General features: G+C 65.7%; 52 protein-coding genes and 2 tRNA genes (2 of these 54 running past the window's edge). 24 read left to right on the top strand and 30 right to left on the bottom strand.

What is annotated here, in order from left to right:
* The 3 genes from IAG39_RS25890 to IAG39_RS25880 all read left to right on the top strand — a co-directional run.
* Positions 1–839 carry the 3' portion of a LysR substrate-binding domain-containing protein gene (locus IAG39_RS25890; RefSeq protein ID WP_054450007.1) on the top strand. 34 nt of this gene lie to the left of the window's left edge, so only the last 839 of its 873 coding nucleotides appear in the window; the start codon falls outside the window, past its left edge; its stop codon occupies positions 837–839.
* Between the two features lie 170 nt (positions 840–1,009).
* Positions 1,010–2,011, top strand: a complete 1,002-nt coding sequence (locus IAG39_RS25885; protein ID WP_059373768.1) for a Bug family tripartite tricarboxylate transporter substrate binding protein — start codon at positions 1,010–1,012, stop codon at positions 2,009–2,011.
* Positions 2,012–2,017: 6 nt separating this feature from the next.
* Complete coding sequence (locus IAG39_RS25880; RefSeq protein WP_316253132.1) at positions 2,018–2,770, top strand: sulfite exporter TauE/SafE family protein; 753 nt, start codon at positions 2,018–2,020, stop codon at positions 2,768–2,770.
* A 12-nt stretch (positions 2,771–2,782) separates the two neighbouring features.
* On the opposite strand, the gene IAG39_RS25875 is transcribed toward IAG39_RS25880, so the two are convergent.
* On the bottom strand, positions 2,783–4,312 hold the full coding sequence (locus tag IAG39_RS25875) for a CoA-acylating methylmalonate-semialdehyde dehydrogenase (protein WP_118932873.1): 1,530 nt from the start codon (positions 4,310–4,312) through the stop codon (positions 2,783–2,785).
* Positions 4,313–4,431: 119 nt separating this feature from the next.
* On the opposite strand from IAG39_RS25875, the gene IAG39_RS25870 reads away from it, so the two are divergent.
* Complete coding sequence (locus tag IAG39_RS25870; RefSeq protein WP_059373842.1) at positions 4,432–5,397, top strand: LysR family transcriptional regulator; 966 nt, start codon at positions 4,432–4,434, stop codon at positions 5,395–5,397.
* Here IAG39_RS25870 and IAG39_RS25865 read toward each other — a convergent pair.
* The 6 genes from IAG39_RS25865 to IAG39_RS25840 all read right to left on the bottom strand — a co-directional run bounded on the left by IAG39_RS25865 (position 5,394) and on the right by IAG39_RS25840 (position 10,490).
* Complete coding sequence (locus IAG39_RS25865) at positions 5,394–6,395, bottom strand: Bug family tripartite tricarboxylate transporter substrate binding protein (protein ID WP_118932872.1); 1,002 nt, start codon at positions 6,393–6,395, stop codon at positions 5,394–5,396. The genes IAG39_RS25870 and IAG39_RS25865 overlap by 4 nt on opposite strands.
* 61 nt (positions 6,396–6,456) lie before the next feature.
* Positions 6,457–8,088: a thiamine pyrophosphate-binding protein gene (locus IAG39_RS25860; protein WP_118932871.1), complete on the bottom strand. Its 1,632-nt coding sequence runs from the start codon at positions 8,086–8,088 to the stop codon at positions 6,457–6,459.
* A gap of 113 nt (positions 8,089–8,201) precedes the next feature.
* Positions 8,202–9,659: a catalase gene (locus tag IAG39_RS25855; RefSeq protein WP_118932870.1), complete on the bottom strand. Its 1,458-nt coding sequence runs from the start codon at positions 9,657–9,659 to the stop codon at positions 8,202–8,204.
* Between the two features lie 84 nt (positions 9,660–9,743).
* The gene (locus tag IAG39_RS25850; RefSeq protein WP_118932869.1) at positions 9,744–9,977 is read right to left on the bottom strand and encodes a hypothetical protein; all 234 of its coding nucleotides are present in this window, start codon (positions 9,975–9,977) and stop codon (positions 9,744–9,746) included.
* Between the two features lie 78 nt (positions 9,978–10,055).
* Positions 10,056–10,129 (bottom strand) — tRNA-Cys (locus IAG39_RS25845).
* Between the two features lie 285 nt (positions 10,130–10,414).
* Positions 10,415–10,490: transfer RNA gene (locus IAG39_RS25840), tRNA-Gly, on the bottom strand.
* A 228-nt stretch (positions 10,491–10,718) separates the two neighbouring features.
* Here IAG39_RS25840 and murB point away from each other — a divergent pair.
* Positions 10,719–11,765, top strand: coding sequence for a UDP-N-acetylmuramate dehydrogenase (gene murB / locus IAG39_RS25835; RefSeq protein ID WP_118932868.1), 1,047 nt, complete (start codon positions 10,719–10,721; stop codon positions 11,763–11,765).
* 62 nt (positions 11,766–11,827) lie between these two features.
* Here the strand turns inward: murB and dapB are convergent, their stop codons facing one another.
* Both dapB and IAG39_RS25825 read right to left on the bottom strand, forming a co-directional pair.
* Entirely contained in the window at positions 11,828–12,619 is a 792-nt protein-coding gene (gene dapB / locus IAG39_RS25830) for a 4-hydroxy-tetrahydrodipicolinate reductase (RefSeq protein ID WP_118932867.1), read from the bottom strand.
* 15 nt (positions 12,620–12,634) lie between these two features.
* On the bottom strand, positions 12,635–13,171 hold the full coding sequence (locus IAG39_RS25825) for an outer membrane protein assembly factor BamE (RefSeq protein WP_059373776.1): 537 nt from the start codon (positions 13,169–13,171) through the stop codon (positions 12,635–12,637).
* Between the two features lie 152 nt (positions 13,172–13,323).
* Here IAG39_RS25825 and fur point away from each other — a divergent pair, with 152 nt between their 5' ends.
* Positions 13,324–13,743, top strand: a complete 420-nt coding sequence (gene fur, locus IAG39_RS25820; protein WP_013391855.1) for a ferric iron uptake transcriptional regulator — start codon at positions 13,324–13,326, stop codon at positions 13,741–13,743.
* 139 nt (positions 13,744–13,882) lie between these two features.
* Here the strand turns inward: fur and recN are convergent, their stop codons facing one another.
* Together recN and IAG39_RS25810 are read right to left on the bottom strand one after the other, a co-directional pair.
* Positions 13,883–15,538 (bottom strand): DNA repair protein RecN, encoded by a 1,656-nt coding sequence (gene recN / locus IAG39_RS25815; RefSeq protein WP_118932866.1) that lies wholly within the window; start codon positions 15,536–15,538, stop codon positions 13,883–13,885.
* A 13-nt stretch (positions 15,539–15,551) separates the two neighbouring features.
* Positions 15,552–16,451, bottom strand: coding sequence for an NAD kinase (locus tag IAG39_RS25810; RefSeq protein ID WP_054450031.1), 900 nt, complete (start codon positions 16,449–16,451; stop codon positions 15,552–15,554).
* Between the two features lie 141 nt (positions 16,452–16,592).
* Here IAG39_RS25810 and hrcA point away from each other — a divergent pair, with 141 nt between their 5' ends.
* The 7 genes from hrcA to dnaJ all read left to right on the top strand — a co-directional run bounded on the left by hrcA (position 16,593) and on the right by dnaJ (position 23,429).
* Positions 16,593–17,597 carry a heat-inducible transcriptional repressor HrcA gene (gene hrcA / locus IAG39_RS25805; protein ID WP_054450033.1) on the top strand — a complete coding sequence of 335 codons (1,005 nt, stop codon included), beginning with the start codon at positions 16,593–16,595 and terminating at the stop codon, positions 17,595–17,597.
* Positions 17,598–17,642: 45 nt separating this feature from the next.
* Entirely contained in the window at positions 17,643–18,758 is a 1,116-nt protein-coding gene (hemH, locus tag IAG39_RS25800) for a ferrochelatase (protein ID WP_059373843.1), read from the top strand.
* On the top strand, positions 18,748–18,981 hold the full coding sequence (locus tag IAG39_RS25795) for a hypothetical protein (RefSeq protein ID WP_118932865.1): 234 nt from the start codon (positions 18,748–18,750) through the stop codon (positions 18,979–18,981). Before hemH ends, IAG39_RS25795 begins: the two co-directional genes overlap by 11 nt.
* 228 nt (positions 18,982–19,209) lie before the next feature.
* Positions 19,210–19,767, top strand: a complete 558-nt coding sequence (gene grpE, locus IAG39_RS25790; protein WP_059373780.1) for a nucleotide exchange factor GrpE — start codon at positions 19,210–19,212, stop codon at positions 19,765–19,767.
* A gap of 14 nt (positions 19,768–19,781) precedes the next feature.
* The gene (locus IAG39_RS25785; protein ID WP_118932864.1) at positions 19,782–20,186 is read left to right on the top strand and encodes a thioredoxin family protein; all 405 of its coding nucleotides are present in this window, start codon (positions 19,782–19,784) and stop codon (positions 20,184–20,186) included.
* Between the two features lie 80 nt (positions 20,187–20,266).
* Positions 20,267–22,192 carry a molecular chaperone DnaK gene (gene dnaK / locus IAG39_RS25780; RefSeq protein ID WP_054450039.1) on the top strand — a complete coding sequence of 642 codons (1,926 nt, stop codon included), beginning with the start codon at positions 20,267–20,269 and terminating at the stop codon, positions 22,190–22,192.
* A gap of 109 nt (positions 22,193–22,301) precedes the next feature.
* Positions 22,302–23,429: a molecular chaperone DnaJ gene (gene dnaJ, locus IAG39_RS25775; protein WP_059373782.1), complete on the top strand. Its 1,128-nt coding sequence runs from the start codon at positions 22,302–22,304 to the stop codon at positions 23,427–23,429.
* 278 nt (positions 23,430–23,707) lie between these two features.
* Here dnaJ and IAG39_RS25770 read toward each other — a convergent pair whose 3' ends face one another.
* Positions 23,708–24,097: a DUF4148 domain-containing protein gene (locus tag IAG39_RS25770; protein ID WP_059373784.1), complete on the bottom strand. Its 390-nt coding sequence runs from the start codon at positions 24,095–24,097 to the stop codon at positions 23,708–23,710.
* 286 nt (positions 24,098–24,383) lie between these two features.
* Positions 24,384–27,140, bottom strand: coding sequence for a M16 family metallopeptidase (locus IAG39_RS25765; protein ID WP_118932863.1), 2,757 nt, complete (start codon positions 27,138–27,140; stop codon positions 24,384–24,386).
* Between the two features lie 121 nt (positions 27,141–27,261).
* Here IAG39_RS25765 and IAG39_RS25760 point away from each other — a divergent pair, with 121 nt between their 5' ends.
* From IAG39_RS25760 to IAG39_RS25750, 3 genes are all read left to right on the top strand, one after another.
* A complete protein-coding gene (locus IAG39_RS25760) occupies positions 27,262–27,861 on the top strand; it encodes a GNAT family N-acetyltransferase (protein WP_059373786.1) in 600 nt (199 codons plus the stop codon).
* A gap of 249 nt (positions 27,862–28,110) precedes the next feature.
* Complete coding sequence (locus tag IAG39_RS25755) at positions 28,111–28,488, top strand: hypothetical protein (RefSeq protein WP_054450052.1); 378 nt, start codon at positions 28,111–28,113, stop codon at positions 28,486–28,488.
* A gap of 115 nt (positions 28,489–28,603) precedes the next feature.
* Positions 28,604–29,161 carry a GNAT family N-acetyltransferase gene (locus tag IAG39_RS25750; protein ID WP_118932862.1) on the top strand — a complete coding sequence of 186 codons (558 nt, stop codon included), beginning with the start codon at positions 28,604–28,606 and terminating at the stop codon, positions 29,159–29,161.
* A gap of 110 nt (positions 29,162–29,271) precedes the next feature.
* Here the strand turns inward: IAG39_RS25750 and IAG39_RS25745 are convergent, their stop codons facing one another.
* Both IAG39_RS25745 and IAG39_RS25740 read right to left on the bottom strand, forming a co-directional pair.
* The gene (locus IAG39_RS25745; protein ID WP_118932861.1) at positions 29,272–30,444 is read right to left on the bottom strand and encodes a vWA domain-containing protein; all 1,173 of its coding nucleotides are present in this window, start codon (positions 30,442–30,444) and stop codon (positions 29,272–29,274) included.
* 42 nt (positions 30,445–30,486) lie between these two features.
* Entirely contained in the window at positions 30,487–31,368 is an 882-nt protein-coding gene (locus tag IAG39_RS25740) for an AAA family ATPase (RefSeq protein ID WP_118932860.1), read from the bottom strand.
* A 176-nt stretch (positions 31,369–31,544) separates the two neighbouring features.
* On the opposite strand from IAG39_RS25740, the gene IAG39_RS25735 reads away from it, so the two are divergent.
* Both IAG39_RS25735 and IAG39_RS25730 read left to right on the top strand, forming a co-directional pair.
* Entirely contained in the window at positions 31,545–31,898 is a 354-nt protein-coding gene (locus IAG39_RS25735) for a c-type cytochrome (protein WP_013391872.1), read from the top strand.
* Between the two features lie 12 nt (positions 31,899–31,910).
* On the top strand, positions 31,911–32,273 hold the full coding sequence (locus tag IAG39_RS25730) for a c-type cytochrome (protein ID WP_054450058.1): 363 nt from the start codon (positions 31,911–31,913) through the stop codon (positions 32,271–32,273).
* Between the two features lie 228 nt (positions 32,274–32,501).
* Here IAG39_RS25730 and IAG39_RS25725 read toward each other — a convergent pair whose 3' ends face one another.
* Positions 32,502–32,927 carry a DUF1841 family protein gene (locus tag IAG39_RS25725; RefSeq protein ID WP_042796603.1) on the bottom strand — a complete coding sequence of 142 codons (426 nt, stop codon included), beginning with the start codon at positions 32,925–32,927 and terminating at the stop codon, positions 32,502–32,504.
* Positions 32,928–33,130: 203 nt separating this feature from the next.
* Here IAG39_RS25725 and icd point away from each other — a divergent pair, with 203 nt between their 5' ends.
* The gene (gene icd / locus IAG39_RS25720) at positions 33,131–34,387 is read left to right on the top strand and encodes an NADP-dependent isocitrate dehydrogenase (RefSeq protein WP_054450062.1); all 1,257 of its coding nucleotides are present in this window, start codon (positions 33,131–33,133) and stop codon (positions 34,385–34,387) included.
* 212 nt (positions 34,388–34,599) lie between these two features.
* On the top strand, positions 34,600–36,141 hold the full coding sequence (locus IAG39_RS25715) for a methyl-accepting chemotaxis protein (protein WP_118932859.1): 1,542 nt from the start codon (positions 34,600–34,602) through the stop codon (positions 36,139–36,141).
* Here the strand turns inward: IAG39_RS25715 and IAG39_RS25710 are convergent.
* The 9 genes from IAG39_RS25710 to kdpF all read right to left on the bottom strand — a co-directional run bounded on the left by IAG39_RS25710 (position 36,119) and on the right by kdpF (position 46,619).
* Positions 36,119–37,018: a 4-hydroxy-tetrahydrodipicolinate synthase family protein gene (locus IAG39_RS25710; RefSeq protein ID WP_059373791.1), complete on the bottom strand. Its 900-nt coding sequence runs from the start codon at positions 37,016–37,018 to the stop codon at positions 36,119–36,121. The genes IAG39_RS25715 and IAG39_RS25710 overlap by 23 nt on opposite strands.
* A 3-nt stretch (positions 37,019–37,021) precedes the next feature.
* Positions 37,022–37,345 carry a hypothetical protein gene (locus tag IAG39_RS25705; protein ID WP_223283219.1) on the bottom strand — a complete coding sequence of 108 codons (324 nt, stop codon included), beginning with the start codon at positions 37,343–37,345 and terminating at the stop codon, positions 37,022–37,024.
* Between the two features lie 145 nt (positions 37,346–37,490).
* Complete coding sequence (locus IAG39_RS25700) at positions 37,491–38,267, bottom strand: TorF family putative porin (RefSeq protein WP_118932858.1); 777 nt, start codon at positions 38,265–38,267, stop codon at positions 37,491–37,493.
* Between the two features lie 116 nt (positions 38,268–38,383).
* The gene (kdpE, locus tag IAG39_RS25695; protein WP_059373794.1) at positions 38,384–39,076 is read right to left on the bottom strand and encodes a two-component system response regulator KdpE; all 693 of its coding nucleotides are present in this window, start codon (positions 39,074–39,076) and stop codon (positions 38,384–38,386) included.
* Positions 39,077–39,088: 12 nt separating this feature from the next.
* Positions 39,089–41,875, bottom strand: coding sequence for a sensor histidine kinase (locus tag IAG39_RS25690; protein WP_187523933.1), 2,787 nt, complete (start codon positions 41,873–41,875; stop codon positions 39,089–39,091).
* A gap of 51 nt (positions 41,876–41,926) precedes the next feature.
* Complete coding sequence (kdpC, locus tag IAG39_RS25685) at positions 41,927–42,535, bottom strand: potassium-transporting ATPase subunit KdpC (RefSeq protein WP_059373796.1); 609 nt, start codon at positions 42,533–42,535, stop codon at positions 41,927–41,929.
* A 24-nt stretch (positions 42,536–42,559) separates the two neighbouring features.
* On the bottom strand, positions 42,560–44,719 hold the full coding sequence (kdpB, locus tag IAG39_RS25680; RefSeq protein ID WP_059373797.1) for a potassium-transporting ATPase subunit KdpB: 2,160 nt from the start codon (positions 44,717–44,719) through the stop codon (positions 42,560–42,562).
* Between the two features lie 8 nt (positions 44,720–44,727).
* Positions 44,728–46,530: a potassium-transporting ATPase subunit KdpA gene (gene kdpA / locus IAG39_RS25675; protein WP_118931694.1), complete on the bottom strand. Its 1,803-nt coding sequence runs from the start codon at positions 46,528–46,530 to the stop codon at positions 44,728–44,730.
* On the bottom strand, positions 46,530–46,619 hold the full coding sequence (kdpF, locus tag IAG39_RS25670; protein ID WP_013391886.1) for a K(+)-transporting ATPase subunit F: 90 nt from the start codon (positions 46,617–46,619) through the stop codon (positions 46,530–46,532). Before kdpF ends, kdpA begins: the two co-directional genes overlap by 1 nt.
* Before the next feature lie 731 nt (positions 46,620–47,350).
* Between kdpF and IAG39_RS25665 the strand changes: the two genes are divergently transcribed.
* Together IAG39_RS25665 and IAG39_RS25660 are read left to right on the top strand one after the other, a co-directional pair.
* Positions 47,351–47,629, top strand: coding sequence for a DUF4212 domain-containing protein (locus tag IAG39_RS25665; protein WP_059373799.1), 279 nt, complete (start codon positions 47,351–47,353; stop codon positions 47,627–47,629).
* Positions 47,629–49,719: a sodium:solute symporter family protein gene (locus IAG39_RS25660; RefSeq protein WP_059373800.1), complete on the top strand. Its 2,091-nt coding sequence runs from the start codon at positions 47,629–47,631 to the stop codon at positions 49,717–49,719. The genes IAG39_RS25665 and IAG39_RS25660 overlap by 1 nt, the downstream gene beginning before the upstream one ends.
* On the opposite strand, the gene IAG39_RS25655 is transcribed toward IAG39_RS25660, so the two are convergent.
* Genes IAG39_RS25655 through trxB form a run of 5 tightly spaced genes read right to left on the bottom strand, consistent with a single transcriptional unit; the run spans position 49,716 to position 53,429 of the window.
* Entirely contained in the window at positions 49,716–50,858 is a 1,143-nt protein-coding gene (locus tag IAG39_RS25655; protein ID WP_118931695.1) for a hypothetical protein, read from the bottom strand. The genes IAG39_RS25660 and IAG39_RS25655 overlap by 4 nt on opposite strands.
* Positions 50,845–51,492 (bottom strand): hypothetical protein, encoded by a 648-nt coding sequence (locus tag IAG39_RS25650; protein WP_118931696.1) that lies wholly within the window; start codon positions 51,490–51,492, stop codon positions 50,845–50,847. The genes IAG39_RS25655 and IAG39_RS25650 overlap by 14 nt, the downstream gene beginning before the upstream one ends.
* A complete protein-coding gene (locus IAG39_RS25645) occupies positions 51,489–51,818 on the bottom strand; it encodes a DMT family transporter (RefSeq protein ID WP_054450090.1) in 330 nt (109 codons plus the stop codon). Before IAG39_RS25645 ends, IAG39_RS25650 begins: the two co-directional genes overlap by 4 nt.
* A complete protein-coding gene (locus tag IAG39_RS25640) occupies positions 51,815–52,483 on the bottom strand; it encodes a Smr/MutS family protein (RefSeq protein WP_118931697.1) in 669 nt (222 codons plus the stop codon). Before IAG39_RS25640 ends, IAG39_RS25645 begins: the two co-directional genes overlap by 4 nt.
* Positions 52,470–53,429 carry a thioredoxin-disulfide reductase gene (trxB, locus tag IAG39_RS25635; protein ID WP_059373804.1) on the bottom strand — a complete coding sequence of 320 codons (960 nt, stop codon included), beginning with the start codon at positions 53,427–53,429 and terminating at the stop codon, positions 52,470–52,472. The genes IAG39_RS25640 and trxB overlap by 14 nt, the downstream gene beginning before the upstream one ends.
* A gap of 42 nt (positions 53,430–53,471) precedes the next feature.
* Here trxB and IAG39_RS25630 point away from each other — a divergent pair, with 42 nt between their 5' ends.
* Together IAG39_RS25630 and lolA are read left to right on the top strand one after the other, a co-directional pair.
* A complete protein-coding gene (locus IAG39_RS25630; protein ID WP_118931698.1) occupies positions 53,472–55,856 on the top strand; it encodes a DNA translocase FtsK in 2,385 nt (794 codons plus the stop codon).
* On the top strand, positions 55,856–55,982 hold the 5' portion of the coding sequence (gene lolA, locus IAG39_RS25625; protein WP_059373806.1) for an outer membrane lipoprotein chaperone LolA. Its footprint extends 497 nt past the window's final position; the window shows 127 of its 624 coding nt (coding positions 1–127); the start codon lies at positions 55,856–55,858; the stop codon falls past the right edge of the window. Before IAG39_RS25630 ends, lolA begins: the two co-directional genes overlap by 1 nt.

Below are 55,982 nucleotides of genomic sequence, written 5' to 3'. Positions count from 1 at the left end.
TTGCAGACCACGGCAGTTTCGCCGAGGCTGGCAATACCATCGGCCTGTCGCTGTCGGCGGTGAGCATGCAGGTCCGCGCGCTCGAGGACGAACTGGGCATCACGATCTTCGACCGCAGCCGGCGTCCGCCGATACTCACGGACACGGGGTTGGCGCTGGTGCACCGGGCGCGCGACCTGATCGCGCATTGGGAAAGCATGAGCGCCGCCCTGAAGAAAGGCACCTCGTCGGGACTGCTCAGGCTCGGCAGCGTCCACACCTGTGTGTCCGGCGTGCTGCCGCTCGCGCTGCGGCACCTGCAGAAGCAGGGCCACGGCCTGGAGGTCCACGTCACCACGGGGCTCACGCACGACCTGGAGCGCGCCATTTATCACCGGCAGCTGGACGTGGCGATCGTGACCGAGCCCGACGCGCCGCGCTCGGGCCTGGATTTCCTGCCGTTCGTCGAGGAGCAACTGGTCGTCATCGCCCACCGCTCGGTCAAGGGCGCCAGCGATCAGGAGATCCTGGAGCAGAACCCTTATGTCCGCTTCAATCGTTCGGCGCGCGTGGGGCATCTGGTGCAGGAAGAGATGGTGCGCAGGCGCATCACCGTGCGTTCGACCATGGAGATCGACAACCTGGAAGGCGTGATCGCCATGGTGGCCAATGGCCTGGGCGCATCGGTGGTGCCGGCCTGCCGCGGCAGGAACGAGTTTCCGCCGGGTATCCGCGTCATTCCGTTCGGCTCGCCCACCGTCACGCGCCGCCTGGGCATCCTGGCGCCGAAAGAGAACCCGCGGGCCCATCTTACGCAGTTGTTGCTCGATGCATTGAAGTCAGTCTGTGCCGGCCAGTAGTTCTTAGTCCGGTAGTTCTGTAGTTCAGCAGCCTAGTAGTCCGCAGAAAAACACCGCAACGCCCCAAAAAATCGAGCCATCGGCCCGAGGGTCAGTTGCTGCCTGGCGAATCGTCAGCCGGCCGCGAGCCGGCGGGCTTCGCCGTCCCGCGAACTGAAGGAGACAAATCCATGAAGAACGAAATCCGACCCAATGATGTACGCCGCCGCATCGTCAAGACGCTGGGCTGTGGCCTCGCGCTTACGCCGTTTATCGCCTTGCCGGCGCGGGCCGATTGGCCGGCGGACAAGGCCATACGCATGATCGTCCCGTTTTCGGCGGGCGGGGCCACCGACCTGCTGGGCCGCGCCTTGGCGGCCGAATTGGGCAAGGGCCTGAAGCAGAGCGTAATCGTCGAGAACCGCGCGGGCGCTGGCGGCAGCGTGGGCGCGCAGGCCGTCGCCAGCGCGCCGGCGGACGGCTATACGCTGTTGCTCGCGTCGGGCAGCATGTTCACGGTCAACCAGTTCATCTACAGCAAGCTGCCTTATTCGCTGACGGATTTCAGTCCCATCGGCAAGGTGGCCAACGGGCCCATGGTCATCACCGTCAATGCCAACCTGCCGGTCAAGAACACGCGCGAACTGATCGAGTACGCGCGCGCCAGGCCGGGCAAGCTCAGCTTCTCGTCGGCGGGCGTGGGCAGCCAGACGCACATGGCGGGCGAAGCCTTCAGCGACGCGGCGGGGATCGAACTCATGCACGTCCCGTACAAGGGCGAGGGCCCGGCCTACACCGACCTCATGGCGGGCGTGATCGAGGTCGCCGTGGGCAATATCAACGCCATCGTGCCGCTGCTCAAGGGAGGACGCCTGCGGGCGCTGTCCGTGACGGGGAAGGAACGTTCGGCGTTGCTGCCGGACGTGCCGACCACGGCCGAGGACGGCGTGCCGGGGTTCGAGTTCACGGGCTGGTTCGCCTTGCTGGCGCCGGCGGGCACGCCCCAGGCCTCGGTCGACCGGCTGCTGGCCGATGCCAAGGCGGCGGTCGCGCAGCCCAACATGCAGCGCTATCTGGCTGACCAGGGGATGTCGGCGACCATCGTGCCTGCCGCCGCGCTCAAGGAGGAGATCGCCCGGGAGTCCGCCAAGTGGAAGGCACTGGTGGAAAAGAAGAAGATCACCGCGAGCTGATTCCCCATGATGCCGTCCGATACGCTCGCCTACGCCGCGCCCGTCGTCCTTGCCGCCTATGTCGTCTTCGGGATGACGGGGTTCGGCGCGGCCATGGTGGCTGTGCCGCTGCTGGTTCAGTTCATGCCCTTGCAGTTCGCGGTTCCGCTGGTGGTGCTGTTCGACCTGGCTTGTACCGCCCTGGTGGGTGGCAGCAATTGGCGGCGCGTTTCCCTCGTCGAGCTCAAGCGCCTGTTTCCCTGGTTGCTGCTGGGGATAGGACTGGGTGTGACGCTGCTGCACAACGCCGGCGCCCGCTGGCCCCTGATCCTGCTGGGCAGCTTCGTGCTGGCCGTGTGCATCAAGGGGCTGCGAGGCGCGCGGGCCAAGCCGTCGGCGCCGCTGAACACCTTCTGGGCCTTGCCGTTCGGCGTGTTCGGCGGCATCTTCAGCGCGCTGTTCGGCACCGGCGGGCCGATCTACACCATCTATCTGTCGCGCCGGCTGGATGCGCTGGACCAGTTCCGCGCCACGATCTCGGTGGTCATCCTGGCCAGCGGCCTGATCCGGGCGGCGGCCTTCGGCGCCGCCGGACTGTATGCGCAGCCGGAGATCCTGTCCGCAGCCGCCGTGCTGCTGCCCGTGGCGCTGATCGGCCTGTACGGCGGATCCCGCCTCAGGGTCCGGGTGTCCCCGGAACTGCTGAAGCGGGCCATCTTCGTGCTGCTCGCGATAGCGGGCGCGGGCGCCATCTATCGCGGATGGATCTCGCCTGCGTGAGACGGACTGCCGTTACTTGGCCGTCGGCATGGCGAACTCGGCGCCCTTGCCGATGCTTTCGGGCCAGCGCTGCATGATCGACTTCTGACGCGTGTAGAAGCGCACGCCTTCTTCGCCATAGGCGTGCATGTCGCCGAACAGGCTGCGCTTCCAGCCGCCGAAGCCATGCCAGGCCATGGGCACAGGGATGGGCACGTTGATGCCCACCATGCCCACCTCGATGCGGCGGCCGAACTCGCGCGCCACGTTGCCGTCGCGGGTAAAGCAGGCCACGCCGTTGCCGAATTCATGGGCATTGATGAGATCCACCGCCTCTTTCAGGTCCTTGACCCGCACGCAGCCCAGCACCGGGCCGAAGATCTCTTCCTTGTAGATGCGCATGTCCGGCGTGACGTGGTCGAACAGCGTGCCGCCCATCCAGAAGCCGTCGCCGCAGCCCGCGCCCGCCTGCGAGCCTTGGAAGCCGCGGCCGTCCACCAGCAGTTGCGCGCCTTCCTGCACGCCGAGATCGATGTAGCCGCTGATGCGCTCATGCGCGGCGCGGGTCACGATGGGACCCATCTCGGCCGCGGGATTCTCGCCGTCCAGCACCTTCAGCGTCTTGGTGCGTTCGATCAGCCTGGGCAGCAGCCGGTCGGCCACGTCGCCCACCAGCACCGCCACGCTGATCGCCATGCAGCGCTCGCCGGCCGACCCGTAGCCGGCGCCGATCAGGGCGTCGACCGCCTGGTCGATGTCGGCGTCCGGCATCACGACCATGTGGTTCTTGGCGCCGCCCAGGGCCTGCACGCGCTTGCCGTGGCGCGCACCGGTCTCGTAGATGTAGTTGGCGATGGGCGTGGAGCCGACGAAGCTGATGGCCTTCACGTCCGGGTGTTCCAGCAGCGCATCCACCGCCACCTTGTCGCCCTGCACCACGTTGAACACGCCATCGGGCAGGCCGGCTTCGCGCAGCAGTTCGGCGATGCGCAGCGACGCGCTGGGGTCGGTGGGGCTGGGCTTGAGCACGAAGGTGTTGCCCGCCGCGATCGCCACCGGGAACATCCACATGGGCACCATCACCGGGAAGTTGAACGGCGTGATCCCCGCCACCACACCCAAGGGCTGGCGCAGCGTCCAGTTGTCGATGCCGGTGGATACCTGCTCGGTATGGGCGCCCTTCAGCAGCTGGGGGACGCCGCAGGCGAACTCGACGATGTCGATGCCGCGCGTGACTTCGCCTTGCGCATCGCTGAAAACCTTGCCATGCTCGGCAGTGATCAAGTGGGCAAGTTCGTCGCGATGCTTGTTCATCAGTTCAAGAAACCTGAACAGCACGCGGGCGCGGCGGATGGGAGGGGTGTCCGCCCATTGCGGAAACGCCGCCCTGGCGCTGGCCACGGCGCGGTTCACCTCGTCGGGCGTGGCCAGGGCCACCTGCCTGGCGACAACGCCCGTGGCCGGGTTGTAGACGGGCTGGCGGCTGCCTGTCCCGTCGACGAGGCTGCCGCCGATATAGTGTCCGGCATCGCGGGATTGGGCGCTGGCATTGCTTGCGGTCATGGCTGGCTCCTGGGCTCATGCATGGTGTTCTGGAGCTGGCAATGTCGCGCATTGCCGCCCGGCCGTCGAGATCAGAGGGCTGGAATCAGTGTTTGATGTTTCGAACAATGGAGCAGGGCATGACGAAAACCAGACGTCTGGAAGATCTGTGGTCGCATATCCATTGCCTTGGGGTGCTGGCCGATACCGGCAGCTATACGGCGGCCGCGCGCCGCCTGCAGATCAGCAAGGCCTCGGTGAGCCAGCGCATCGTGGAACTGGAGCAGGCGGCTGGCGTCCCTCTCGTGCGCCGCACCACCCGCAGCGTCGGCCTGACGGAGGCGGGGCAGAGCCTGGTCGACCAGACCGCGGCGGCCTTTCTGCGCATCGAAGAGGGCTTCTCGGCCGTGCGGGACCTGTCCGAGGGGCCGCGCGGCGTGCTGTCGGTGACCGCGCCCGTGGCCCTGGGACGCCAGGTCATTGCGCCGCTGATACCCGGGTTTCTGAAGAATTTTCCCGATGTGCGGATCCAGCTGGAACTCAGCGACCATCTCGCTTCCCTGGCTACCGAAGGCTTCGACCTGGCCATCCGGCATGTGGCCGGCGTGCCGGACACGCACGTCGCCTCGGTCATCTGCGAGACGCGCTCCGTGCTTGTCGCTGCCCCGGAGTATCTGGCACAGCATGGCACGCCCAAGACGCCGATGGATCTGGCCGCCCACAATTGCCTGCACTACCTGCGGCGCAGCGGCAGCGCGACCTGGTCGTTCGAGTCGCGTGACGGAGACAAGCGCGTGGCGGTGCCCGTGCGCGGCAGCTTCACCGCGAACAATAGCGAAGTGCTGAGGGAGGTGGCTGTCGGATCCCTGGGGATCGCGCTGGTGCCGGATTTCAGCGCCAACCAGGCCCTGCGCAGCGGAGAGCTGGTCGAGGTCCTGCGCGGGTGGCGCGTGGTGGGCGAATATGCGGAACGGCTGTACGCAGTCAGGCCCTACACGCCGCGCGTGCCGCTGACCGTATCCTCATTCGTCGGCTATCTGCGCGAGGCGATCCCGGCGTCCGCCGGACTCGGCGGGCCGCCAGGAACGGGGGGTGGGGCTGGCTAGTTGACCTGCAGTCCGGCCTTGGCCACAAGGTCGGCGTAGATCGCGGCCCCCTGGCTGACGTATTTTTCCGTCTCCGCGGGGGGCAGGACGTGAGGGATGCCGCCGAAGTTGGCGTTGCCCGCGATCCACTTCGGATCCTGCGAGATCTGCTTGAGCACGGCGGCCCATTTGGCCACGGCTTCGGGACTCATGCCGGGCGGCCCGAACAGCCCGCTCCAGCCTATGACCGCCTCAAGTTGGGGCATCCCCAGCTCGCGCGCGGTGGGTATGTCGGGGAACTGCGCCAGGCGTTCGGGCGTGGTCGTCAGCAGGGCGCGCAGCTTGCCGCTGGCAAGTATGCCCGTCATCGAACTCAGGTTGTTGCAGGCGAAGTCCGCGTCCTTGCTGAGCACCGCCAGCGCAACTTCGTTGCCGCCCTTGTAGGGCACGTTGACCACGGCTTCGGGCTTCAGGCCGAGGCTGCTGAGCAACAGCTGCGGTGCAAGGTTCTGCACCGTGGCCGGACCGGAATGGCTGTAGTTGAGCTTGCCGGGGCGGTCCTTCAAGGCCTGCGCCAGATCGCCCATCGTTTTGTAGGGGCTGTCCGGATGCACCACGCAGACCACGGGGTTCAACTCCAGCAGTCCGATGTACGTGAAGTCCTTTGCGGTGTAAGGCGTGGTCTTGGGTTGCAGCGCGGGCAGCAGGACCTGGGAGCCGATCCGGCCGACCAGCAAGGTGTAGCCGTCGGGCGCGGCGTTCTTCACGGCGGCCGAGCCGATCGCGCCATTCGCCCCGGCCTTATTGACCACGACCAGCGGCTGGCCAAGCAAGCCTTGCGCGGCGGCAGCCAAGTTGCGGGCCGCCATGTCGGCGTCGCCGCCCGCGCTGAACGGCACGATGAGCTGGACGGGTTTGGCGGGATAGGATTGGGCGGTCGCCAGGCCCGGAAGCGTGGCAAGCATGCAAATCGCGGCGCGAGCGAACGCGCCCGGCCAGAGGCCGGTAGGTCTCATCATGAGGGTCTCCTGTCGTGCTAAGGGACGAAACCGGACTGCAGCTGGGCTCGATGCTTCGAGGTCAATGACCGGTTGCGGACTGCATTGATGCGCTGAAAACCGGAGCGGGTTCGCCCGCCAGGGATACGTTGATGCACGCGGGCAGCCCGCTGTCCGCCGCCGCGCGCAGCGCGGTGGCGAGGCTGTCGCGGTCCTGCGCGGCGTAGCCGGCTCCGCCGAGCGCCGCGGCGACTTCGTGATAGCGCGCGGTCGGCGCGAGCTGGCAGCCGATCAGCCTTTGCGGGCCGTAGGTGCGCATCTGGATGAGATGTTCCGCGTTCCAGCGCAGGTCGTTGCCGATCACGGCGACGATCGCGGCCTGTTCGCGTGCCGCCGTGTCCAGCTCCATCAGGTGAAAGCCCGCCGTGCCATCGCCCATGAGCACGGCCACGGTGGCGTCGGGCTGTGCGATCTTGGCGGCGATGGCGTAGCAGATGCCCGCGCCGATTGCGCCGGACATGCCGTTGATGATGCGCACCGGCGCCTGGCAGTAAGCCTGCGCCCACTGGCCGAATTCGCCGCCGTCGCACACCAGGATCGGGTTGGGGGCGGAGGCGAGAAACGTCTGGACGGTCTCACATAGCGCGCGCGGCCCCAACGCACCCTCGGCGCAAGCCGTGGCGCCCAGCGTGTTCCGGTTGCGCAGCGCGTCGTCCACCCGCGCGCGCCACGAGGCGCGTTCGGCCGGGGCTGGCGCTGCCCGCAACGCGGGCAGCACGGCGTAGGGATCGCCCTGCAAGGCCAGGGCCAGGCGGTCGCCCAGCAGGCGGGCCGCGCGTTCCAGCATCGCGGGGTCGGGATCTATCGCCACGATCCGGGCCGTCTTGCCCAGCGCGCCGGCGCCGCCGAAGCCCAGCGTAAAATCCAGGCACTTGCCCGCCAGCACGATGAGGTCCGCTTGCGGAATGAGTTCGGCCAGGGAACCCAGGGAAGGGTCCTTCAGGCCGCGAGGGCTTTCCATGGGAATGAGGCGCGCGCCTAGCACTGCTTCCAGCCTTTCGCGAACTGCGCGCATGTGCGGCCGTGCGCCGGTGGGGCCGGCCAGCACCAGGGGCCGCTGCGCCGGATTCACCAACGCGGCGAGCAGTTCCAGGCCGGCTGCGTCCATCGCGGCGGGCTCGCGCTTGGGGGTAGTGGCGGGCAGTTCAGCCAAGCCCGTCTCCGCAGTCATCAGGTCGAAAGGCAGAGCCAGATGGACTGGACCGCGCCGGGGAGCAAGCGCTTGCGCGACCGCGCTGTCTAGCGCGGGATAGAGTTCCTGCACGGTCCGCGGGCGCAGCGAAAGCTTGGTCAAGGAACGGGTGATGGAAACCTGGTCCAGTTCCTGGAACGCGCCCATGCCGTCTTCCCCTGCCGGGGAGTCGCCGGAAATGAGGAGCACCGGGCTTTCGGCCTGTGCCGCCGAATAGAGCGGCGCCAGGCCATTGGTGATGCCCGGCGCTGCGGTCAGCATCGCGACGCCTAGTTCGCCGGTGATCTGGGACCACGCATCCGCCATGAAGACAGCGGCCGCCTCATGCCGCACGTGGATGATGCGGATGCCTGCGTCGATACAGGCATCGTAGAGCGGCATGATCTGATTGCCGGACAGACTGAAGATGGTCTTGACGCCCAGGCGATGCAGCGTACGGATAATCAACTGGGATCCAAGCACCTGTGTCTCCGCTGAGGCTGCGTCGGTTGTACGCCGCGCACCTGTTTTTTACCGGCTATGGGAGAGTTCAGTGTATCGGCTATCCGTGGCGGGTTGGTTGATGTTTTTTGAAGCTAGGGGGCGGCCCGCGGATGGTCTTGTTCCGTCTGCATGACCGCGTCGCGCACGCCTTGCCCGTAGGCCGGGTCTGCCCGTGTGCAGTTGGCGATGTGGCGCTCGATGACTTCCCTGGAGGCGTCGCGGATCGCGCGCGCGGTGTTTTGGAATAGCCTTTGCTTTTCGTCTGCCGCCATCAAGCGGAACAGGTTGCCGGGCTGGGAGTAGTAGTCGGCATCTTCCCTGTGGTCCCAGCGGGCCGCGGCGCCATTAAGGTCCAGCGGCGGTTCGGAGTAGTCCGGCTGCGCCTGCAGCGCGCCATGGCTGTTGGGCGTATACGCGGGCGTGCTGCCGCCGTTGCCATCCACGCGCATGGCCCCGTCGCGGTGATAGCTGTGAAACGGGCAGCGCGGCGCGTTCACCGGTATCTGCGGATAGTTCACGCCCAGGCGATAGCGCTGCGTGTCCCCATACGAGAACAGGCGGCCCTGCAGCATCTTGTCGGGCGAGAAGCCGATGCCGGGCACGATTACCGCGGGGCTGAAGGCGGCCTGCTCGACCTCGGCGAAGAAATTCTCTGGGTTTCGATTGAGCTCCAGGACACCGACCTCGATCAACGGATAATCCCGGTGCGGCCAGACCTTGGTCAGATCGAAGGGATTGAGCGGGTAGGTATGGGCCTCGGCTTCGGGCATGATCTGCACGTACAGGGTCCAGCGCGGGAACTCGCCGCGTTCGATCGCTTCGTACAGGTCGCGCTGGTTGCTCTCGCGGTCTGCGGCGATGACCTGACCGGCCTCGGCGTCCGTCAGGTTCTGGATGCCCTGCTGGGTCTTGAAGGTGAACTTGACCCAGAACCGCTCGCGGGCGGCGTTGATGAAGCTATAGGTATGGCTGCCGAAGCCATGCATGTGGCGGTAACTCTTCGGAATGCCGCGGTCGCCCATGATGAGCGTCACCTGATGCAGGGTCTCGGGCAGCAGGGTCCAGTAGTCCCAGTTGTTCTGCGGGCTGCGCATGCCGGTGCGGGGATCGCGCTTGACGGCCCGGTTCAGGTCGGAGAACTTCAACGGGTCGCGCACGAAGAAGACTGGCGTGTTGTTGCCGACCAGGTCCCAGTTGCCTTCCTCGGTATAGAACTTGAGCGCGAAGCCGCGGATGTCGCGTTCGGCGTCGGCTGCGCCGCGTTCGCCCGCCACGGTGGAGAAGCGGGCGAACATCTCGGTCCGCTTGCCTACCTGGCTGAAGATCCTGGCCTTGGTGTAGCGCGTGATGTCATGGGTGACGGTGAACGTGCCGAAGGCGCCGGCGCCCTTGGCGTGCATGCGCCGCTCGGGGATTACTTCGCGGTCGAAGTGAGCCATCTTTTCCAGGAACCAGACGTCCTGCAACAGCGCCGGTCCACGCCGGCCGGCGGTCATGGTGTTGTCGTCGTCCGGAACGGGGGCGCCGAATGCGGTGGTGAGTTTGCTCATGATGGGCTCCTTGCATGGTTCAACGGGGCAGCGGCCTTCAAGAGCGGGTGCGTCGCAGCGGGCCCGGATCCGGCCACGCGGGGGTCAGGCGTAGTGCTCGATGGGGGAGTGATCCTCCAGGCGCAGCACGCGGTCATCGATGACGAGGGACGGCAGGCGGGTGATGCCGAGCGCCTTGGCCTGGGCGGCGGACTCGGGCTGCCGCGCGAGGTCGAATGATTCGTAGCGGTGCAGCGGCGTCGCGAAGGCGGCGGCCATGCTGCGGTCTATGCCCAGGCAGAGATTGCAGCCGTCGTGGAACAGGGTGACTTGAATCAAGGCGATCTCCTTGGCGTGCCGCCAGGGCGGCTGCGTCCCGGCACCCGTACCCTATGGGCCGACATGCCAGGCTGGTCTTGGAGGCGCGGGCTGGAATCGAACCAACCTCAGGAGATTTGCAATCTGCCGCATGACCACTCTGCCACCGCGCCGCTTTCTTTGTCCTAGGACGTAATGAATGGTACGCAAGCCGGGCAGGGCGTGGACTTCCTCGAATCCACGAAAATTGTCCTGGCGTCCAGGATGAATGGCGCAGGCCAAGGGGCGTGTATGTCATAGGCCGCGTGCGTGGCGGCTAGGGGATTCGTGCCGGAGAGGGGCGGCGCGATATGGCCGCAGGCAGCGTGGAGAAATGCCCGATTTTCGAGCAGAAATGAAAAAAGGGCCCGGAGGGCCCTTTCTCAAGAATTTCCAGAAAAGATCTGGAAATCAAAATTTGGAGCGGGAGACGAGTCTCGAACTCGCGACCTCAACCTTGGCAAGGTTGCGCTCTACCAACTGAGCTACTCCCGCATGGGTTCTGCACTTGAACAGCCAGAACCTGTTTTCTTATTCACTCTGATCAACTTGGTTATCGATCAGAAGGCGCGCATTCTACATGATTTTTTTGAGCTTGTCTTGGCCTGGACTTATTTGGATTTGCTCACTGCAAGCAGTTTTCGAACAAAGCCCGAAATTCAGGGCAAGCACTCAATCAAGTAATATGAGCGAAGACAGAAACTATAGCAATCCGCAGCACCCATGTCAAATTCTTCCTCCAAAGTCCTTCCGTCCCCCGACTTGTCTCCCGTTAGCCAGGATCTCACCCGGTTGAATACGCTGGGCCTGGCGTCGCGGGCCGGGGCCTTTGTGACCCTGGAGGATGCGGCGCAGCTGCCGGCGCTGTCGCAGCTGGCGCACGAGGCGTCCTCCCTGCTGGTGCTGGGCGGGGGCAGCAATCTGGTGTTGCCGAGCCAGGTGCCGGGACTGGTGGCGCGCGTCGCGTTCAAGGGCGTGCGCCTGCTGGAAGCCCGGCCGGATGCCTGGCTGATCGAGGCGGCGGGCGGTGAGACCTGGCACGGCTTTGTCGAAACCTGCGTGAACCAGGGCTGGGACGGGCTGGAAAACCTGGCGTTGATCCCGGGTACGGTGGGCGCGGCGCCGGTGCAGAATATCGGCGCCTACGGCGTCGAACTGCAGGAACGCTTCCACAGCCTGACCGCCTGGGACGTGCGCGCAGGCCGCCAGGTCGAAATGAGCGTGGCCGATTGCCGCTTTTCCTATCGCGACAGCGTGTTCAAGCACGACGAGTCCGGACGGTGGGTCATCGTGAGCGTGCGTTTCGCCTTGCCCCGGCCGTGGCGGCCGGTGCTGGGTTACCCCGACCTGCAGCGCCACGCGCGGCTGGCGGCGGGGCAGCCAGCCGCCCGAGACATCTTCGACGCGGTGTGTGAGATCCGCCGCGCCAAGCTGCCCGATCCGGCGGTGACGGGCAACGTAGGCAGCTTTTTCAAGAACCCCATCGTGTCGGCGCAAGTGCGGGACGGGCTGCTGGAGCGTTTTCCCGGCCTGGTGTCTTACGCCCAGCCCGATGGCGGCTACAAGCTCGCAGCCGGCTGGCTGATAGACCAATGCGGCTGGAAGGGCCGCTCGCTGGGGGCCGCAGGCGTGCATGAGCGCCAGGCCCTGGTGCTGGTCAACCGCGGCGGGGCCACGGCAGCCGACATCATGGGCTTGGCGCATGCCATCCAGGCGGCGGTGTCCGAGCGCTACGGCGTGCGGCTTGAACCGGAACCCGTGGTGGTGTGAGGTCGTTTGGGCCGGGCAAGAAAAAGGACCCCGCAGGGTCCTTTTTCTTGCAGGCGAGGGCTTCAGAGGCCCAGCACCGATTGCATGTCGTACAGGCCGTTGTGCTTGCCTTCCAGGAAACGGGCGGCGCGCAGGGCGCCTTCCGCGTAGGTGGCGCGGCTGGCCGAGCGGTGCGTGATCTCGATGCGTTCGCCGGTGCCGCAGAAGGACACGGTATGGTCGCCGACGATGTCGCCGCCGCGCAGCACGGAGAAGCCGATGGTGCCGGGCTTGCGCACGCCGGTATCGCCATGGCGGCTCCAGGTGGCGACGTCCGGCAGGGCCACGTTCCAGGCCGAAGCGATGGTTTCGCCCATTTTCAGCGCGGTGCCCGAAGGCGCGTCGACCTTGTTGCGGTGGTGCGCTTCGAAGACTTCGACGTCGTAGCCGGAGTTCAGGATGCGCGCGGCCATGTCCAGCAGCTTGAGCGTGGCGTTCACGCCCACGCTCATGTTGGGCGCGAAGACGATGCCGATCTTCTGGGCGGCGACTTCGATCGCGGCGCGGCCGTTGTCGTCGAAACCGGTGGTGCCGATGACGGCGTTCACGCCGTGCTTGACGCAGGCCTGCAGGTGTTCGAGCGTGCCTTCCGGACGGGTGAAGTCGATCAGGCAGTCGGCCAGGGCCAGAGCGTCGAGGTCATCGGTGATGGCCACGCCCGTCTGCTTGCCCAGCGGCGCGCCGGCGTCCTGGCCCAGCGCCGCCGAGCCCTGGCGGTCCAGCGCCACTGCGAGCTGCAGGCCGGAGGCGTTCAGGACGGCTTCGATCAGCATTTGGCCCATACGGCCGCTGGCGCCGGCAATTGCGATACGCATAGATAGTCCTTGGTGTTACTTGAGCGGCTCGGGGGCGTTGCCGGGCTGGCCAGGGTACTGGTTGAGGGGGCTGACCGGGGCGGCGGAGTCGCGCTTGCGCTGGTCTTCCTCTTCCTTCTGGCGGGTTTCGTCTTCGATGAGGCGCTTGTCCGCCTTTTCGTCGGCGACGGCGTCGGGCGTATTGATCTGGTAAGGCTGCAGCTCAGGCTGCTTGTCGCCTTCCCAGCGGGTCAGCCGGTCGTTTTCGAACCAGACGGTGAATTTGCGTTCCTGGGCGTCGCCGTAGCCAGGCTTGTAGTAGTAGGGGTAGTCCCAGCGGTTGGCGTGCAGCACGCTGGTCAGCGTCGGGCTGCCGAGGGCGAAGCGCACCTGTTCGCGCGTCATGCCAGGCTGCAGCAGGGCGACCTGTTCCTGGGTGATCCAGTTTCCTTGCTGGACGCCGGCCTTGTAGGGGAAGCCCCACTTGTCCCCCGAGCATCCAGCCAGGGCGACGGCCAGAGCGGCCACTGCCAGGCCGGTCTTCAGCGAGCGGGAGGGAATTCGTGCAATCATGGACACTACGCGCCCCTATTATTTGGAAGCAGACAAAACCGTTATCATAAAGGTTTCATAAGGATAGTTCCGCGTGGCGGCATGATTTCGGTGAGCCGGCTCGCGGTGAACCTATCCTGCCCATGCCAACGCGGACGGAGAGCGATTACACCATGAGCGACCAAAGCGAACTGAAGAACATGGGTTTGAAGGCGACGTTTCCCCGCCTGAAAATTCTTGATATTTTCCGGAAATCGGACCAACGGCACCTGAGCGCCGAAGACGTCTATCGCGCCCTGATCGGCGAAAACGTCGAAATCGGGCTGGCAACCGTCTACCGCGTCCTGACCCAGTTCGAACAGGCCGGCATCCTTGCCCGCAGCCAGTTCGACAGCGGCAAGGCGGTGTTCGAGCTCAACGACGGCGATCACCATGATCACCTGATTTGCACGAATTGCGGCAAGGTGGTCGAGTTTTCGGATCCCGAGATCGAGAAGCGCCAGCAAAAGATTGCCAAGGACAACGCCTTCGCGCTGGAAAGCCACGCCATGGTGTTGTACGGCATTTGCGGCAGCTGCATGAAGGGCCGCTGACCCGGCCCTGCATACGACCCGCGGCTACGCTCGCGGCGGGTCCGTAAGATCCAAATCCCCTTCAATATGAAGGGGATTTTTTTATGGCGCGAATCGGCCCTTTTTTCTGTGCTCCGCCGTAACAAGGCCGGCCAGCGCTTCAGTTCTGCCCGAAACCTTCCAGCATCTCGCGGGCGTGTTCGCGGGTGGTCGCGGTGAGCTTGATTCCGCCCAGCATGCGCGCGATTTCCTCCACGCGGGAGGGCGCGTCCAGTTCTTCGATGCTGGAGCGGGTGGCGCCGCGCGATTCCGCCTTGCTGACCAGGAACTGGTTGTTGGCGCAGGCCGCGACCTGGGGCAGGTGGGTCACGCACAGCACCTGATGGCGTTCGCCGAGTTCGCGCAGCAGCTTGCCGACGGCCTCGGCCACCGCGCCGCCCACGCCGCTGTCGACTTCGTCGAAGATCAGTGTGGGCACGCGCGCGGCGCGGCTGGCGATGACGGACAGCGCCAGCGAAATCCGCGACAGTTCGCCACCCGATGCCACCTTGGCCAGCGGCCGCGGCGTGGTGCCGGCATGGCCGGCCACCAGGAATTCGACCTGTTCGTTGCCATGCGCGGAGGGCGCCGATTCGGCCAGTGTGGGTTCGAACTTGCCGCCCTGCATGGCCAGCGTCTGCATGGCCCGCGTGACCTGCTTGCCCAGGTCCTTGGCGATCTTGCGGCGTGCGGTCGTCAGCTTGGTCGCCGCGGCGTCGTATTGCGCCTGTGCGGCCTGCGCCTGGGCGCGCAGGGCGTCGATGTCGCCTGCGGCCTGCAGCGCCGCAAGCTGGGCGTGCAGCGTGTCGCGCAGCTCGCAAAGCGCGTCGGGCTCGACGCGGAATTTGCGAGCGGTTTCGAATACCAGGCCCAGGCGCGCCTCGACCGCCACCAGCCGCTGCGGATCGAGATCGACGCGGCTGACGTAGTTGTTCAGGTCGGAGACGGCCTCGCTGATCGCGATGCGGGCCGATTCCAGTTCGTCGTAGACGCCTTGCAGGCCGGGATCGTGGCGCAGCATCTGCTGGATGCGGTGGTTGGCCGAGGTGAGCCGGTGGTGCGCGGAATCGCCTTCGCCGTCCAGCCCTTCGAGGATCTGGTTGGCGCCGTCCAGCAGGGATTGCGCGTGCGACAGGCGCGTGTGCTCGGACTGCAGCGCATCCCATTCGTCGGGGCCGAGATTCAGCTGGTCGAGCTCGTCGACCTGCCATTGCAGGCGGTCGCGTTCGGTAGCCAGGCTTGCGGCGTCCTTTTCGGCGGATTCCAGCTGGCGCGCCAGCGCGCGCCATTGCTTCCAGGCCTGGCCGACCGCGGTGCGCAATTCGCCGTGGCCGCCGTGGGCGTCCAGCAGATCGCGCTGGGCGTCGGCGCGCATCAGGCTCTGGTGCGCGTGCTGGCCGTGGATATCGACCAGGCTGTCGCCCAGTTCGCGCAATTGCGCCACGGTCGCGGGCGTGCCGTTGATGTAGGCGCGGCTGCGGCCCTGGGCATCGATGACGCGGCGCAAGGACAGTTCCGTGTCGGCGTCGATCTCGCGTTCTTGCAGCCAGGCGATCAGGCCCTTGGGGGTATCGAAGACCGCGGTGATGTCGGCGCGCGGCGCGCCCTCGCGCAGCATGCTGGCGTCGCCGCGTTCGCCCAGCGCGAGCGCCAGCGCGTCCACCAGGATGGATTTGCCCGCGCCGGTCTCGCCGGAAAAGACGGTGAAGCCGGGGCCGAAATGGATCTCGGTCTGTTCGACGATGACGAAGTCGCGGATATGCAGGGTGCGCAGCATGTCGGGGCGCTTACTACTCTACGTTGTCGGAGGCTTCGGGCATCAGGTTCCAGTGCAGCTTGCGGCGCAGGGTGGAGAAGAAACTGTAGCCTTCGGGATGCACGAAGCGGATGGTATAGGGCGCGCGCTGTACGACGATGCGGTCGCCCGGCTGCAGGTCGGACCAGGTCTGCATGTCGAAATGCACGCTGGCGCCGACTTCCACGCGGCCCATGGCCGTGAGCGTCATGTTCAGCACGCCGCTGTCGGGAATGACGATGGGGCGGTTGGACAGCGTCTGCGGCGCCACGGGCACCAGCACCATGGCGTTCATGCCCGGATGCAGGATGGGGCCGTTGGCCGACAGCGCGTACGCGGTGGAGCCCGTGGGGGTGGCGATGATCAGGCCGTCGGCGCGCTGCGTGTACATGAACGCGCCGTCCAGCTCGACCCGCACTTCGATCATGCCGCCGCGTCCCGCGCGGTTCAGCACCACGTCGTTCAGCGCGGACGCGGAGTACATCTTCTGGTCGCCACGCCACACGCTGCCTTCGAGCAGCATGCGTTCCTCGATCTGGAAGCTGCCTTCGAGCACGCGCGCCAGGGCGCCGTGCGCGTCCTGCAACGCGATGTCGGTGATGAAGCCCAGGCGTCCGTGGTTGATGCCGACCAGCGGCATGCCATAAGGAGCGAGGTGGCGGCTGGCGCCCAGCACGGTGCCGTCGCCGCCCATGACGACGGCCAGCGACGCGGTCTTGCCGATTTCCTCGAGCGTGGCGACGGGGTATTCGGTCAGCCCGGTGTTGCGCGCCGTGTCCGCATCGATGAGCACCTGCCGGCCCGCTTGCGTCAGCGCGTGGGCGAGTGCTCTCAGCGGTGTGTCCAGGCCGGTGTCCTGGTATCTGCCGATCAGGGCTACGGTAGGAAAATGCATGGCTGCTTGCGTATCAAAAAAGGCCGGACCAGAAGCCGAAACCTGCCCGGAATGGGCGGTTTAGCCGATTATATGGGGCCGCATATGTGCTTGCGGGACAAAAATCGCCTCAATTGAAAAAGATTCCCTAAAATACTTGTTATGGATGACCGCGCACGCGCACTACTGAAAGCGTTGATCGAACGCTATATCGCCGATGGGCAGCCAGTCGGCTCGCGGACGCTATCGAAAGTATTCGACTTGTCCCCGGCCACGATCCGCAATGTGATGGCGGATCTCGAAGAACTGGGACTGATCCACAGCCCGCACACCTCCGCCGGCCGCGTGCCCACGCCGCGGGGATACCGCATGTTCGTCGATTCGTTGCTGGCGGTGCAGTCCTACCAGCTCGAACCGCACAACATGGGCGAGATGCTGGCGGCCGCCGAACCCACGCGCGCCGTCAACGCCGCAGCGGCCCTGCTGTCCAACCTGACCCAGTTCGCGGGCGTGGTGCTCACGCCCAAGCGCGCCCAGGTTTTCCGCCAGATCGAATTCATTCGCCTGTCCGACAAGCGCGTGCTGCTCATCATCGTCACGCCTGACGGCGATGTCCAGAACCGAATTCTTTTCGTGCAGCGCGACTATGCCGAAGCGGAACTGCTGGAAGCCGGCAATTTCTTCAACATGCATTTCGCCGGCAAGTCTTTCAATGTCGTGCGGCAAACCCTGTCGACCGAACTGGCGCAATTGCGCGAGGATATCTCGCGCCTGATGCAGGCCGCGGTCGAAGCCAGCGCGGAAGCCGCTGAAGACGGCGACGCCATGGTCATCTCCGGAGAGCGCAAGCTGCTGGACGTGACCGACATCGCCTCCGACATGGACCGCCTGCGCAAGATGTTTTCGCTGTTCGAGAAAAAAACCGACCTGCTGCAGCTCCTGGACGTGTCCACCCGGGCCCAGGGCGTGCAGATCTACATCGGCGGCGATTCGCAGCTGGTGCCGATGGAAGAGGTCTCGGTCATCACCGCGCCTTACGGCGTGGACGGCAAGGTCGTGGGTACCCTGGGCGTGATCGGTCCCACGCGCATGGCCTACGAACGCGTCATTCCCATCGTGGATATCACGGCGCGCTTGCTGTCCAACGCCCTCAGCCACAACCAGTAGGTCCATCCGAAGCTACGTCCTCCTTGCGGAGGAAGGGGAGTGTTTGTGTTTCTTCGCCTGTTCAAGTACCTGTGGCCTGAGCGCTATCTGCCGGAACCCGAGCAGGAGGACCCCTTCAACGAAGACCCCGCGCCGCGCGGGCCGGCCAAGGTCGGCGTGCTGCTGGTGAACCTGGGCACCCCGGACACCCCGGGTAAGCAGGACATACGCAAATACCTTGGCGAGTTCCTGTCCGACCCGCGCGTGATCGAGATCCCGCGCTATCTGTGGAAGCCCATCCTGCATTGCCTCGTGCTGACGATGCGGCCCAAGAAGCTGGAGCCGCGCTACGCCGGCGTCTGGATGAAGGAAGGCTCGCCCCTGATGGTGTACAGCCAGCGCCAGGCCGATGGCGTGCGCGCAGCCCTGGCCGAGGCTGGAATCGACGCCGTGGTGGAGTTGGGCATGCGCTACGGCAACCCCTCGATCCCCGACGCCATTTCTCGGCTGCGCCGGCAGGGCTGTGAACGCATACTCACCGTGCCGCTCTATCCGCAGTACGCCGCCAGCACCACCGCCACGGTCGTCGATGCGGTCACCCGCCACGCAGGCCGCCTGCGCGACCAGCCCGAGCTGCGCTTCATCAAGCGTTTCCATGAAGAGCCGGCCTATCTGGACGCGCTGGCTGGCCGCATCGAGCGCTACTGGCAGGAGCACGGCAAACCGCAGAAGCTGGTCATGAGCTTTCACGGCCTGCCGCGCTATTCGATCGAACTGGGCGATCCGTACTACCGCGATTGCATGGAAACGGCGCGCCTGCTGGGCCAGCGTCTGTCGCTGCCGCGCGAACAGATCGAAGTGACCTTCCAGAGCCGTTTCGGCACCGCCCGCTGGCTGGAACCCTATACCGAACCCACCCTGAAGGCGCTGGCCGCCGCCGGCGTGACCGAGGTCGATGTGGTGTGCCCGGGTTTTGTGGCAGACTGTCTGGAAACCCTGGAAGAGATCAGTCTGGAATGCCGCGACGCCTTTATCGAGGCCGGCGGCAAGCGTTTCCGCTACATTCCGGCGATCAACGACGATCCGGCCTGGATCGCAGGGCTGGCCGACCTGGTGGCACGCCACTTGCAGGGGTGGCCTACGCAAATCACGGACTTGAAGGAGAAGGCGCATGCAGCATGATCCCAAGACTGGAAAGGTCGTCAAAAAGGGGCGGGTCAGTACCCCGGTGGACGAAGATCAGGTGGAACACGAGTTGGATGAGGCGCTTGCCGAGACCTTCCCCGCCAGCGATCCCATCGCAATCAGCCCGGAGCCGGACGAGGATCGCGACGTGGACCGCGCCCTGAAGGACAGTTTTCCCGCCAGCGATCCCGCCGCGCCCGCGCAGCCCCACAAGAAGTAGCCTGCCGGAGGGCGTCCGCCATTTGCCGGATGGCGTCGGGAAGTGTTGAATTTATGCTTGCAGTCTGATATTTGACGGCAATTGGCAGAAATTGGGCGGATTTTTGACTACATTCCGCCTGCCTCTCTTACCCGGCGCCGTCAGGGAATATTTGCTTTCCCGGGCTTGAAATAGGGGTATTGGCCCCCATTCATGTCTGCGAAAGCCATACTTTTTGGAGGATTCCCCATGACGGCACCCAACGAGCCTGTAGATCAGACGCCCGAAGTCGGCCAGAACGCCGATGCGGCCTCCGCCGCCGAGGACGCCGTGCAGGCCGAGCTGAACGAGTTGCGCGCCCAGCTGGACGCGGCCCAGGCTACCGTCAATGAGCAGCAGGACCAGCTTCTGCGCATTCGGGCCGAAGCCGAAAACGTGCGCCGCCGCGCCCAGGAAGATGTGTCCAAGGCGCGCAAGTTCGGTATCGAGTCGTTCGCGGAAAGCCTGGTCCCGGTCAAGGACAGCCTGGAAGCTGCCCTGGCCCAGCCCGAGCAAACCGTTGAAACCCTGAGCGAAGGCGTCCAAGTGACCCTGAAGCAGCTGACGGCCGCCTTCGAGCGCAATCTGCTCAAGGAAATCGCGCCGGCGCAGGGCGACAAGTTCGATCCGCACCAGCACCAAGCCATTTCGTCCATCCCCGCGGAGCAGCCCGCCAATACGGTGGTCCAGTTGCTGCAAAAGGGCTATGCCATCGCCGACCGGACCCTGCGTCCCGCGCTGGTCGTGGTGTCCGCCGGCCAGGGCTGAACAGGCAGCGCGCCATGACGGATCCCCGGTTCGACCCCGCCCAGATATTCCAGGTGTTCGGCATGCGCCATGTCGACACCGAGGGATTCGACGCGGCGGTGGTGCAGGCGCCGGGGACGGATCTGCGCTGCGTGTTCCTCTGGGGACAGGATTGCTATAACTGCAATATTTTCAAGCAGACCGCCTTGCTGCATCGGGACGCGCTGCTGGAATTGGGGCTGACCTGGTTCGAAGCCGATGTCTACGCGGACGAAGCGCTGGGAAGGCGCTTCTCGCTGCATGGCGTCCCCACTTTCGTGCTGTACCGCGCCGGCAAGCGGCTGGGCCGCGTCACCGGCTGGCCCGGCCTGCCGCAGTTCACCGCGGCCATGCGCCGCCTGCAGGAAACGGCTGTAGAAAAATCCGGCCAGACGTCTTGAAAAACCCTGCGGGCAGCCCCAGTTATGTGGGGACAAGAAGTTTCTCCCTATTTTCATAGATTCAATCAAGGTAACCGACCATGAGCAAGATTATTGGCATTGACCTGGGCACGACCAACAGCTGCGTGGCTGTCATGGACGGCGGGCAGGTCAAAATCATTGAAAACGCGGAAGGCGCTCGCACCACCCCCTCCATCGTCGCCTACATGGACGATGGCGAAACCCTGGTCGGCGCGCCGGCCAAGCGCCAGGCCGTGACCAACCCGCGTAACACCCTGTATGCGGTGAAGCGCCTGATCGGCCGCAAGTTCGAAGAGAAGGCGGTGCAAAAGGACATCAACCTGATGCCCTATGCCATCGTCAAGGCCGACAACGGCGACGCCTGGGTGGAAGTGCGCGGCAAGAAGATGGCGCCTCCCCAAGTGTCGGCCGACGTGCTGCGCAAGATGAAGAAGACCGCCGAGGACTACCTGGGCGAAGAAGTGACCGAGGCCGTCATCACCGTGCCCGCCTACTTCAACGACAGCCAGCGCCAGGCCACCAAGGACGCCGGCCGCATCGCCGGTCTGGAAGTCAAGCGCATCATCAACGAACCCACCGCTGCGGCGCTGGCGTTCGGCCTGGACAAGACCGAAAAGGGCGACCGCAAGATCGCCGTCTATGACCTGGGCGGCGGCACGTTCGACGTGTCCATCATCGAAATCGCCGACGTGGACGGCGAAAAGCAGTTCGAAGTGCTGTCGACCAACGGCGACACCTTCCTGGGCGGCGAAGACTTCGACCAGCGCATCATCGACTACATCATTGCCGAGTTCAAGAAGGAACAGGGCGTTGATCTGTCCAAGGACGTGCTGGCCCTGCAACGCCTGAAGGAAGCCGCTGAAAAGGCCAAGATCGAGCTGTCCTCGGCGCAACAGACCGAAATCAACCTGCCGTACATCACGGCGGATGCCTCGGGTCCGAAGCACCTGAACCTGAAGATCACCCGCGCCAAGCTGGAAGCGCTGGTCGAAGAACTGATCGAACGCACGATCGAGCCCTGCCGCGTGGCCATCAAGGACGCCGGCGTGAAGGTTTCCGACATCGACGACGTGATCCTGGTCGGCGGCATGACCCGCATGCCCAAGGTCCAGGAAAAGGTGAAGGAATTCTTCGGCAAGGATCCGCGCAAGGACGTGAACCCCGATGAAGCCGTCGCCGCCGGCGCCGCCATCCAGGGCTCCGTGCTGTCGGGCGACCGCAAGGACGTGCTGCTGCTGGACGTCACCCCCCTGTCCCTGGGCATCGAAACCCTGGGCGGCGTGATGACCAAGATGATCCAGAAGAACACGACCATCCCGACCCGGTTCTCGCAGACCTTCTCGACCGCTGACGACAACCAGCCGGCCGTGACGATCAAGGTGTTCCAGGGCGAGCGCGAAATCGCTGCGGGCAACAAGGCCCTGGGCGAGTTCAACCTCGAAGGGATCCCGCCGTCGCCCCGCGGCATGCCGCAGATCGAAGTCACCTTCGACATCGACGCCAACGGCATCCTGCACGTGTCCGCCAAGGACAAGGGCACCGGCAAGGAAAACAAGATCACCATCAAGGCCAACTCGGGTCTGTCGGAAGACGAGATCCAGCGCATGGTCAAGGATGCCGAGGCCAACGCCGAGGAAGATCACCGCGTCGCCGAACTGGCTCAGTCGCGCAACCAGGCCGATGCGCTGGTGCATGCCACCCGCAAGTCGTTGACCGAGTATGGCGACAAGCTCGAGGCTTCCGAAAAGGAAGGCATCGAAGCCGCCATCAAGGAACTGGAAGACACGCTGAAGGACGGCGACAAGGCCGCGATCGACGCCAAGGTGGAAGCCCTGTCGACGGTTTCGCAGAAGCTGGGCGAAAAGATGTACGCCGACATGCAGGCGCAGCAAGCCGCCGGCCAGCAGCAAGCGGCCGACAACGCGAAGCCGGTGGACGACAATGTCGTCGACGCCGACTTCAAGGAAGTCAAGCGCGACCAATAATGGCCGGGCGCTGACCTGCCTCTGCCGCCCGGTAGCCGGAGAAATCCGCCTACCGGGCGTACTCATTCTGTAGCACTGAAAAGAAGGCTCGTTTTCGAGCCCACGGATCATGGCAAAACGTGACTATTACGAAGTCCTGGGCGTTGCGAAGAACGCCTCGGACGACGACCTCAAGAAGGCCTATCGAAAGCTGGCCATGAAGTACCATCCGGACCGCAATCCGGACAGCAAAGAAGCCGAAGAGAAGTTCAAGGAAGCCAAGGAAGCCTACGAGGTCCTGGGTGACGATCAGAAGCGCGCCGCGTACGACCGCTACGGCCACGCGGGCGTGGACCCCAACTCCGCCGGCATGGGCGGCGGCATGGGTGGCGGTTTCGCCGACGCCTTTGGCGACATCTTCGGCGAAATCTTCGGCGGCGGCGGCGGTGGCCGTCGCGGCGGCGGCCCGCAGGTCTACCGCGGCGCCGACCTGAAGTACGCGCTGGAAATCACGCTGGAGCAGGCCGCGGCCGGCTTCGACACCGAGATCCGCGTGCCCAGTTGGGAAAACTGCGACACCTGCCACGGTTCCGGCGCCAAGGCCGGCACCTCGCCCAAGACCTGCCGCACCTGCGGCGGCTCGGGCGCCGTGCGCATGCAGCAGGGTTTCTTCAGCGTGCAGCAGACCTGCCCGACCTGCCATGGCAACGGCAAGGAAATCACCGATCCCTGCCCCGCTTGCGACGGCGTGGGCCGCATCCGCCGCAACAAGACGCTGCAGGTCAAGATTCCGGCCGGCATCGACGACGGCATGCGCATCCGCTCCAGCGGCAACGGCGAGCCCGGCATCAACGGCGGCCCTCCGGGCGACCTGTATGTGGAAATCCACATCAAGCAGCACAAGATCTTCCAGCGCGACGGCGACGACCTCCATTGCGAACTGACCATCCCGTTCACCTCGGCGGCGCTGGGCGGCGAGCTTCAGGTGCCGACGTTGGGCGGCAAGGCCGAGATCTCGATCCCCGAGGGCACGCAGTCCGGCAAGACCTTCCGCCTGCGCGGCAAGGGCATCCGCGGCGTGCGCGGCAGCTATCCGGGCGACCTTTACTGCCACGTGGTGGTGGAAACGCCGGTGCGCCTGAGCGACGACCAGAAGAACATCCTGCGCCAGTTCGAGGCTTCGCTGAACGATGGCGGCGACCGTCATTCGCCGCAAAGCAAGTCCTGGACCGACCGGGTGAAAGAATTCTTCAGCTGAACTGGCTGAAGCATGCAAAAAGCCGCGATCATGATCGCGGCTTTTTTTTGCCTGAAGAGGGCGTCGAGGCACGGGCGGCGCGCATATGAAAAGACCGCGGCTTGCGCCGCGGTCCATTGCTACTGCTACTGCGAGTACTGCAACTTCAAACTTCAGCTTCTACTGCTACTTTCACAGCTACTACTGCTTCTACTGCTACTTCTACCGCCGCTGTCGCCGATAAAAACCGGCCTCAAACCATGATGCCGTCCGAGGCCGGCCGGGCCACAGCAAGCAGCTCACCGCGTGATCGGCGGGTACTCGAGTTCGCCGAACGTGTATTGGCCGCTGGCCTTGGCTTGCGCCAGTTCCTGCTGGACTTCAGCGCGGCTCTTGGCGCTGGCGGGGGCGGATACGGCCGCCGGGTATTCCAGTTCGCCGAAGGTGTATTGACCGCTGATCTTGGCTTGTTGCAGCTGGGCTTGCACTTCCTGCGAGCTCAGGCTGGTGGTCTGGGGCAGGGCGGGCGGGTAGTCCAGCTCGCCGAAGGTGTACTGGCCGCTGATCTTGGCTTGCTGCAGTTCAGTGGCGACCTGAGCGCTGCTCTTGGCTTGTTCAACGCCGGCGGCTTGGGCGCCAACGCCAACCAGGGCCAGGGATAGCAGCAGGGTGGTGGTTAGGGTTTTCATGGTAGACCTCCAATTCGTCTTGGTTGGGGACCGAATCCGGCGGCCCTCCGTCGTGGTTCGTTGTGTGTTCCCGATGACTGAATTGTGATCGCTATCCCACCTGGGATAAACCCGTATTCCTTGAAAACATCTTTCCAAATAATCGAGTAATCATGTTCGCTTTTATGATTTCATCCATTTTTGGCATAGTCAGGGGGCGTTCCAGTGAATTTTGGTGAACTGGCCCAGGTCGGAAAGCCAAAAAAAGCCCCGCCGCAGCGGGGCTTTCCAGAGGGGACAGGCTTGCTCAGGGCGCCGCCTTCTTCTTGAAGTCGCCGGCAACCGCCGTGCTGAAGCCGTCCGCACGCAGGGTCTTGCGCATAGCGGCATTGACCGAATCGGCCGTCAGCGCAGAGATCTTCTTGTCCATGTCGGCCGACCAGGCGAAGGTGCGGCCGCGCTGCATGTAATCCAGCCAGGTGCTGGCCAGGACGTCGTCCTGGGCGCGGGCCAGGTTGCGGTAGTTCAGCAGGGCCGTGATGCCGTCCGAGATTTCCTTGTCCGTGAAGCCATCCTTCAGCACGCGCGCCAGTTCTTCGCCGATGGCCTTTTCCAGGCGCTCGCGGTTTTGCGGCGCATAGATGGCGTACATGGTCCAGCTGGCGGAGGGCTCGAACGACGAGACCGACAGCGAGCTGCGCACGTTGTATGAGAGGCCGTCGGTTTCGCGTACGCGGTTCCACAGGCGCGAGGTTTCGGAGGCGCCGAACAGGTAGTTGGCCAGGTACAGCGCGGCATAGTCCGCGTCCGTGTCCTGCAGCTTCAGCGGCATGCGCGAGATGTAGAACGCATTGGCCTTGTCCGGCGTGTCGATGTCGAACTGCTTGGCGGGAATGTCACGGTACGGGTTGGGCACGCGGGTGTAGGCGGGCGCCTTCTTCCAGCCGGCCAGTCCGGTCTTGAGCGCCTTTTCCACAGCTGCGGGCTCGAAATCGCCAACCGCCGAGTACTCGATGTTGCCGGCGCCGTAGAACTTGGAATGGAACTTGACCAGGGCGTCGCGGTTCAGGGCGCGCACGCCGGCCAGCGATTCCTCGAAGGTCGGCACGTAGCGCAGGTCATTGGCGGGCCACGGGTTGTCCTGGCGGGCCAGCGCGCGTCCGGCCAGCGCCGACGGTTCGGTCATGGCGTTCTGGATCGAGGTTTCGAGCTGGCGCTGATATTCCTCCAGTTGCTCCTTGGGGAAGTTGGCGTTGCGGACGATGTCCAATGCCAGCGCGGTGAGTTCGGGCAGGTTTTCGCCCTTGGTCGACATGGCGATCTTGAGCGTGGTGCCGCCGCCGCTGAAGCCGAGTTCAGCCTGCAGCTTGTCCAGGCGATCCTGGATGTCCTGGCGCGACAGCTTGGCCGTGCCGCGGGTCAGCAGGTCGGCCACGGCGCTGGAATTCACGCGTTGGCCGAGCAGGTCCTTTTCATTGCCGAACTGGATCAGCATCTGCGCCTGCACCCGGTTGCCGCGCGTGGCCTTGGGCAGCAGCGCCAACTGCACGGGGCCGTTGGGCAGGTCCAGCTTCTTGCGCTGCGTCAGCTTATCGATGTTCTCGGGCGTGGGGTCGAAGGCCGAGGCGGCCTTGAAGTCCGGATCGCCCTTGTAGTCCTTGAAGACGGCCGTGAGGTCCACGCGTTGCTCCTGCGGCGCGCGCACGGGTTTCTCGGTGGGGATGTAGCGGCCTTCGATGCTGTTGCTTTGGACCAGGTAGGTAGTTGCGGCGCGCTGCACCTCGGCCAGCGTGGCCTTGCGGGCGCGGTCGCGCTGCAGGAAGAACAGGCGCCAGTCGCCGGCGGCGATGGCTTCGGACAGCGCCACGCCGACCTGTTCGGGATCACTATAGGTCTGTTCCCAGGCAGTCAGCCATTTGCTGCGGGCGCGGTCCAGCTCTTGCTGCGTGAAGGGCTTCTTGTCCAGGGTCTGCAGCGTGCCGGTCAGCGCCTTCATGGCGGCGTCCAGGCTCTTGCCCGGCGTCAGCTGGGCGGCGAACATCGCCAGGCCCGGGTCCAGGTTTTCCATGGTGAAGCCGAACACGCCCGAGGCCAGCTTGGTCGGAACCAGGGCATGGTAGAGACGGCCCGAGGGCGTGTCGGCCAGGATGGTGGCGGCCAGGTCCAGCGGCACGAAGTCGGCGCTGCCGGCGGCAGGGATGTGGTACATGGCCGCGACCAGCGGCGTGCCGCCCGTGCGGCGCAGGGTCACGGAACGTTCGCCGTCCTGCGCGGGTTCAACCGTGTACTCGGGCGGGAGCTTGCGCTCGGGCTTGGGCAGCTTGCCCAGCGTTTCCTCGATGTCGGCCAGGGTCGCTTGCGGGTCGAACTTGCCCGCTACGATCAGCACGGCGTTATCGGGCTGGTAGTACTCGTGATAGAAGGCGCGCAACTGGCCGATGTCCACGTTCTCGACGTCGGAACGGGCGCCGATGGTGTTCTTGCCGTAGCTGTGCCACTGGAAGGCCGCGGCCTGCATCTTCTGCATCAGGATGCGGAAGGGGCTGTTTTCGCCGCTTTCCATTTCGTTGCGGACCACGGTCATTTCCGAGTCCAGGTCTTCCTTGGCGATCAGGGAATTGACCATGGCGTCGGCCTGCCAGCCCAGGTACCACTTGAGCGTGTCGGGGTTGGCGGCGAAGCTGGCGAAATAATTGGTGCGGTCGCTGGAGGTCGAACCATTCGCCTGCAAGCCGCGGCGCGAGAACTCGCCCATGGCGTTGCGGGTGGTCGAGGTGCCCTTGAACAGCATGTGCTCCAGCAGGTGCGCCATGCCCGTCTGGCCGTAGTTCTCGTTGCGCGAGCCCACCAGGTAGGTCATGTTGACGGTGGTGGACGGCTTGGATTCATCGGGAACCAGCAGCACTCTCAGGCCGTTGGCCAGGCGGTATTCGGTGATGCCTTCGATCGAGGCGGCCTCCGAGACGCCCGCCGGCAGGCTGGCGGCGCCGGCCTGAAAGGCCAGGAAGGAGGAAAACAGCAGCACGCTCAGCGGGCGCGGCAGCTTCGACAGGGACAGGCGCATGGCAGACAATTCCTTTGGCATGGCAGAATCCGTTGGAGTGTATACGTTGGCAATGGTTCAGGGGCGCGGCGCGGTGTTGTCCGCGGCGCGCGGCCCCGGACCGCAAGCAAGGAAGTCCGTCATGTCTCTATCCCTGGAAGTCGAAACGCCGCGCCTGGTGCTGCGCCAATGGCGCGCCGCCGACCGTGAACCTTTCGCGGCGCTGAACCAGGACCCCCGCGTCGCCGAGTACCTGCTGCCGCTGAATGCACAGGAAAGCGATGCGCTTGCCGACCGGCTGGCCGCCGGCATCGACGAGCATGGCTGGGGCTTCTGGGCCGTGGAAGCGCCGGGCGTGGCGCCTTTCATCGGTTTTGTCGGCATCAAGCCTCTGGCGCCCACCCTGCCGTTCGCGCCAGGCGTGGAGATAGGCTGGCGCCTGGCGCAGCGGCACTGGGGCAAGGGCTATGCCAGCGAAGCGGCCGAGGCGGCCTTGCGCGCGGGGTTCGAGCAGGTGGGGCTGGATGAGATCGTGGCCTTCACGGCCACGGGCAACCTGCGCTCGCGCGCGGTGATGGACCGCTTGGGCATGAAGGAGGATCCGGAAGGCTTCGACCATCCCGCCGTGCCGCTGGGGCATCCTCTGCGCCGGCATGTGCTGTACCGGATCGGGCGCGAGGCCTGGCGCGGACGCGAAAATGGTGACGCAGAAGCAGGCTCCACGCCGGTTGCGGCGGCATAAGGCGCCAGGAGCGCCGCCAATCCCGGATGCTGCAATGCGGAATGGCGAATTTCCGGGCTGATTTGAGGTATCCCGGCCTGCGGGTGTAAGCTTTTCAGGACGCAGTACCAGTTGCTGACGGGATGCGCGACAGCCCGCCCACAGGCTTCCCGTCCAACGCCAGACGCCGCCTTTTGCGCGGCGCCGGTGCTTGTCGTTCGCGCCTTCGCCGCCGGCATCCTGCCGGCGCACTTACCGGAGGAACGACCCATGCTGACCGAGATCGTCACGCGTGCCTTGTCCCAATTGACCGGCAGCCCATTGAGCGGCGACGGGATCAAAGGACAGTTTCAGTACGCCTATGCCAGTGATGACGGCCAATTCGTGGCCATATTGACCCATGACATGACCACCTATGTGGTGGACTTGAGCACACAACGATATTTCGCGGAGTGCGGCGGCTCGCCACGGGGCTTCGCCGGGCACGTGCTGGAAATGGAAGGCGCGGCGGCGCGCAGCCATCCCTGGCCCGCCGCCAACGATCTGTTCGACCTGGATATGGATGCGGATGAGCTTGCATGGCGCAACTGCCCCGGCTTGCGTGGCGAGCCGCCCGCCGCCCGATCTGCTGAGAGCCGCGCCGCCTGAGAGTGGCCAGAAGCGGCAAGATCCAATTGAACCGGCGGCTCCGCCGGTTTTTTTTGTCCGTAGCGGCCGCGGACCCAATAGCCGCAAGGCTGCGCGGGTCGCTACAATTTGCGCCATGACTACGCACGCCGAAACCCGCGCGCCGGATGGCGCAACCCTGGTCGATTGCACGCATGAGCGTCATGCCGACCAGATACTGGCCATATTCAACGACGCCATCGTCAATTCCACCGCGCTGTACGACTACAAGCCGAGGCCGCGCGAGGCGATGCAGGGCTGGTTCCAGACCAAGCGGCAGGGCGGTTTTCCGGTGCTGGGGTACGAGAACGCGGCCGGCGAGCTGATGGCCTTCGCCAGCTACGGCACCTTCCGCGCCTGGCCGGCCTTCAAGTATTCGGTGGAGCATTCCGTGTACGTGGACGGCCGTTTTCGCGGACTGGGGTTGGGCGAGGCGCTGATGCGCGAGCTGATCCAGCGGGCGCGCGTCAATCAGGTGCACGTGCTGGTCGGCGGCATCGACGCGAGCAACCAGGGCAGCATCCGCCTGCACGAGAAGCTGGGCTTCAAGCATGCGGGCACCATCCGCGAGGCAGGCTTCAAGTTCGGACGCTGGCTGGATCTGGCGTTCTACCAACTGACGCTGGATACGCCGGAACAACCTGTGGATGGATGAACACCCGTTTACCCATCATCGCTGTCGGGAACGGGTCTTGCCATCGCGTGATGGGTTGCGCGCGACGGGCTTCGGAGTTCTTGCCTGGGGACTCTCGCGCTACACCCATCCTACTTCGATAGCACGCGCATGGCCTGTTCCAGACCGGCGACCGTGACGGGGTACATGCGGCCCTGCATGATGTCGCGCATCAGCGCGATGGACTGGCGGTATTGCCAGGACGCGGTGGGCTCGGGATTGAGCCAGACCGATTGGGGCCAGGCGTCCAGCAGGCGGCGCATCCATTCGGCGCCCGGCTCCTTGTTGTAGTGTTCGACCGAGCCGCCCGGCTGCAGGATTTCGTAGGGGCTCATGGTGGCGTCGCCGACGATGATCAGGCGCCAATCCGGGTTGTACTTGCGCAGCACGTCCCAGGTGTCGAAGCGTTCATTCTGGCGCCGGCGGTTGCTTTGCCACAGGCTTTCGTACGGGCAGTTGTGGAAGTAGTAAACCTCCAGGTTGCGGAACTCGCTGCGCGCCGCCGAGAACAGTTCTTCGACGCGTCCGATGTGGTCGTCCATGCTGCCGCCCACGTCCAGCAGCATCAGCACCTTCACGGTGTTGTGGCGTTCGGGGACCATGCGCAGGTCCAGGTGCCCGGCATTGCGCGCGGTGCTGGCGATGGTGTCGTCCAGGTCCAGTTCCATCTCGGCGCCTTGCCTTGCGAAGCGCCGCAGGCGGCGCAGCGCCACCTTGAAGTTGCGCGTGCCCAGCTCGACCTGATCGTCGTAGTCCTTGAACTGGCGCATGTCCCAGACCTTGACCGCGCTGCGGTTGCCGGCCGAGTCGCCGCCCACGCGTATGCCCTCGGGGTGGTAGCCGCCATTGCCGAAGGGCGAGGTGCCGCCGGTGCCGATCCATTTGCTGCCGCCGGCATGGCGTTCCTTCTGTTCCTCCAGGCGCTCCTTGAAGAGCTCCATCAGCTTGTCCCAGCCGTGCTTTTCGATCGCGGCTTTTTCTTCCGGGCTCAGGCTTTTTTCGAACTGCTTGATGAGCCAGTCCAGCGGAATTTCCTTGCCTGGGGGCAGGGCGGCCGCGATGCCTTTGTAGTAGGCGCCGAAAGCCTTGTCGTAGCGGTCGTAGAGCGCCTCGTCCTTGACCAGCGTGGCGCGCGCCAGGAAGTAGAACTGGTCCAGCGTGGGCGCCATGAGATCCTGGCGCAAGGCGTCCACCAGGGTCAGGTATTCCTTGACCGAGACGGGCAGCTTGTGCGCCCGGAGATGGTAGAAGAAGTCGATCAGCATTTGCGGGCTGCCGGTAGTTGCTGGCGGAACGTTGCTGGTGGATCAGCGGCGCTGGCTGCCGCGTGTCATGGCTGCCAGGCGTTCCAGCAGGTGCACGTCCTGTTCGTTCTTGAGCAGCGCGCCGGCCATCAGCGGCACGGCCGTGGCCGTGTGCGCGTCGATCTCGGCGGCGGTCGAGCCTTCGGCCAGCAGCAGGCGCAGCCAATCCAGCAGTTCGGACGTGGACGGCTTTTTCTTCAGGCCCGGCGCGTCGCGCAGCGAGAAGAAAGTATCCAGCGCCGCGCGCAGCACGTCCTGCTTCAGGTGCGGATAGTGCACGGCCACGATGTCGCGCATGGTCTCGCGGTCGGGGAAGCGGATGTAGTGGAAGAAGCAGCGGCGCAGGAAAGCGTCGGGCAGGTCCTTTTCGTTGTTGGACGTGATGATGACCAGCGGACGATGCCGCGCCGAGATGGTCTCGCGCGTTTCGTACACGTGGAATTCCATGCGGTCCAGTTCGCGCAGCAGGTCGTTGGGGAATTCGATGTCGGCCTTGTCGATCTCGTCGATCAGCAGGACCACCGGCTCGGCCGACTGGAAGGCCTGCCACAGCGTGCCTTGCACGATGTAGTTGCGGATGTCGCGGACCTTTTCGTCGCCCAGCTGCGAGTCGCGCAGGCGCGACACCGCGTCGTATTCATACAGGCCCTGGTGGGCCTTGGTGGTGGACTTGATGTGCCACTGCAGCAGCGGCCGCCCCAGCGCGCGCGCCACTTCCTCGGCCAGCATGGTCTTGCCGGTGCCGGGTTCGCCCTTGATCAGCAGCGGACGCTGCAAGGTGAGGGCGGCATTGACGGCGAGTTTCAGGTCATCGGTGGCGACATAGTTGTCGGTCCCGTCGAAGCGGTCTGGCGAGGCGGAAGTAGCGGACTGGGCTGCGGACATGGTCTGATGGCTTCTGAGATTTGACGGTGATCAATACCATGGTAAAGGTATTAATCCTGAGCAATTATCGTACAATCAGGCGGTTTTGCTTTGGGTTCGACCCGCAACGTGTTTGCCGAGGGCCTTTTCGTGTGAGCAGGCCCTAGTCCTTAGCCATACCAAGAAGAGCCATTCCAATGAAGTTGCGAACCTCTCTGAAGTACACGGTATCCGTGTTGGCCGCGATGGCATCCTGTGCGATCGCCGGCCAGTCTGTTGCTGCAGACGCAGCAGTGGTCGGTAATGTCCAGAACGCCCGCGACAAGGTTTCCATGTGCATCGGTTGCCACGGCATCGAAGGCTACAAGGCAACGTTTCCCGAGCTGTACCACGTGCCGATGATCGCTGGGCAGAACGCCAAGTACATCGAAACCGCCCTCAACGAGTACAAGAAAGGCGCGCGCAGCCATCCCACGATGGACGCCATCGCCGGCAGCCTGTCCGACCAGGACATCGCCGATCTGGCCGCGTACTACTCGAATCTCAAGTAAGGGGGCAAACACATGAATCGCTACATGCTTGCCCTTGCGGGCGCGACCCTGGCCATGACGGGCGTTGCCGCCCAGGCGCAGGACCTGGCGGCCGGCAAGGCCGTCTTCGACAAATTCAACTGCGCTTCCTGCCACGGCGCCGACGCCAAGACGGCCGTGGATCCGGCCTATCCGACGCTGGCCGGCCAGCACGCGGACTACCTGGTCCACGCCCTGAAGGCCTACAAGCGCGGCGCCTCCGGCAGCGCGGCCACGGCCAACGTGCGCAAGAACCCCATCATGGGCGCGTTCGCGACCCAGCTGTCCGACCAGGACATCTCCAATGTGGCGGCCTGGCTGTCGGCGCAGCCGAGCGACCTGGGCGTGCGCAGGTAAGCCGGCCGGAACCGTTCCGCAAACAAGAAAGCCCTCAGTCGAGGGCTTTTCTTTTTCCGCCGGGCCGTCCCAAGGAAAAAAAGCCCCCTTGGGGGGCAGCAAGCCGAAGGCGCAGCGTGGGGGCTTTTCTTTTTCCGCCGGGCCGTCCCAAGGAAAAAAAGCCCCCTCGGGGGGCAGCAAGCCGAAGGCGCAGCGTGGGGGCTTTTCTTTTGGACGCGGGGGCGGCGCTCAGCGGCTGGCGCGCTGGCGGATCAGGTCGATGTAGGTGTCGCTGTCCAGCGGGGTACCCAGGCGCTGCGCTTCCCAGACCACCTGGCCCAGGCATTCCATGATTTCATGCGCGGCCTGGTGCGCGTCGCTGCGCGCCACCAGCTGCTGGTAGGCCTGCCGGATTCCCGGCGGATGGTCGATGGACAGCTGCTCTGCAATGGCCAGATGCATGGACAGGTGCAGAAAGGGATTGGTGCGGCCCTTTTCCACCGAGTATTCAGCCGTCATGGCCTCGGGGTTTTCGAGGTCGCCGTGGTACTCGGGATGTTCGATGATCCAGTCCAGCGCGATGGCCTCGAGCGGCGTCAGCACTTCGGAGGCGCGATGCTTGCGCCAGGTTTCGATAAAGAATTCGCGGACTTGGTCGCGTGAGGGATTGAACATCTGAAGGGGCTGAAAGGCGGGCTGGTGATGCATTATTTTACCGCCGCGCGCGGGCCGCCAGGCCTGCTGGCCTCTTTGCGATATAGAATTGGTTGCTATCGGCCATCCAGTGCGTGGTTCCTGAGGGCGATCTTCCCCGCTGGAACGGACGCTTCCCGATGCCGGCGCGTGCAGAAAAACCACTCGGAGCAAATGGAGCATTCATGTCCTACCAACATATCAAGGTTCCCGCTGGCGGCCAGAAGATCACGGTCAACGCCGATTTCTCGCTGAATGTGCCCGATCAGCCCATCGTCCCCTACATCGAAGGCGACGGCACGGGCGCTGACATCACCCCGGTGATGATCAAGGTCGTCGACGCGGCGGTGCAGAAGGCCTATGGCGGCAAGCGCAAGATCCACTGGATGGAAGTCTATGCCGGCGAGAAGGCCACCAAGGTCTACGGCCCGGACGTGTGGCTGCCTGACGAGACCCTGGACGTCGTCAAGGATTACGTGGTGTCCATCAAGGGCCCGCTGACCACGCCGGTGGGCGGCGGCATCCGTTCGCTGAACGTGGCCCTGCGCCAACAGCTGGACCTGTACGTCTGCTTGCGTCCGGTGGCGTACTTCAAGGGTGTGCCTTCGCCGGTGCGAGAACCCGAAAAGACCAACATGGTGATCTTCCGCGAGAACTCGGAAGACATCTACGCCGGCATCGAATACATGGCCGAAAGCGAACAGGCCAAGGAGCTGATCCAGTTCCTGCAGACCAAGCTCGGCGTGAAGAAGATCCGCTTCCCGAACACTTCGTCCATCGGCATCAAGCCGGTGTCGCGCGAAGGCACCGAGCGCCTGGTGCGCAAGGCCGCGCAGTACGTCATCGACAATGACCGTACGTCGCTGACCCTGGTGCACAAGGGCAACATCATGAAGTTCACGGAAGGCGGCTTCCGCGACTGGGGTTACGCGTTGCTGCAGAAGGAATTCGGCGCCACCCTGATCGATGGCGGCCCGTGGTGCAAGTTCAAGAACCCGAAGACGGGCCGCGAAGTCATCGTCAAGGACGTGATCGCTGACGCCTTCCTGCAGCAGATCCTGCTGCGTCCGGCCGAATACGACGTGATCGCCACCCTGAACCTGAACGGCGACTACATCTCGGACGCGCTGGCCGCGCAAGTGGGCGGCATCGGCATCGCCCCGGGCGCCAACCTGTCTGATTCGGTCGCCATGTTCGAAGCCACCCACGGCACCGCGCCCAAGTACGCGGGCAAGGACTACGTGAACCCCGGTTCCGAAATCCTGTCGGCCGAAATGATGCTGCGCCACATGGGCTGGACCGAAGCCGCGGACCTGATCATCTCCAGCATGGAAAAATCCATCCTGTCCAAGAAGGTCACGTACGACTTCGCGCGCCTGCTCGAAGGCGCGACCCAGGTGTCGTGCTCGGGCTTCGGCCAGGTGATGATCGAAAACATGTAATCGACAGCGCGGCTCAAAAGCCGCCACGACGAAAGAACGCAAGGCAAGCGCGCCTTGCGTTTTTTTTTATGGGCCTTGCGTTAGATCAAGCGCCCCGCGCAGTCTTGGTGGAAACCCTGGTGCTGTCCCTTATTCTGACGGAACACATACATAAACCGTCACATTCTGCCTTGATTGGTTTCATTGGCCGGGTGAAGAAGGATGAGAGGACTATGAAGAATTCCAGCTTGCGCAGGGAACTGCTGTGGTTTGTGTTCGCAGTCGGCGCCGCCGTGCTGGCTTTGGGCTCCTGGGACGCCTGGGAGCGGCGCGCCGAGATGGTGGCCGAGCGCAAGACCGAGCTGCGCCACGTCCTCGATCTGGCCTCCAGCATCGTGCGCAACGGCAAGCAAAGCGTAGGCGAGGGCATGCCCCTGGACGAGGCCAAGCGCAATGTGGCGCGCCGGCTGGCGCAGCTGCGCTATGGCGAGGACGGCTACGTGGGCGCCTTCGGCGACGGCTACGACCTGCTGGTGCACCCCGATCCCAAGCTGGTAGGCACCAACGTCCGGGCCGTCAAGGACAGCGCCGGGCAGCCGATCTTCGAAAACCTCTATGCCCAGGGCAAGGCCGGCGGCGGCTATACGCGCTACCAGTTCCCGCGGCCGGGAACGGATCAGGCGCTGCCCAAGATCAGCTACGCCGCCTATGACGCCGATTGGGGCTGGTTGTTGTTCACGGGCTTGTACGTGGATGACGTCGACCAGGCGTTCCACGCCACCTTATGGCGCCAGGGCGGCGTGACGCTCGGCCTTCTGGTGCTGCTATTGGCGGCGGCGCTGCGCTTTTTCCGCAGGCACATCCTGGGTCCGCTGGACCAGGCGGTGGCGGTGTGCGAGCGCGTGGCCAACGGCGACCTGTCGGGCAGCGTGCCGCGCAATCAGCGCGGCGAGATCGGCCGCCTGTTCGACGCCTTGGCGCGGATGCAGCAACGCCTGGACGGGGCGGTGCGCAGCATCGTGCATTCCACGGCATCCATTGCCGCGGCCTCGCGGCAGATCGCGGCGGGCAGCATGGACCTGTCGGACCGCACCGAGAAGCAGGCCGCCGCGCTGGAGCAGACGGCCGCCAGCGTGGAGCAGATCACCGCGACCGCGCAGCAGAGCGCGCAACACGTGCGCGAGGTCAGCGCGCTGGCCGGCCAGGCAGCGCAACTGGCCCGGCAGGGCAGCGATGAAACGCAGCACGCCATCGACGCCATGCGCGAGATTTCGCATAGCTCGCAGCGCATCGACGAGATCATCCGGCTGATCGACGAGATCGCGTTCCAGACCAACATCCTGGCGCTGAACGCCGCAGTGGAAGCGGCGCGGGCCGGAGAGCAGGGCCGGGGCTTTGCCGTAGTGGCGGGCGAGGTGCGCGCGCTGGCTCAGCGCTCGGCCACCGCCGCCAAGGAGATCAAGACGCTGATCGAAGCGTCGGCGGATTCGGTGGCACGTGGCAGCCAGCGCGTCGAGCAGGCCAGCGCGACGATGGGCAACGTGCTGGAATCGGCCGCCACCAGTGCGCCGTTGATGGGGGAGATCGCCACGGCCTCGGCCGAGCAGAGCGTGGGCATCGAACAGATCAACCAGGCCGTGACGCATCTGGACGGCGTGACGCAGCAGAACGCCGCGCTGGTGGAAGAGTTCGCCGCGTCGGCTGGCGCCCTGCGCGATCAGGCGGGCGAGCTGGCGAACGCGGTGTCCGTCTTCAAGCTGTCTGCAGCCGGCTAGGCGAGCCCTGCACCACGCTCATGGCCCGCTGCAGGCGCTGCCCGAGTTCACGGCTGGCGCTGGTCATGGGCATGCGCAACTCGTCGGTGATCAGGCCCTGCATCGAGAGGGCGCGCTTGATCGGCGCGGGATTGGGTTCGGCAAACAGCAGGCGGATCAGGCCGCGCAGAGGCTCAAAGAGTTCGCGCGCGGCCTCCGCGTGACCGTCGCGGGCCAATTGCATGACCTCGACATAGCGCTCGGGATAGATATGCGCGGCGGCGGGGATGGCGCCGAGGCCGCCGGCCAGGAAGTGGTCCAGCAGGGCCAGGTCCTCGCCGCATAGCGGGGTCAGCGTGCCGCGCCGGTTCAACGCCGCCAGCACCGCGGGATTGCATTCCTTGACAGCGCTGAAGTTGGGCAGCGCGGCCAGCGCCTCCATGGTTTCGACCGTCATGGTCACGCCAGTGCGCTTGGGGATGTTGTACAGGATGATGGGCCGCTGCGTGGCCCAGGCGATCTGGCGGTAGTGCCACAGTATGCCGGCCTGCGACGGGCCCAGGTAGTAGGGCGGCGGCACCAGGTAGCCGGCCGGCTGGTACTTGTCCAGGCGCCGGATCGCGGTCGCGACGCCGCGCGTGTCCACGCCGCCGGCGCCGAACACCAGCGGCAGCGCGTGCGGGTCGCTCGATACGGCTTCTATCATGTCGATCTTCTCCGGCACGCTCAGCAGATTGCCTTCGCCCGTGGAACCGAACAGCACCAGGCCCGCGATGCCGGCGTTGCGGTAGTAGCGGGCCAGCGCCTGTGCGGCGTCCAGGTCCACATAGCCGCCGCGCATCGGCGTGACCATGGGCAGCCAGATGCCTTCAAATGCGGTCTTGCGTGGCGCGTCCATGGCTTACTGCCCCATCATCGCGTACGCGGGAAGCACCGGGCCGAACTCGGCGCGGGGCAGGCCCGACATCACCGCGTGCATCAGCGCATCCAGTTGTTCGCGTTCGCATTGCAGTTGCAGCACGCTTTGCGCATGGGCATGGTCCACCGACAGCATGTAGACGCCGATGCGCTCGCCCAACGCGCGGTGCAGCGCCAGGCGCACGTTCAGCGCGTCCAGCGTGTCTATCCTGATGGTCAGCGCGACCCGTTCGTTGCGGGCGTGCGTAGGCTGCGCGGGCAGGAAGTCGGGCATGGGGGCGTGGCAGGCTTGCAGTCGGGGGATCATGACGGGTAGCGGGGCCGGAGGCGCCGCTTGCGGCGTTCCGGGGATCCGGTTGGTTGATGACGGTTCCACTATAGGAAGCGCGCCGTAAATCCTGCCGATAAAAGCGGACGCGGCGCGTAAAAAACGCGTCAACGCCCGGGCGCTCTCAGAACGTCTTGGTCAGCGACAGCAGGCCCGTCGCGCGGCCCATGTCGCGGCCGCGCGTATTGGTGTAGACGGCGCGGTCGGCGTTGGTGTCCAGGTAGGCCAGCGACACCGACAGGCCTTGGCCGAAGTCCTTCGTCAGCCCCAGCTTCCAGTCCGTGTAGTTGCCGTTGTCGACGTTGCGCACCAGTTGCCGGCCCACGTGCGCGTTCACGGTCAGCCCCCAGACGCCAGTGTCGAAGTTGCCGGACAGGTCGAAGTATTGGCTGTGCTTGCTGTCGGCGAAGCCGAACAGGTTGGTCAGAGAAATGGAGTACTTGAACATCAGCGGCCCGTAGCCGATGCCGGCGTACAGCTCGGTGGTGTCCGGGCTGGTGTAGCCGGAGGGGTAGTCGCCAGGGTAGTAGTACTGCAGGACGCCCAGGTCGACGGGCACGTCCTGCGCGAGATTGCCCTTGTAGCCGCCGTAGAAGTCCATTTCGACGGGCGCGGACACCTCGCTGTTGCTGTCGTTGAGCCAGCTGATGCTGGAGTTCCAGTTGCCCAGGTAAAAGCCGCTGGAGTGGGCCAGGTCGAATCCGCCCTGGATGGCTGGCTTGTTATTGCTTTGCATCAGGCCGCGGTAGCGGTACTGGCTGGCCAGGGTGAGGTTGGCCGTCAGCGTGAAATCGGAAGCGGCGGGCGCTGCGTCGGCGGGCGCATCGGCGGCCAGCGCGTTGCCGGCTTGCGCGGCGGTCAGGGTCAGCAGCGCGAGCGCGGCCAAGGTGCGGCGGGGCATGAGGGGCTCCTAATGTTGGATCGGACCGCAACAATAGGAGGAACGGCATAAAGGCCGAGACAAGACTTGCGGGCTGCGCGTAAACGCGGCGTCAATGCGCGCCCGCTACTCGCGCTTCAGCCGGCGAAGCGATAGCCCACGCCGATCTCGGTCAGCAGGTAGACGGGCTGGGCCGGGTCCGCTTCCAGCTTCTGGCGCAGGTGGCCCATGTAGATGCGCAGGTAGTGGTTGCTTTCCACGTGCGACGGTCCCCACACCTCGCGCAGCAGTTCGCGGTGCGTCATGACCTTGCCGCGATGCGCCAGCAGCGCCGCCAGCAGCCGGTATTCCATCGCGGTCAGGTGCACGTGTTGGCCGCCGCGTTCCACCACGCGCTTGGCGAAATCCACGCGCACGTCGCCGAAACTGATCTCGGAAGCATTGCCCGCGCCGCCCCTGGCGTGCCGCCGCAGCAGTACGCGCAGGCGCGCCAGCAATTCGCTGACGCCGAAAGGCTTGGTCAGGTAGTCGTCCGCGCCGGCGTCCAGCGCGGCGACTTTGTCGGCTTCGGCGCTGCGCGCGGACAGCACCAGCACCGGCACCTCGGTCCAGCCGCGCAGCTCGCGGATCAGGGTCATGCCGTCTTCGTCGGGCAGGCCCAGGTCCAGCACCACCGCGTCGGGCTGCCGGGTGCCGGCTTCGATCAGGCCGCGTTTGACGGTTTCGGCTTCGTGCACGACGCAGCCCTCGCTTTCCAGGGCCTGGCGCACGAAGCGCCGGATGTTGGCGTCGTCTTCAATGATCAGGACGGTAGGCTGGTAGTCGAACATGCGTTGCGGCGTTCAAGGGGTTTCGGATTGGATCGGGGGTGGCGCGCCCAGGGGCAGCGTGAAGACGAACTGGGCGCCGGATTCCTGGCCCGGCGCGTGTTCGACCCAGATTTTCCCATGGTGCGCGGCGATGATGGCCTCGCATACGGCCAGGCCCAGGCCGACGCCCGGCGTGGCGGACTCGCGGTCGCCGCGCGTGAATTTTTCGAAGATGCGGCGCTCCGCGCCCGGCGGCACGCCCGGCCCGTTGTCGCTGACTGCCACGCGCAGTTCGCCCTCGTGTACGTCCGCGTGCAGGCGCAGGGTGCTGCCGGCAGGCGTGTACTTGGCCGCGTTCTCCAGCAGATTGCACAGCACGCGCTCGATCAGAACGCCGTCGCATTCCACCAGCGGCAGCTGCGACAGGCTGTCCACGGTGACGCGGTGCGCGGCCAGCGGTTCGCGCATGGCGGCAAGCGAGGCGCCGACCAGCTCCTCGATGGATTGCCATTCCAGCCGCAGCGGCGTGTCGCGGTTCTGCAGCCGCGCCATGTCCAGCAGATTGACCACCAGCGCGTGCATGCGCTGGGCCTGGTCGCGCATGGCGCGGACGGTGTCGTGGATGTCGGGCGGCAGCGTCGCCTGCTGGCGCATCAGCGTGTCCGTCATGCCGACCAGGCTGGTCAGCGGTGTGCGCAGATCGTGCGACACGGCCGCCAGCAGCGAGTTGCGCAGCTTCTCGGATTCCATGCTGACCAGCGCCTGCTGCGCCACTTCCACGTAGTGCAGGCGTTCCAGCGCGATGGCGATCAGGGTGGCGTAGGCCTCGATCTGGCGGCGCGAGTCGGGATTCAGGAACAGGCTGCGGCGCGGGGCGGCCAGCGCCAGCACGCCGCGGGTGCGCATCGGCGCCTTCAGGGGCAGGTACAGCAGTTCGCTGTTGGACAGGGTGGAGGTGCCTGCGCCGGCGGGTTGTCCGTGGTCGTAGACCCATTGGGCCAGCGCGGATTCCAGCGGCGGCATGTCGTCCGCCGCGGGAGACGCCAGCTTCAGGCGGTCGTCCATGCCCAGAATGTACAGCGCGCAGCGCGAGCCGAAGGTGGCATGCACGAAGGCGCTGGCCAGGGTGACGATCTGCTCGGGCAGCAGCGCGGACGACAGTTCGCGCGCGAACTCGTAGAGGCTGCGGGCATCGGCCTCGCGCTTGACCGAGGCCTGCGCCTGCAAGCGCAGGCCGGCCGTCAGCTGGCCGATCAGCAGGCCCACCGACAGCAGCACGCCGAACGTCAGCAGGTACTGCACGTCCGATACGGCGAAGGACGCCAGCGGCTGCACGAAGAAGAAATCGAACAGCCCTACGCTGATGACCGAGGCCAGCGCCGCCGGTCCGCGCCCGTGACGCAGCGCCACGGCCACCACCGCCAGCAGGAACAGCATGACGATATTGGTCTGGTGCAGCGCCGGGAAGGCCAGCATGGACAGCGCGGTGGCGGCGGCGCAATAGCACAGCGCCCAGGCATAGCCCGCCAGCGGCCGCGCATTGCGCTCGTCGGCGGCCTGGCGCGTCCGCCGGCCCAGCGTGAGCGGGTCGCGTCCCGGCGCGGACGCGGCCGGCAGCGGCGGCGCGCCCAGGCGGATGATGTCGATTTCGGGGCAGCCCGCGGCCAGCATGTCGGCAAAGCTGTGGCGCCGCCATAGCCAGCCCAGCGAGATGGCCGCAGTCAACACGGCGGACAGCGACAGTCGCAGGCGCTGCAGGCCGCTGGCGCGGGTGCGGCCGATGATGGCCTTGGTGATGTTGTGGCGGCGCACGTAGCGCACCACGGCGTCGACCATGTCGCCGCCGGCCAGGGTTTCGCTGCGCGCGCCGAGTGAATCCGCCAGGGCCAGGCTGCGCTGGATCCGTTCCTGTTCGGCCTGGGGCGGCGGGGCCGCGCGCGGCGTGTCGATGGTGACCACGTGCAGATCGCATTCCAGCTGCTGGCTCAGGCGGTGCGCGCTGCGGATGACGTACTCGGCGTCCACGTCCGGACCGATGCAGGCGACCACCGCTTCGCGCGTACGCCACACGGGTTCGATGGCGCGGTCGCGGCGATAGGCCTGGACGTCGTCGTCGACGTGGTCGGCGGTGCGGCGCAGCGCCAGCTCGCGCAGCGCGATCAGGTTGCCCTTGCGAAAGAAATTGCGGCTGGCGTGGCGGGCCTGTTCCGGCAGATAGACCTTGCCTTCCTTCAGTCGGCGCAGCAGCTCGTCGGCCGACAGGTCCACCAGAATGACTTCATCGGCCGCGTCGAAGACCTCGTCGGGCACGGTCTCCCAGACGCGCACGCCGGTGATGCTGCCCACCGCTTCGTTCAGGCTGTCCAGGTGCTGTACGTTCAGCGTGGTCCAGACGTCGATGCCGGCCGTCAGCAGTTCGTGGATGTCCTGCCAGCGCTTGGCATGGCGCGAACCTGGCGCGTTCGAGTGCGCCAGCTCGTCCACCAGTACCAAGTCGGGATGGCGGGCCAGCGCGCCGTCCAGGTCGAATTCCTTCAGCACGTGGCCGCGGTACGGCACGTCCTTGAGCGGCAGGACGGGCAGGCCTTCCAGCAGCGTGGCGGTTTCGCGCCGGCCGTGGGTCTCGACGATGCCGGCCAGCACATCGGCGCCCTGGGCGGCCTGCGCGCGCGCCGCCACCAGCATGGCGTAGGTCTTGCCCACGCCGGCCGATGATCCGAAGTAGACGCGCAGCTTGCCGCGCACCGCCTGGCGCGCGGCGTCGTCCAGGGTCTTCAAGAGCGCGTCGGGGTCGGGACGCTCGCCAGCGATATCAGCCATGAACGCGCAGTAGGTGTGAGGGAACGGCTGGCAATACTATACGCCGCGGCATCAGCGCGCCGGACGCAATTGGTCCAGCGCCAGGTTCAGCGTCAGCACGTTGACCGCAGGGTCGCCCAGCACGCCCAGCCAGGGCTTTTCGGTATGGGCCTGGATCAGGGCATCGACCTGCGCTTGCGGCAGGCCGCGAGCGCGCGCCACGCGCGCTGCCTGGTAGGCCGCGGCGGCCGGGCTGATGTGCGGATCCAGGCCGCTGCCGGACGCGGTGACCAGGTCCACCGGCACCGGGACCGGGTTGTCCGGGTCGGCCGCCTTCAGGGCGGCGATGCGGGCCTGGATGGCATCGGCCAGCGCGGGATTGCGCGGTCCCAGGTTCGAGCCGCCGGAGCCGGCGCCGTTGTACGGCATGGGCGCGGTGGCCGACGGGCGGCCCCAGAAGTAGCCGGGCGAACTGAACGACTGGCCGATCAGCTCCGAGCCTACGACCTGGTCGCCTTGCTTGATCAGCGAGCCGGCTGCTTCGTGCGGAAAGACGGCTGCGGCGATGCCCGTGGTCAGGAAGGGATAGGCCAGGCCGGTCACCAGCGATAGCGCGGCGAAGACGACCAGCGCGGGGCGCAGGATGCCGCCTTGGCGCGGCAGGGTGGCGGAATTTTTCATGATGGGTTCCTTGCAGTTTGAGGCTCAGGCCCAGCCCAGGGCGGCCAGCACCATGTCGACCAGCTTGATGCCGGCAAACGGCACCAGCAGGCCGCCCAGGCCATAGATGAGCAGATTGCGGCGCAACAGCACGGCGGCGCCCAGCGCGCGATAGCGCACGCCCTTGAGCGCCAGCGGGATCAGCACCACGATGATCAGCGCGTTGAAGATCACGGCCGACAGAATGGCCGAGGCCGGCGTGGCCAGGCCCATGATGTTCAGCACGTTCAACTGCGGATAGACGGTGGCGAAGGCGGCCGGAATGATGGCGAAATACTTGGCGACGTCGTTGGCCACGCTGAAGGTCGTCAGCGCGCCGCGGGTCATCAGCATCTGCTTGCCGATCTCGACGATCTCGATGAGCTTGGTGGGGTTGGAATCCAGGTCCACCATGTTGCCCGCCTCCTTGGCGGCCTGGGTGCCCGAATTCATCGCCACCGCGACGTCGGCCTGCGCCAGCGCGGGCGCATCGTTGGTGCCGTCGCCCGTCATCGCCACCAGCCGGCCTTCCGCCTGGTAGGCGCGGATCAGCTTGAGCTTGGCTTCGGGCGTGGCTTCGGCCAGGAAGTCGTCCACGCCGGCCTCGGCGGCGATGGACGCGGCCGTGAGCTTGTTGTCGCCGGTGATCATTACGGTCTTGATGCCCATGCGGCGCAATTCCGCGAAGCGCGACTGAATGTCGGGCTTGACGATGTCCTTCAGCTCGACCACGCCCAGCGCGCGGTTGCCGTCGCTGACCATCAGCGGCGTGCTGCCGCGGCGCGCCACGTCTTCGGCCAGGCGCAGCGCCTGTTCCGGCACCGTCGAGTCCTGCTCGGCCAGCCACGCCTGCACGGCGTCGACCGCGCCCTTGCGGATCATGCGGCCGTTCAGGTTCACGCCGCTCATGCGCGACTGCGCGGTGAAGGGCACGAATTCGGCGTGCGGGGTGGGGGCGGCGGGCGCGTGGATGGACTTGTCGGCCAGCGCCACGATGCTGCGTCCTTCCGGCGTTTCATCGGCCAGCGAGGCCAGGCGCGCGGCCTCGGCCAGTTCGCGCGCGGACACGCCGGGGGCAGGCAGAAAGGTCGAGGCCTGGCGGTTGCCGAAAGTGATGGTGCCGGTCTTGTCCAGCAGCAGCACGTCCACGTCGCCGGCGGCTTCGACGGCGCGGCCGGACGTCGCGATGACGTTGGCGCCCATCATGCGGCTCATGCCGGCCACGCCGATGGCCGACAGCAGGCCGCCGATGGTGGTGGGGATCAGGCAGACCAGCAGCGCGACCAGCACCGTGACTGTCACGACCGAACCGCCGCCGGCGGCGCTGACCGCATAGATCGAGAACGGCATCAGGGTCACGACCACCAGCAGGAAGACCACGGTCAGGCCCACCAGCAGGATGGTAAGGGCCAGCTCGTTGGGCGTCTTCTGGCGCTTGGCGCCTTCGACCATGGTGATCATGCGGTCCAGGAAACTCTCGCCGGGATCGGCGGCGATGCGCACGAAGATCCAGTCCGACAGCACGCGGGTGCCGCCGGTAACGGACGAGAAGTCGCCGCCGGATTCGCGGATCACGGGCGCGGATTCGCCGGTGATGGCGCTTTCGTCCACAGATGCCACGCCGGCGATGACCTGGCCGTCGCCAGGGATGATGTCCCCCGCTTCGACCAGCACCACGTCGCCCCGGCGCAGCAGGCCCGAGGGTTGGCTGACGGCCTGGCTGCGCCAGGCGCCGGGTTGCGCCGTGCTGGCGTCGGCATCGCGAAAGCCCTTCAGGAGCCGGGCGTCGATGGTGGTGCGCAGGCCGCGCAGGGTGGCCGCCTGCTGCTTGCCGCGGCCTTCGGCCAGGGCTTCGGCGAAGTTCGCGAACAGCACGGTGAACCACAGCCACACGGCGATCGCCAGGATGAAGCCGGCGGGCGCTTCGGCCTGGCCGCGCAGGGCCATGACCCACAGCACCGTGGTCAGGATGCTGCCGACGTAGACGACGAACATCACGGGGTTCTTCAGCTGCGCGGCAGGCGAGAGCTTGCGCAGGCTGTCCAGCACCGCAGGGCCGACCAGGGCGCGCGACCACATGCCGAACTGGCGTTCATGCGCGGCGTGCGATGCGGCGCGGGCGGCGCCGCCTCCAGCGCCGGTAGTAGAGGTTTCAATCTTGGCCATTTTCATTCCTAGCCTTTCACTTGCAGATGTTCTGCGACAGGACCCAATGCCAGCGCGGGCACATACGTCAAAGCGCCCACCAGCAGTACCGCGCCGATCAGCAGCACCACGAACAGCGGGCCGGTGGTGGGCATGCTGCCGGGGCCGGCGGGCAGGCGGCGCTTGGCGGCCAGCGAGCCGGCCATCGCCAGGATGGCGACGATGATGGCGAAGCGGCCGAACCACATGGCGATGCCCAGCAGCACGTTGTAGAAGGGCGTGTTGGCGGACAGCCCGGCGAAGGCGCTGCCGTTGTTGTTGGCGGCCGACGTCAGGCCATAGAGGATTTCGGAGAAACCGTGGATGCCTGGATTGAGCACACCAGCCTGGCCGGCCGGCACCGAGACCGCCAGCGCCGTGCCGACCAGCACCAGCAGCGGGGTCGCCAGGATGACGATGGAGACCATCTTCATGTCATAGGCTTCGATCTTCTTGCCCAGGTATTCCGGGGTGCGGCCTATCATCAGCCCGGCAATGAAGACGCCCAGGATGGCAAAGGCCAGCATGCCGTACAGGCCCGAACCCACGCCGCCGAAGACCACCTCGCCCAATTGCATCAACAGCATCGGCGTCAGGCCGCCCATGGCGTTGAGCGAATCGTGCATGCCGTTGACCGCGCCGCAGGACGCTGCCGTGGTGACGGTGGCGAACAGCGAGGTGGCGGCGATGCCGAAGCGGGTTTCCTTGCCTTCCATGTTGCCGCCCGGCGAGAACGCGCTGAGCGCGCTGTCGGCGCCGGCCTGGGCCGCCATGGGATTGGGCTGCTGTTCGAAGTAGGCGGCGGACAGGGCGAACACCGCGAACAGCACGGTCATGGCCGCCAGGATCGCGATGCCCTGGCGCCGGCTGCCCACCATCTCGCCAAACGAAAAGCACAGCGCGGCGGGAATCGCCAGGATGGCCAGCATCTCCAGGAAGTTGGCCAGCGGCGTGGGGTTCTCAAACGGATGCGCGGAGTTGGCGTTGAAGAAGCCGCCGCCGTTGGTACCCAGCAGCTTGATCGATTCCTGCGAAGCGACCGGACCCATCGCCAGGGTCTGGGTCTTGCTGACGGCGGGATCGGTCACTGCCTGTCCCTGGGCGTCCAGCACGGGCTGGCCCTGCGCGTCCACGCGAGGCTGGTCGTAGTGCACGGCTTCGACCGTCTGGACTTCCTGGTAGGGGCTGAAATTCTGGATCACGCCCTGGCTGACGAGCGCCAGCGCCAGGACCAGGGACAGCGGCAGCAGCACGTACAGCGTGCTGCGCACCATGTCGGTCCAGAAGTTGCCCACGGTGGCCGAGCAATGGCGCGACAGGCCGCGGATCAGCGCGAACAGCACGGCGATGCCGGTGGCGGCCGAGACGAAGTTCTGCACCGTCAGCGCCAGCATCTGCGTCAGGTAGCTCATCGTCGATTCGCCGCCATAGCCTTGCCAGTTGGTATTGGCCACGAAGCTGATGGCGGTGTTCAGGGCCGAGTCCGGCGACACCGCACCCATGCCGGCAGGATTGAGCGGCAGCACGCCCTGCAGGCGCTGCAGGGCGTAGACGGCCGCGATGCCGATGATGTTGAAGGTCAGCACCGCCACGGCGTAGCGCTTCCAGCCCATCTCGGCCTGCGGGTCTATGCCCGCCAGCCGGTAGATGCCGCGCTCGATGGGGCGGCCCCAGGCGGTCAGCCGGGACTGCCCGTTTTCCATGGCGATACGGATGTAGCGCCCGAGCAGGGGCGCGATCGCGAGCAGGACTGCCAGGTATACGACCAGCAATCCGACGAATTCGGCGGTCATCAGAATTTCTCCGGTTTGAACAGCGCGACCAGCAGGTACACGAACAACAGGGCGGCCGTCAGGCCGCTCAGCCAATAGAGCCAGTTCATGGCTGCTCTCCCGCAGACAAGGTTTCGCAGAACCGCAGCAGGGCGAAGGTCAGCCCGGCCATGACGGCAAAGATGGCGATATACAAGGCATCCACGTTTTTCCTCCCGGGAGCGGCGCTCCCTTCGAACGACGGGCCTGCACGGCAAATAGGGATGCGCGCCGGGCAGGCGTAGTGACCAATCAGGACACCGGCAGGTTACGGAGCGGGGGGTAAAAACGGGGTATACGTTTGGGAGGGGGGTGTAAATGAAACGTAAATGGGGCCAGGTTCTCGCAGCCGCCCAAAGGCGGGCATGGCGCGCGCACGGTCGCGGGCCCAAGCCGGAGCTGCCAAGCGGCGGGAAGCGGGGGCCAGGCAGGCGGGGTCAGGAATGGCCGCAAGACGGCCGAAAAATCCCAATATTTAGAACCCGAAACCTATATTGCACCAATATGGTGCGGGAAATATGTAAATGAATGCTCCTTCTTAGGGCATTCCCCTAGTGTGACAATCCCGCATCTGGTGCAGAATCTCTTCCCATGCAGGTGAGGAGACAAAGCCCTGCATGGGCAAATACCGGCGGCACCGGTACATAAAAAAAGTAAAGCAGTACCCAAAAAAAGCAAAACGCACAACGGCTGGCACCAGGTAGTGCCAGCCGTTGTCGCATAAAAAGCCGGCATTTCAAGCGCAAAGGCTTTTCAAGCGCCGCGTTTCGCGATAATCAGACAGGGTTCGCTCATCCCAGCTATGTCGGAATCGCGCCTTTCATCCTCGACACCCGCCACGACTCCCTATTGGCGCCGCAACTTGTGGCTGATCCTGGTGTTGCTCGTCGTATGGGCCGCACTGACCTTCATTCCCGCTTTTTTTGCCCGCAGCCTGAATTTCGATTTCATCGGCTGGCCGTTCGCGTTCTGGATGGCCGCCTATGGCGCGCCGCTGGCCTACCTGGTCATCATCGGCATCTACGCCCGGATCATGAATCGCGCCGATGAGCGCTCCGAAGATGTGGGAGGGCACCGCTGATGCCGTTTTTCAGCGGAGACACGCCCCAGCAATTCAGAGTCCGGTTGCGCCGCATCTACGTGCTGTACACGGCGGGATTCGCGTTGATGATCCTGTTGATGGCGCTGGCCGAGATCCTGGGCATGCCGCGCAACTGGATCGGCTATGTGTTCCTGCTGGTCACGGTCAGCCTGTACGCCGGCATCGGCATCGTCTGCCGGACCTCGGATCAGGTGGAGTACTACGTGGCGGGCCGGCGGGTGCCCGCGATCTACAACGGCATGGCCACGGCCGCCGACTGGATGTCGGTGGCCTCCTTCATCGGCGTGGCCGGCACGCTCTACCTGACGGGCTATGGCGGGCTGGCCTACATCATGGGCTGGACCGGCGGCTATGTGCTGGTGGCGATGCTGCTGGCGCCTTATCTGCGCCGCTTCGGCCAATACACCATTCCCGACTTCATGGGCGCGCGCTATGGCGGCAATATGCCGCGCCTGGCGGGCGTGGCCTGCGCCATACTCTGTTCCTTCACCTACCTGGTGGCGCAGATCTACGGCGTGGGCATCATCACCACGCGCATGACCGGCATCTCCTTCGAGCTCGGCATCTTCGTGGCGCTGGGCGGCATGCTGGTCTGTTCGTTCCTGGGCGGCATGCGCGCAGTCACCTGGACGCAGGTGGGGCAGTACATCATCCTGGTCATCGCCTATCTGGTGCCTGTGGTCTGGCTGTCCATCAAGCACACCAACATGCCCGTGCCGCAGCTGTCGGCCGGCGTGGTGCTGCAGCAGGTGACCGAAAAAGAGGTCTACCTGCAGAACGACCCGTCCGAAATCGAGGTGCGCAGGCTGTGGCAGGAGCGCGCCGACGAGATGGGTCGCCGGATGGCGGCATTGCCCGAATCCTGGACACTGGAAAAGGACAAGCTGCGCAGCCGGCTGGCGCAGTTGACTGCGAACGATGCGCCCATGGTCGAGATCCGCTCGGCAGAGCGCGAGCTGGCGGGCTATCCCGCCGGCGTGGAAGAGGCGCGTATCGCCTGGGCGCAGGCCAAGGCCGCGTTCGAGGCGCGAGCGGCGCCGGCCACGCCGCATGCGGAACCGTTTCCGTCCAAGGATCCAGAAGAGCAGCGCAACATGCGCGTCAATTTCCTGGCGCTGGTGCTTTGCCTGATGCTGGGCACTGCGGGCATGCCGCACATCCTGATGCGTTCATACACGACGCCCTCGGTCATCGAGGCGCGCAAATCGGTGTGCTGGTCGCTGCTGTTCATCCTGCTGCTGTATTTCATGGCGCCGGCGCTGGCGCTGCTGGTGAAGTACGAGGTCTATACCCAGGTGGTGGGGTCCAGCTTTCTTAGCCTGCCCAACTGGGTGCATGCCTGGAGCGCCGTCGACAGCAATCTGCTGGACGTGACCGACGTCAACCGCGACGGCATCGTGCAGTTGAGCGAGATCAGCATGGGCGCCGACGTGGTGGTGCTGGCCATGCCGGAAATCGGCGGACTGCCCTACGTGATATCGGCCCTGGTGGCGGCGGGCGGGCTGGCCGCGGCGCTGTCCACCGCCGACGGCCTGTTGCTGACCCTGTCCAACTCCCTGTCGCACGACATGTGGTATCGCATGGTGTCGCCGCGCATGTCGGCGGCGCGCCGCGTGATGGTGTCCAAGATTCTGCTGCTGCTGGTGGCCTTCGGCGCCGCCTGGGTGGCGGCGCGCAAGCCCGCGGACATTCTCTTCATGGTGTCGGCCGCGTTTTCCTTTGCGGCGTCATCCTTTTTCCCGGCGTTGGTCATGGGCGTGTTCTGGCGCCGCGCCAACAAATGGGGCGCGACGCTGGGCATGGCGGCCGGGCTGGCGGCGACGTTCGCCTACATGACGCACACGCATCCCTGGTTGCGCGAATGGGTGCTGGGCATTTCACGCACCCAGCCCGTGGACCTGTGGTGGGGCATCCAGCCGATCGCGGCGGGCGTGTTCGGCGCGCCGGTGGCTTTCCTGACGATCATCGTGGTGTCGCTGCTGACGCCGCCGCCGGACCGCGCCACGCTGGCGCTGGTGGACTACCTGCGCCATCCGGGCGCGCCCAAGCCGCAGGGCGAACGCGGCTAAGGCGTTCCGCAGGCGTTGGCGTTCCGGTTTTCCGGATCGATGCAGGAAGCCCATGCCGCCGCGGGCATGGCTTGCAGCAAGGTATAGGTCTGGCCGGGCGCCCATAGCCATTGCACGCCGCCCGGCGTCTTGCCGGCCGCTTCCCAGATTCGCTTGCGTTGCGCGGCGGTCATGATGAATCGCCGCTGGTCGCCGCTGTTGCCTTGCGCCAATATCTGCGAGGGATCCCGCTTGGCGGCATAGATGCTGGCAACCCCCTCGGCCGTCTTCTTGGGCTGCACGATGGCCCAGTCGTAGTTGTACGAGTCCAGCTCGGGCGCTTTCCAGGCGGGGCCGGGCAGCACCAGGGAGGCGTAGGGATCCGCGCTTGCGCGGTAGGGCAGTCCCAGAACGGCAGGTTCGTCCGCCCACGCCGTCCGCTGGCGCAAGTAGCGCTGCGCCCTGCGGCCCTGAGCGTCATGCGTCACGACTTCGAACGCATCTTCGGATTTGTCTTGATAGGAAATCGTGCGCAACAGCCGGCCCGTCGCGTCATGCACGTAGCGGGTCATGGGCCGGGAGGGCGCCGCGCAATCGTTGGCGCCCAGCTCGGCCAGCCAACCGTGGGTGTCGTAGCGCAGGCAATAGCGCGCCGGCCGGTTGCGGCGGCCGTCCCAGGCGCGCGAGCGTTCCTCGTAGCCAGTCAACCGACCGGCGGCGTCATAGTAGAAGCGCGTTTCGGCGTCTGGCGGGGGCAGCGCGGCCTTGCCCGACGCGCGGGCTTCGTGCACGGCGCCGGCGCTGTAACGGGCGATGCCGCACAAATGTTGGCGGCCGTCGGGGGCGCTTTCCCAGCGCAGCATGGTGACGCCGATGCGGGCGTCCGGCGCGGCGGCGTAGACGGACCAGTCCACCCGTTCTGCCCATATGGTGGCCAAGGCGCGCTCGCCGGCGTCGATGGCGACGCCAGGCAACCATGAGCGGATGCGCGAGCCGTCCAGCGCCAGCAAGGTATTGGTGTCGTCCAGGGAAATGTCCATTACCCCGGTGTGGCGCTGCGCGGACGCGGCCAGCGGTTCGCACAGCGCACTGGCCAGCCCCGGCGCAAGGGAAAGCGCGGTCAGCGCAAGCAGACGCCGTGCGGAATCAGAGTGCCGCATTGTGCAGGTAGGCGATCAGCCCCCAGAGTTCGCTGCTGATCCCGCCCAGGCGCAAGGCGTCATCGCGCGTGTCCATCAGCAGGAAGGGGTAGGCGTTGCGTTCCAGCTTGCCTGGAGGCGGCAGTCTGTAGGGCGTGAAGTGTTCGCCCGACAGCAGGTAGGTATTGGTCATGTCGCCGACATCCACATGCAGGTACCAGACGGTCAGGTCCGCGACGTTCAGGGCCGCATCCGTTTCCGGATACAAGCCGCCCTGGCCGGCCGGGATGGCGCTGTCCAGCACGGCCATGAGCACGGCGCGCGGGCCGGATTTCGGAAAGTAGGCGCCTTCACTGCCACGCTGCGTGAACGCTTGGCGGATGAATCCCGCGCCGCGCGAGCCGGGCACCACCGTGCGGGCGAACATCGCTTCCAACTGGGCTTGCGACAAGGGGCCGGGCATGGCGGACAACTGGTCCAGGTCCTGCTTGAAAGCGCTCAGCCAGGTCCGGTAGCGCGCGAGTTCGGCCGCGCGGTTGAACTCCTGGGCCAGGGCGTGGCCGGCCGGCAGCAGGCCCAGGCAGCCCAGGCACAGCCAGGCCGCCAGCCAGCGGCGGATCTGGGAACTCGCCGTTGACCCGTCGCGGGGCTTCAATGCGAAACGGATTTCGAGAAGACGTTCATCACCACCACGCCGGCGATGATGAGGCCGATGCCGATGAGCGCCGGCGTGTCCAGGTGCTGTTTGAACAGCACCGCGCCGACGATGGAAATCAGCACGATGCCCACGCCGGACCAGATGGCGTAGGCGATGCCCACCGGAATCTCGCGCAGCGTCAGCGACAGGAAATAGAACGAAATCAGGTAGCCGAACACCGTCACGATGGACGGCGCCAGGCGGGTGAAGCCTTCGGACCCCTTGAGCGCGCTGGTGGCGAAGATCTCGGCGATGATGGCTATGCCCAGGTAGAGCCATTTCATTTGCGTGTTCCCTCGGATTGCCGCAGCAGCACCAGCAGGGCGCCCGCGCCGCCTTCGCGCTCGGGCGCTTCGGAAAACGCCAGGACTTCGCTCTTCTGCACCAGCCAGGTGCGGGCCTTGTCCTTGAGCACCGGCTCCAGCCCCTGCGAGCCATAGCCCTTGCCGTGGACGATGCGCACGCAGCGGATGCCGTGCTCCTGGCATTCGTCCAGGAACGACAGCAGGGCGTGGCGGGCCTGTTCCACCCGCAGGCCATGCAGGTCCAGTTCGGCGCCGGCGCGCCATTGGCCGCGGCGCAGGTTGCGCGCGGTGTCGGGCGCGGCGTCGCTGCGTACGAAGGCGGTGCCGCCTTCGGACAGCAGATGCGTGATTTCGCCGCCGTCGGAGACGCCGGCATCGGCGCGCGTGGGGGTTTCGCCCAGCGCGTTGGCGCGGCGCAGCGCGGGCGCGGGCTGCGCCACGGGCTTGTGCTCCACCCGGGCGGCCTGCTTGATCGGCGTGACTGACTGCATGGTGCGCTTGAACGCCGCCATGTCGTCAACGGGGGCGGTATCCGGTTTTTTCAGCACCGCCACCCGCTGGGCCAGGGCGGCGCGTTCGCGCTCGGCCTGCAGGTCTTTCTTCAGGCGTTTCAGGTCGGCCAGGCCGACCTTACTGCCCCGCATTCTCCAGCCACCGTTGTGCGTCCAGCGCGGCCATGCAGCCGGTGCCGGCGCTGGTGATGGCCTGGCGGTAGACGTGGTCCTGCACGTCGCCGGCGGCGAATACGCCGGGGACCGAGGTCATCGTGGCCATGCCGGACAGGCCGCTCTTGGTGACGATGTAGCCGTCCTTCATTTCCAGCTGGCCCTGGAAGATCTCGGTGTTGGGCTGGTGGCCGATGGCAATGAACGCGCCGGTGGCCGCCATGTCCTCGGTGACGCCGGTGTCGACGTGGCGCACGCGCACGCCGGTGACGCCGCTGTCGTCGCCCAGCACTTCTTCCAGCGTATGGAACAGCTTGAGCTCCATGTTGCCGTTCTCGACCTTGCTCATGAGCTTGTCGACCAGGATGGGCTCGGCGCGGAACTTGTCGCGGCGGTGGATCAGGGTGACCTTGCGGCAGATGTTCGACAGGTACAGCGCTTCTTCCACGGCGGTATTGCCGCCGCCGACCACGACCACGTCCTGGTTGCGGTAGAAGAAGCCGTCGCAGGTGGCGCAGCCGGACACGCCGCGGCCCATGAAGGTCTCTTCAGACGGCAGGCCGAGGTACTTGGCCGAGGCGCCGGTGGCGATGATGAGCGCGTCGCAGGTGTAGATCTTGCCGGTGTCGCCCGTGAGAGTGAACGGGCGCTTGGACACATCGACCTTGGCAATGTGGTCGAAGATCATTTCGGTGTTGAAACGTTCGGCGTGCTTCTGGAAGCGCTGCATCAGGTCCGGACCCTGCACGCCCTCCGCGTCCGCCGGCCAGTTGTCGACGTCCGTGGTGGTCATGAGCTGGCCGCCTTGGGCCAGACCTGTAACAAGAACAGGGCTCAGATTGGCGCGTGCCGCATAGACGGCCGCCGTGTAACCGGCAGGGCCGGAACCGAGTATCAAAACTTTAGCGTGCTTGGGCGTGGACATGGGCGGGTATCTTTAGGTTAACGCCCAATTATAATGAGCCGCATGCCGCGTATCTCGACTGCTTCTCCGCGCGCCTCGCGCAACACCCGTAACGGGCCTTCCCCCCTGCAGACGCGCTTGTCCGCGTTGCTGCGCGAAGCCCGCTGGATCCTCTTCGCCGCCCTGGCGGCCTGGCTGACGCTGGTGCTGGCCACCTGGAACGCGGCCGACCCCGGCTGGTCGCATTCCGTCCCCGCCGGTGCCATCCACAACAAGGGCGGGACGCTGGGCGCCTATCTGGCGGACATCCTGCTCTATCTGTTCGGCTTTTCCGCCTGGTGGTGGGTGATCCTGCTGCTGCACCGGGTGCGCGCGGGCTACCGCCGCCTGGCCAGCCATCTTCGCGTTACCAATAGTAAGCAGCCGGAAGTGTTGCCCCGTGTCCACTGGGAAGAGGGCATCGGTTTCTTCCTGTTGCTGGTGGGGTCGCTGGGCATGGAAGCCCTGCGCCTGGCCAGCCGCGGCACGCATCTGCCCGGTGCCTCCGAGAACACCAGCGGCGCGGGCGGCGTGATCGGCCAGACGCTGGCCGACCTGATCGGCCGCAGTATCGGCTTCACCGGCAGCACGCTGGCTTTCCTGGTCATGCTGGCCATCGGCCTGAGCCTGTTCTTCTCGTTTTCCTGGCTGTCCATCGCCGAACGCGTGGGCTCGTGGCTGGAAGGCCTGGTGCGCCGCGTGCGCGATTCCTACGCCGCCCGCGAAGACCGCAAGGTCGGCGAGGTCGCCAAGGCCGTGCGCACCGAACAGGTCGTGGCCAAGCAGGAAAAGCTGGTCCACGAGCAGCCGGTGCGGATCGAACCCGCGATTACCGTGGTACCCAAGTCCGAACGGGTCGAAAAGGAAAAGCAGCAATCGCTGTTCTTCGCGCCCTCGGGCGGCGCCGAAGGCGACCTGCCGGCGATCAGCCTGCTGGATCCGCCCCTGACCAACCAGGAAACGGTGTCGGCCGAAACCATCGAATTCACCTCGCGCCTGATCGAAAAGAAGCTGGCCGACTTCGGCGTGTCGGTCACCGTGGTGGCGGCGCAGGCCGGCCCGGTCATTACGCGCTACGAGATCGAGCCCGCCACGGGCGTGAAGGGCAGCCAGATCGTCAACCTGGCCAAGGACCTGGCGCGCGCGCTCAGCCTGGTCAGCATCCGGGTGGTGGAAACCATTCCGGGCAAGAACCTGATGGGCCTGGAATTGCCCAACCCGCGCCGCCAGATGGTGCGCCTGTCCGAGATCCTGGGCTCGCAAACCTATCACGCCAGCCATTCCGTCGTGACGATGGCGCTGGGCAAGGACATCGCCGGCAACCCGGTGGTGGCCGACCTGGCCAAGATGCCCCACCTGCTGGTGGCGGGCACCACCGGTTCGGGCAAGTCCGTGGGGATCAACGCCATGATCCTGTCGCTGCTGTACAAGGCGGACGCGTCCCACACCCGGCTGATCCTGATCGATCCGAAGATGCTCGAAATGAGCGTCTACGAAGGCATTCCGCACCTGCTGGCGCCGGTGGTCACGGACATGCGCCAGGCCTCCAACGCGCTGAACTGGTGCGTGGGCGAAATGGAAAAACGCTACCGCCTGATGAGCAAGATGGGCGTGCGCAACCTGGCGGGCTACAACACCAAGATCCGCGACGCCATCAAGCGCGAGGAACCCATTCCGAATCCGTTCTCGCTGACCCCGGACGCGCCGGAGCCGCTGTCGCCGCTGCCCACCATCGTGGTGGTCATCGACGAACTTGCCGACCTGATGATGGTGGTGGGCAAGAAGATCGAAGAGCTGATCGCCCGCCTGGCGCAGAAGGCGCGCGCCGCCGGCATCCACCTCATCCTGGCCACGCAGCGTCCCAGCGTGGACGTCATCACCGGCCTGATCAAGGCCAACATCCCGACGCGCATCGCCTTCCAGGTGTCGTCCAAGATCGACTCGCGCACCATTTTGGATCAGATGGGCGCCGAAACCCTGCTGGGCCAGGGCGACATGCTTTACATGCCGCCAGGCACCGGCCTGCCGGTGCGTGTGCACGGCGCGTTCTGCAGTGATGACGAAGTGCATCGCGTGGTGGAAAGCCTCAAGGCGCAGGGCGAACCCAACTACATCGAAGGCCTGCTGGAAGGCGGCCTGGATGGGGACGCGGGCGAAGGCGCCAGCAGCGTCACCGGCATCGGCGGCGACGCCGAATCCGACCCGATGTACGACCAGGCTTGCGAGGTGGTGCTCAAGCACCGCCGCGCGTCCATCTCGCTGGTGCAGCGCCACCTGCGCATTGGTTACAACCGTGCGGCCCGGTTACTGGAGCAGATGGAGCAATCGGGTATGGTGTCGGCGATGCAGTCCAATGGCAACCGCGAGATCCTTGTTCCCGCGGCCGCTGCCGCCCGAGAGGAAGCTTGATGAAGATGTTCCGTCGACTGGCCGCCGTGGCGGCCCTGAGCCTGGCGCCCGCCATGGTGTTCGCCGCCAGCGCGCAGGAGCAGCTGCGCGCTTTCGTGGCTACCGTGACCGCGGCCACGGGCTCGT

The organism is Achromobacter xylosoxidans, from assembly GCF_014490035.1.
Classification (GTDB): Bacteria; Pseudomonadota; Gammaproteobacteria; order Burkholderiales; family Burkholderiaceae_B; genus Achromobacter; species Achromobacter bronchisepticus_A.
This window is presented reverse-complemented; position numbering and strand designations above follow the sequence as displayed.

Coding starts and splice junctions, on each gene's coding strand:
- IAG39_RS25645 (WP_054450090.1), bottom strand. CDS start 51,818: ATGAAATGGCTCTACCTGGGCATAGCCATCATCGCCGAGATCTTCGCC.
- IAG39_RS25865 (WP_118932872.1), bottom strand. CDS start 6,395: ATGATGAGACCTACCGGCCTCTGGCCGGGCGCGTTCGCTCGCGCCGCG.
- IAG39_RS25855 (WP_118932870.1), bottom strand. CDS start 9,659: ATGAGCAAACTCACCACCGCATTCGGCGCCCCCGTTCCGGACGACGAC.
- IAG39_RS25735 (WP_013391872.1), top strand. CDS start 31,545: ATGAAGTTGCGAACCTCTCTGAAGTACACGGTATCCGTGTTGGCCGCG.
- IAG39_RS25770 (WP_059373784.1), bottom strand. CDS start 24,097: ATGAAAACCCTAACCACCACCCTGCTGCTATCCCTGGCCCTGGTTGGC.
- IAG39_RS25825 (WP_059373776.1), bottom strand. CDS start 13,171: ATGATTGCACGAATTCCCTCCCGCTCGCTGAAGACCGGCCTGGCAGTG.
- recN (WP_118932866.1), bottom strand. CDS start 15,538: ATGCTGCGCACCCTGCATATCCGCGACTTCGTCATCGTCGAACAGACC.
- IAG39_RS25765 (WP_118932863.1), bottom strand. CDS start 27,140: ATGCGCCTGTCCCTGTCGAAGCTGCCGCGCCCGCTGAGCGTGCTGCTG.
- fur (WP_013391855.1), top strand. CDS start 13,324: ATGAGCGACCAAAGCGAACTGAAGAACATGGGTTTGAAGGCGACGTTT.
- IAG39_RS25750 (WP_118932862.1), top strand. CDS start 28,604: ATGACTACGCACGCCGAAACCCGCGCGCCGGATGGCGCAACCCTGGTC.
- IAG39_RS25755 (WP_054450052.1), top strand. CDS start 28,111: ATGCTGACCGAGATCGTCACGCGTGCCTTGTCCCAATTGACCGGCAGC.
- IAG39_RS25880 (WP_316253132.1), top strand. CDS start 2,018: ATGATGCCGTCCGATACGCTCGCCTACGCCGCGCCCGTCGTCCTTGCC.
- IAG39_RS25870 (WP_059373842.1), top strand. CDS start 4,432: ATGACGAAAACCAGACGTCTGGAAGATCTGTGGTCGCATATCCATTGC.
- IAG39_RS25875 (WP_118932873.1), bottom strand. CDS start 4,312: ATGACCGCAAGCAATGCCAGCGCCCAATCCCGCGATGCCGGACACTAT.
- grpE (WP_059373780.1), top strand. CDS start 19,210: ATGACGGCACCCAACGAGCCTGTAGATCAGACGCCCGAAGTCGGCCAG.
- IAG39_RS25725 (WP_042796603.1), bottom strand. CDS start 32,927: ATGTTCAATCCCTCACGCGACCAAGTCCGCGAATTCTTTATCGAAACC.
- dnaK (WP_054450039.1), top strand. CDS start 20,267: ATGAGCAAGATTATTGGCATTGACCTGGGCACGACCAACAGCTGCGTG.
- IAG39_RS25745 (WP_118932861.1), bottom strand. CDS start 30,444: ATGCTGATCGACTTCTTCTACCATCTCCGGGCGCACAAGCTGCCCGTC.
- trxB (WP_059373804.1), bottom strand. CDS start 53,429: ATGTCCACGCCCAAGCACGCTAAAGTTTTGATACTCGGTTCCGGCCCT.
- IAG39_RS25710 (WP_059373791.1), bottom strand. CDS start 37,018: ATGGACGCGCCACGCAAGACCGCATTTGAAGGCATCTGGCTGCCCATG.
- IAG39_RS25640 (WP_118931697.1), bottom strand. CDS start 52,483: ATGCGGGGCAGTAAGGTCGGCCTGGCCGACCTGAAACGCCTGAAGAAA.
- kdpC (WP_059373796.1), bottom strand. CDS start 42,535: ATGAAAAATTCCGCCACCCTGCCGCGCCAAGGCGGCATCCTGCGCCCC.
- IAG39_RS25785 (WP_118932864.1), top strand. CDS start 19,782: ATGACGGATCCCCGGTTCGACCCCGCCCAGATATTCCAGGTGTTCGGC.
- IAG39_RS25655 (WP_118931695.1), bottom strand. CDS start 50,858: ATGCGGCACTCTGATTCCGCACGGCGTCTGCTTGCGCTGACCGCGCTT.
- IAG39_RS25630 (WP_118931698.1), top strand. CDS start 53,472: ATGCCGCGTATCTCGACTGCTTCTCCGCGCGCCTCGCGCAACACCCGT.
- IAG39_RS25690 (WP_187523933.1), bottom strand. CDS start 41,875: ATGGCTGATATCGCTGGCGAGCGTCCCGACCCCGACGCGCTCTTGAAG.
- kdpE (WP_059373794.1), bottom strand. CDS start 39,076: ATGTTCGACTACCAGCCTACCGTCCTGATCATTGAAGACGACGCCAAC.
- dnaJ (WP_059373782.1), top strand. CDS start 22,302: ATGGCAAAACGTGACTATTACGAAGTCCTGGGCGTTGCGAAGAACGCC.
- hrcA (WP_054450033.1), top strand. CDS start 16,593: ATGGATGACCGCGCACGCGCACTACTGAAAGCGTTGATCGAACGCTAT.
- kdpF (WP_013391886.1), bottom strand. CDS start 46,619: ATGAACTGGCTCTATTGGCTGAGCGGCCTGACGGCCGCCCTGTTGTTC.
- IAG39_RS25730 (WP_054450058.1), top strand. CDS start 31,911: ATGAATCGCTACATGCTTGCCCTTGCGGGCGCGACCCTGGCCATGACG.
- IAG39_RS25660 (WP_059373800.1), top strand. CDS start 47,629: ATGCCGTTTTTCAGCGGAGACACGCCCCAGCAATTCAGAGTCCGGTTG.
- IAG39_RS25740 (WP_118932860.1), bottom strand. CDS start 31,368: ATGTCCGCAGCCCAGTCCGCTACTTCCGCCTCGCCAGACCGCTTCGAC.
- IAG39_RS25665 (WP_059373799.1), top strand. CDS start 47,351: ATGTCGGAATCGCGCCTTTCATCCTCGACACCCGCCACGACTCCCTAT.
- IAG39_RS25715 (WP_118932859.1), top strand. CDS start 34,600: ATGAAGAATTCCAGCTTGCGCAGGGAACTGCTGTGGTTTGTGTTCGCA.
- IAG39_RS25885 (WP_059373768.1), top strand. CDS start 1,010: ATGAAGAACGAAATCCGACCCAATGATGTACGCCGCCGCATCGTCAAG.
- murB (WP_118932868.1), top strand. CDS start 10,719: ATGTCAAATTCTTCCTCCAAAGTCCTTCCGTCCCCCGACTTGTCTCCC.
- IAG39_RS25810 (WP_054450031.1), bottom strand. CDS start 16,451: ATGCATTTTCCTACCGTAGCCCTGATCGGCAGATACCAGGACACCGGC.
- IAG39_RS25795 (WP_118932865.1), top strand. CDS start 18,748: ATGCAGCATGATCCCAAGACTGGAAAGGTCGTCAAAAAGGGGCGGGTC.
- IAG39_RS25705 (WP_223283219.1), bottom strand. CDS start 37,345: ATGATCCCCCGACTGCAAGCCTGCCACGCCCCCATGCCCGACTTCCTG.
- icd (WP_054450062.1), top strand. CDS start 33,131: ATGTCCTACCAACATATCAAGGTTCCCGCTGGCGGCCAGAAGATCACG.
- IAG39_RS25760 (WP_059373786.1), top strand. CDS start 27,262: ATGTCTCTATCCCTGGAAGTCGAAACGCCGCGCCTGGTGCTGCGCCAA.
- kdpB (WP_059373797.1), bottom strand. CDS start 44,719: ATGGCCAAGATTGAAACCTCTACTACCGGCGCTGGAGGCGGCGCCGCC.
- dapB (WP_118932867.1), bottom strand. CDS start 12,619: ATGCGTATCGCAATTGCCGGCGCCAGCGGCCGTATGGGCCAAATGCTG.
- IAG39_RS25700 (WP_118932858.1), bottom strand. CDS start 38,267: ATGCCCCGCCGCACCTTGGCCGCGCTCGCGCTGCTGACCCTGACCGCC.
- kdpA (WP_118931694.1), bottom strand. CDS start 46,530: ATGACCGCCGAATTCGTCGGATTGCTGGTCGTATACCTGGCAGTCCTG.